41 protein-coding genes and 1 tRNA gene (2 of these 42 cut by a window edge) are annotated in these 57,671 nt (G+C 46.7%); 28 read left to right on the forward strand and 14 right to left on the reverse strand.

Annotation, left to right across the window (positions count from 1 at the left end; all coding sequences use genetic code 11):
- On the forward strand, window positions 1–110 hold the 3' end of the coding sequence (locus SAPGRDRAFT_RS11020; protein WP_002659339.1) for a response regulator transcription factor. 616 nt of this gene lie to the left of the window's left edge; only the last 110 of its 726 coding nucleotides appear in the window; its start codon lies off the left edge, out of view; it ends in the stop codon at window positions 108–110.
- Window positions 111–247: 137 nt separating this feature from the next.
- Here the strand turns inward: SAPGRDRAFT_RS11020 and SAPGRDRAFT_RS11025 are convergent, their stop codons facing one another.
- Complete coding sequence (locus tag SAPGRDRAFT_RS11025) at window positions 248–496, reverse strand: hypothetical protein (protein ID WP_002659340.1); 249 nt, start codon at window positions 494–496, stop codon at window positions 248–250.
- A gap of 35 nt (window positions 497–531) precedes the next feature.
- On the opposite strand from SAPGRDRAFT_RS11025, the gene SAPGRDRAFT_RS11030 reads away from it, so the two are divergent.
- The 4 genes from SAPGRDRAFT_RS11030 (at window position 532) to SAPGRDRAFT_RS11050 (ending at window position 5,280) form a co-directional block, all read left to right on the forward strand.
- Window positions 532–744 carry a hypothetical protein gene (locus tag SAPGRDRAFT_RS11030; protein WP_002659341.1) on the forward strand — a complete coding sequence of 71 codons (213 nt, stop codon included), beginning with the start codon at window positions 532–534 and terminating at the stop codon, window positions 742–744.
- 785 nt (window positions 745–1,529) lie between these two features.
- A complete protein-coding gene (locus SAPGRDRAFT_RS11040; protein WP_002659342.1) occupies window positions 1,530–3,599 on the forward strand; it encodes a thioredoxin domain-containing protein in 2,070 nt (689 codons plus the stop codon).
- Window positions 3,600–3,889: 290 nt separating this feature from the next.
- A complete protein-coding gene (locus SAPGRDRAFT_RS11045) occupies window positions 3,890–4,720 on the forward strand; it encodes a hypothetical protein (RefSeq protein WP_172635358.1) in 831 nt (276 codons plus the stop codon).
- 74 nt (window positions 4,721–4,794) lie between these two features.
- Entirely contained in the window at window positions 4,795–5,280 is a 486-nt protein-coding gene (locus SAPGRDRAFT_RS11050) for a hypothetical protein (RefSeq protein WP_002659344.1), read from the forward strand.
- A gap of 94 nt (window positions 5,281–5,374) precedes the next feature.
- Here SAPGRDRAFT_RS11050 and SAPGRDRAFT_RS11055 read toward each other — a convergent pair whose 3' ends face one another.
- The 3 genes from SAPGRDRAFT_RS11055 to SAPGRDRAFT_RS11065 form a co-directional block, all read right to left on the reverse strand.
- The gene (locus SAPGRDRAFT_RS11055) at window positions 5,375–5,680 is read right to left on the reverse strand and encodes a transposase (protein WP_002659345.1); all 306 of its coding nucleotides are present in this window, start codon (window positions 5,678–5,680) and stop codon (window positions 5,375–5,377) included.
- Window positions 5,681–5,930: 250 nt separating this feature from the next.
- Window positions 5,931–6,662 carry a YHYH protein gene (locus SAPGRDRAFT_RS11060; protein WP_253271311.1) on the reverse strand — a complete coding sequence of 244 codons (732 nt, stop codon included), beginning with the start codon at window positions 6,660–6,662 and terminating at the stop codon, window positions 5,931–5,933.
- Between the two features lie 329 nt (window positions 6,663–6,991).
- Complete coding sequence (locus tag SAPGRDRAFT_RS11065; protein WP_051018626.1) at window positions 6,992–7,174, reverse strand: transposase; 183 nt, start codon at window positions 7,172–7,174, stop codon at window positions 6,992–6,994.
- A 238-nt stretch (window positions 7,175–7,412) separates the two neighbouring features.
- Here SAPGRDRAFT_RS11065 and SAPGRDRAFT_RS11070 point away from each other — a divergent pair, with 238 nt between their 5' ends.
- A complete protein-coding gene (locus tag SAPGRDRAFT_RS11070) occupies window positions 7,413–7,901 on the forward strand; it encodes a hypothetical protein (RefSeq protein WP_002659347.1) in 489 nt (162 codons plus the stop codon).
- Window positions 7,902–8,006: 105 nt separating this feature from the next.
- Here SAPGRDRAFT_RS11070 and SAPGRDRAFT_RS11075 read toward each other — a convergent pair.
- Window positions 8,007–8,081: transfer RNA gene (locus SAPGRDRAFT_RS11075), tRNA-Val, on the reverse strand.
- A gap of 90 nt (window positions 8,082–8,171) precedes the next feature.
- The gene (locus SAPGRDRAFT_RS11080; protein WP_002659348.1) at window positions 8,172–10,022 is read right to left on the reverse strand and encodes a DNA topoisomerase IV subunit B; all 1,851 of its coding nucleotides are present in this window, start codon (window positions 10,020–10,022) and stop codon (window positions 8,172–8,174) included.
- Between the two features lie 792 nt (window positions 10,023–10,814).
- Here SAPGRDRAFT_RS11080 and SAPGRDRAFT_RS11090 point away from each other — a divergent pair.
- Both SAPGRDRAFT_RS11090 and SAPGRDRAFT_RS11095 read left to right on the forward strand, forming a co-directional pair.
- Window positions 10,815–11,606, forward strand: coding sequence for a class I SAM-dependent methyltransferase (locus tag SAPGRDRAFT_RS11090; RefSeq protein ID WP_002659349.1), 792 nt, complete (start codon window positions 10,815–10,817; stop codon window positions 11,604–11,606).
- Window positions 11,579–12,319: a dolichyl-phosphate beta-glucosyltransferase gene (locus tag SAPGRDRAFT_RS11095; protein ID WP_002659350.1), complete on the forward strand. Its 741-nt coding sequence runs from the start codon at window positions 11,579–11,581 to the stop codon at window positions 12,317–12,319. The genes SAPGRDRAFT_RS11090 and SAPGRDRAFT_RS11095 overlap by 28 nt, the downstream gene beginning before the upstream one ends.
- A 38-nt stretch (window positions 12,320–12,357) precedes the next feature.
- Here the strand turns inward: SAPGRDRAFT_RS11095 and tsaD are convergent, their stop codons facing one another.
- The gene (gene tsaD, locus SAPGRDRAFT_RS11100) at window positions 12,358–13,362 is read right to left on the reverse strand and encodes a tRNA (adenosine(37)-N6)-threonylcarbamoyltransferase complex transferase subunit TsaD (protein WP_002659351.1); all 1,005 of its coding nucleotides are present in this window, start codon (window positions 13,360–13,362) and stop codon (window positions 12,358–12,360) included.
- Between the two features lie 1,262 nt (window positions 13,363–14,624).
- Between tsaD and SAPGRDRAFT_RS11110 the strand changes: the two genes are divergently transcribed.
- A complete protein-coding gene (locus SAPGRDRAFT_RS11110) occupies window positions 14,625–19,685 on the forward strand; it encodes a translocation/assembly module TamB domain-containing protein (RefSeq protein WP_253271312.1) in 5,061 nt (1,686 codons plus the stop codon).
- Between the two features lie 305 nt (window positions 19,686–19,990).
- On the opposite strand, the gene SAPGRDRAFT_RS11115 is transcribed toward SAPGRDRAFT_RS11110, so the two are convergent.
- The gene (locus tag SAPGRDRAFT_RS11115; protein ID WP_002659354.1) at window positions 19,991–20,635 is read right to left on the reverse strand and encodes a class I SAM-dependent methyltransferase; all 645 of its coding nucleotides are present in this window, start codon (window positions 20,633–20,635) and stop codon (window positions 19,991–19,993) included.
- Entirely contained in the window at window positions 20,635–22,386 is a 1,752-nt protein-coding gene (locus tag SAPGRDRAFT_RS11120) for a DUF4836 family protein (protein ID WP_002659355.1), read from the reverse strand. Before SAPGRDRAFT_RS11120 ends, SAPGRDRAFT_RS11115 begins: the two co-directional genes overlap by 1 nt.
- 676 nt (window positions 22,387–23,062) lie before the next feature.
- On the opposite strand from SAPGRDRAFT_RS11120, the gene SAPGRDRAFT_RS11125 reads away from it, so the two are divergent.
- The 13 genes from SAPGRDRAFT_RS11125 to SAPGRDRAFT_RS11190 all read left to right on the forward strand — a co-directional run bounded on the left by SAPGRDRAFT_RS11125 (window position 23,063) and on the right by SAPGRDRAFT_RS11190 (window position 40,565).
- Window positions 23,063–24,493: a c-type cytochrome gene (locus tag SAPGRDRAFT_RS11125; protein WP_002659356.1), complete on the forward strand. Its 1,431-nt coding sequence runs from the start codon at window positions 23,063–23,065 to the stop codon at window positions 24,491–24,493.
- Between the two features lie 118 nt (window positions 24,494–24,611).
- Window positions 24,612–27,980: a TAT-variant-translocated molybdopterin oxidoreductase gene (locus tag SAPGRDRAFT_RS11130; RefSeq protein WP_002659357.1), complete on the forward strand. Its 3,369-nt coding sequence runs from the start codon at window positions 24,612–24,614 to the stop codon at window positions 27,978–27,980.
- Window positions 27,981–28,023: 43 nt separating this feature from the next.
- The gene (gene nrfD, locus SAPGRDRAFT_RS11135; protein ID WP_002659358.1) at window positions 28,024–29,439 is read left to right on the forward strand and encodes an NrfD/PsrC family molybdoenzyme membrane anchor subunit; all 1,416 of its coding nucleotides are present in this window, start codon (window positions 28,024–28,026) and stop codon (window positions 29,437–29,439) included.
- Window positions 29,440–29,496: 57 nt separating this feature from the next.
- Window positions 29,497–30,030 carry a DUF3341 domain-containing protein gene (locus SAPGRDRAFT_RS11140; RefSeq protein ID WP_002659359.1) on the forward strand — a complete coding sequence of 178 codons (534 nt, stop codon included), beginning with the start codon at window positions 29,497–29,499 and terminating at the stop codon, window positions 30,028–30,030.
- Window positions 30,031–30,063: 33 nt separating this feature from the next.
- The gene (locus SAPGRDRAFT_RS11145) at window positions 30,064–30,822 is read left to right on the forward strand and encodes a c-type cytochrome (RefSeq protein WP_002659360.1); all 759 of its coding nucleotides are present in this window, start codon (window positions 30,064–30,066) and stop codon (window positions 30,820–30,822) included.
- A 67-nt stretch (window positions 30,823–30,889) separates the two neighbouring features.
- On the forward strand, window positions 30,890–32,449 hold the full coding sequence (locus SAPGRDRAFT_RS11150) for a hypothetical protein (protein WP_002659361.1): 1,560 nt from the start codon (window positions 30,890–30,892) through the stop codon (window positions 32,447–32,449).
- Window positions 32,450–32,953: 504 nt separating this feature from the next.
- Window positions 32,954–34,342 (forward strand): cytochrome c oxidase subunit II, encoded by a 1,389-nt coding sequence (locus SAPGRDRAFT_RS11155; RefSeq protein ID WP_002659362.1) that lies wholly within the window; start codon window positions 32,954–32,956, stop codon window positions 34,340–34,342.
- A 41-nt stretch (window positions 34,343–34,383) separates the two neighbouring features.
- Window positions 34,384–36,243, forward strand: a complete 1,860-nt coding sequence (locus SAPGRDRAFT_RS11160) for a cytochrome c oxidase subunit I (RefSeq protein WP_002659363.1) — start codon at window positions 34,384–34,386, stop codon at window positions 36,241–36,243.
- 40 nt (window positions 36,244–36,283) lie between these two features.
- Window positions 36,284–37,180 carry a heme o synthase gene (gene cyoE / locus SAPGRDRAFT_RS11165; protein WP_037350128.1) on the forward strand — a complete coding sequence of 299 codons (897 nt, stop codon included), beginning with the start codon at window positions 36,284–36,286 and terminating at the stop codon, window positions 37,178–37,180.
- Window positions 37,181–37,192: 12 nt separating this feature from the next.
- Window positions 37,193–37,765: a cytochrome c oxidase subunit 3 gene (locus tag SAPGRDRAFT_RS11170; protein ID WP_002659365.1), complete on the forward strand. Its 573-nt coding sequence runs from the start codon at window positions 37,193–37,195 to the stop codon at window positions 37,763–37,765.
- 37 nt (window positions 37,766–37,802) lie between these two features.
- Complete coding sequence (locus tag SAPGRDRAFT_RS11175; protein ID WP_002659366.1) at window positions 37,803–38,795, forward strand: cytochrome c oxidase subunit 3; 993 nt, start codon at window positions 37,803–37,805, stop codon at window positions 38,793–38,795.
- Window positions 38,796–38,828: 33 nt separating this feature from the next.
- Entirely contained in the window at window positions 38,829–39,269 is a 441-nt protein-coding gene (locus SAPGRDRAFT_RS11180) for a cytochrome C oxidase subunit IV family protein (RefSeq protein WP_002659367.1), read from the forward strand.
- Between the two features lie 381 nt (window positions 39,270–39,650).
- A complete protein-coding gene (locus SAPGRDRAFT_RS11190; RefSeq protein ID WP_002659368.1) occupies window positions 39,651–40,565 on the forward strand; it encodes a prolyl oligopeptidase family serine peptidase in 915 nt (304 codons plus the stop codon).
- A gap of 204 nt (window positions 40,566–40,769) precedes the next feature.
- Here the strand turns inward: SAPGRDRAFT_RS11190 and SAPGRDRAFT_RS11195 are convergent, their stop codons facing one another.
- The gene (locus tag SAPGRDRAFT_RS11195; protein ID WP_002659369.1) at window positions 40,770–41,423 is read right to left on the reverse strand and encodes a metallophosphoesterase; all 654 of its coding nucleotides are present in this window, start codon (window positions 41,421–41,423) and stop codon (window positions 40,770–40,772) included.
- A 105-nt stretch (window positions 41,424–41,528) separates the two neighbouring features.
- On the opposite strand from SAPGRDRAFT_RS11195, the gene SAPGRDRAFT_RS11200 reads away from it, so the two are divergent.
- From SAPGRDRAFT_RS11200 to lysS, 5 genes are all read left to right on the forward strand, one after another.
- Window positions 41,529–42,539, forward strand: a complete 1,011-nt coding sequence (locus tag SAPGRDRAFT_RS11200) for a glucosaminidase domain-containing protein (protein ID WP_002659370.1) — start codon at window positions 41,529–41,531, stop codon at window positions 42,537–42,539.
- 123 nt (window positions 42,540–42,662) lie between these two features.
- On the forward strand, window positions 42,663–44,282 hold the full coding sequence (locus SAPGRDRAFT_RS11205) for a short-chain fatty acid transporter (protein WP_002659371.1): 1,620 nt from the start codon (window positions 42,663–42,665) through the stop codon (window positions 44,280–44,282).
- Window positions 44,283–45,038: 756 nt separating this feature from the next.
- Window positions 45,039–48,410, forward strand: coding sequence for an isoleucine--tRNA ligase (ileS, locus tag SAPGRDRAFT_RS11215; protein ID WP_002659372.1), 3,372 nt, complete (start codon window positions 45,039–45,041; stop codon window positions 48,408–48,410).
- Window positions 48,411–48,448: 38 nt separating this feature from the next.
- A complete protein-coding gene (gene metF / locus SAPGRDRAFT_RS11220; protein WP_002659373.1) occupies window positions 48,449–49,405 on the forward strand; it encodes a methylenetetrahydrofolate reductase [NAD(P)H] in 957 nt (318 codons plus the stop codon).
- 443 nt (window positions 49,406–49,848) lie between these two features.
- Window positions 49,849–51,486, forward strand: a complete 1,638-nt coding sequence (gene lysS / locus SAPGRDRAFT_RS11230; protein ID WP_002659376.1) for a lysine--tRNA ligase — start codon at window positions 49,849–49,851, stop codon at window positions 51,484–51,486.
- A gap of 78 nt (window positions 51,487–51,564) precedes the next feature.
- On the opposite strand, the gene SAPGRDRAFT_RS11235 is transcribed toward lysS, so the two are convergent.
- From SAPGRDRAFT_RS11235 to SAPGRDRAFT_RS11255, 4 genes are all read right to left on the reverse strand, one after another.
- Window positions 51,565–53,262 (reverse strand): tetratricopeptide repeat protein, encoded by a 1,698-nt coding sequence (locus tag SAPGRDRAFT_RS11235; protein ID WP_002659377.1) that lies wholly within the window; start codon window positions 53,260–53,262, stop codon window positions 51,565–51,567.
- 286 nt (window positions 53,263–53,548) lie between these two features.
- Window positions 53,549–54,922 (reverse strand): hypothetical protein, encoded by a 1,374-nt coding sequence (locus tag SAPGRDRAFT_RS11240; RefSeq protein WP_002659378.1) that lies wholly within the window; start codon window positions 54,920–54,922, stop codon window positions 53,549–53,551.
- Window positions 54,923–54,948: 26 nt separating this feature from the next.
- Window positions 54,949–56,025 (reverse strand): hypothetical protein, encoded by a 1,077-nt coding sequence (locus SAPGRDRAFT_RS11245; RefSeq protein ID WP_002659379.1) that lies wholly within the window; start codon window positions 56,023–56,025, stop codon window positions 54,949–54,951.
- 371 nt (window positions 56,026–56,396) lie between these two features.
- On the reverse strand, window positions 56,397–57,455 hold the full coding sequence (locus tag SAPGRDRAFT_RS11255) for an OmpA family protein (RefSeq protein WP_002659380.1): 1,059 nt from the start codon (window positions 57,453–57,455) through the stop codon (window positions 56,397–56,399).
- A 159-nt stretch (window positions 57,456–57,614) separates the two neighbouring features.
- Here SAPGRDRAFT_RS11255 and prfB point away from each other — a divergent pair.
- Window positions 57,615–57,671, forward strand: a protein-coding gene (prfB, locus tag SAPGRDRAFT_RS11260; RefSeq protein ID WP_002659381.1) for a peptide chain release factor 2; it runs 1,027 nt beyond the window's last position. Within the gene, window positions 57,615–57,671 belong to an annotated coding region that runs on past the window's edge; the region does not span the whole gene.

Below are 57,671 nucleotides of genomic sequence, written 5' to 3' on the forward strand. Positions count from 1 at the left end.
TATTTGTGACTAAGTTGCGCAAGTATCTCAAGCCCGATGAAAATATCGAGATTGTCAATATTCATGGCAATGGCTTTCAGTTGCGGGTACAGGCTGAAGAAAAGGCTTAGCCTCCAAATCGCTAATTTTAAGCTCTGTTTCTTAGAAGCAGGGCTTTTTTTATGAGGCTCAGGGGGGGGCTGGGTCCCCTTTCGCAGCGCTCATCCTTTTGGCTTGCAGCCAGTTGGGCCGAGCCCGGCAGGCAAAGCTAGTTTTCTTTTTGCTCGGCTTGCTGCAACAGTCTATAGCGCTCAATAACAGCGCCCCCAAAAAGCGATAGCCCGGCATTGAAGCAGAGCAGGGCAGCCGTGCCCCAACTCCCCCAGCTATAAAAGCTTTCGTTTTGGGCCTTGGCCATAATGGCTTCACCTAGGAGCGAAAGCCCAAAACCTGTGAGCAAAAGACCAGAAATAGCCAAGATAAGCCAGCGTTTGTGACTTGGATTTCGTTTATTCATATATTCCCATTTTTTAGAACTAACAACTATTTATTATGAAAACTAAATCGATTATTGCCCTAAGTTGTTTAGCTGTTTTTGTTTTGGCCTCTTGTGCAAGCCCCTATAAAAAACGCCGCCGATGCAAAGGAAACGGAAGCTGGTATGGCAACAGAAACGTATCGCAGGCTCCAGCCACCCAAGAGAGTAAAAGCTTAAAGTTAAGTGATTACCAAGCAGCGATAGAAGAAAAAGAAGAACTGCACTAAAAGGTCTTAAAGCTGCTCTATTTAGAGTAGCTTTTTTTTGGGGCCTGCCGCCTTCGGCGGCCGGGCCCTTTTGGGGCTCGCAGGTCTGCTCGGCCCTTCGCAGGCTTTGCCTGCTCGCTCTGGCCTGCGGCCACCCCTACAGGCCCCTAGGCCAGGCTGCCCCGCGGCTCAGCTACAAGCCGCTTTGCGGCTTCAAGCTTCGCCGGCTCGCGCCAAGCGCGCCCGGACGGCGGCTGGCGGCGGCCACCTTCTTCTTTAGGCATTACTTTATCAGGCCCTCAACATATTTCATTTCAGTTTTGGGTTTTCCCCGTGCCGCCCCCGCCTGGGGGCTGGGCTCCTTTGGCCTTGGGGGCCAAAGCGCCCAGCATGGCGTTCGTCGCTCCGCTCCTCACCCCAAAAAAATAGCCATTGGCCCAAACTCCCCAAGGGATTCCGGAAGGAATCCCGCAGAGGGGAGGGTGGGCGGGGACATTATCAGCAAATGAGGAGCGCAGCGACGAATACCGCCCTTACAGCAGAAATTAAAGCGCATTAGCGCAAGAAAATCCCAAATAGCCCTTATTTTTAGCCAAAAGCAGCTGGCCTAGCGATGTGCAGCAGTGCAGCGAAGCTGCAGACCAAGGCCGTGAGGCCGCAGGGCCGAGCGAACAGCGAGCTGCGAAACGTAGCGCCTGCCGCAGGCAGGAGGCCCCAAAACAGCAGCAAGCTGCAGAACGACAACAAGGCTACAAGCCGCAGTTCGACGACTGTAAGGAGTAACGCCCCAAAAAAACAACAACAAAATGAAATACAGCAACCGACTCCAAAAAGAAAGCAGCCCCTACCTACAACAACATGCCCACAACCCCGTCGACTGGTACCCCTGGGGCCAAGAAGCCCTAGACAAAGCCAAAGCCGAAAACAAAATGATCCTCCTCAGCATCGGCTACTCTACCTGCCATTGGTGCCACGTCATGGAAAAAGAATCCTTTGAAGACCCTAGGGTAGGGGAGTTCATGAACCAGCATTTTGTTAGCATCAAAGTGGACCGAGAAGAACGACCCGACCTAGACCATATCTATATGGAGGCCGTCCAATTGGTAACCGGCGGACAAGGCGGCTGGCCCCTCAACTGCTTTCTGCTCCCCAATGGCCGCCCCTTCTTTGGCGGTACCTACTTTCCGCCCCGCCGAATGCAAAACCGAAACTCCTGGATGGAAGTGCTCGGCAACCTCAGCAAGGTCTGGCAAGAACAACCCCAAACCATTATCGACCAAGCCGATAAACTCTACAACTTCTTGCAAAAAGGAGAAGACAAAATGACCGAGGGCATCGACTTTGGCCAAAATGGCGACTCGCCATTTAAGACCAGCGATTGGAACTACTGTCTGGACCAATTGGCCGACAATTTTGACGAACAAGCTGGCGGCTTTGGCCACTCCCCAAAGTTTCCCTCTGTCATGTCTTTGCGCTACCTGTTAAATAGCTACTACCACGAAAAGGACCAAAAATCCATGCAGCAGCTCCAATTTTCTCTAGATGCCATGATTTACGGCGGCATCTATGACCTATTGGGCGGTGGCTTTGCCCGCTATACCGTAGACCGCTACTGGAAAATTCCGCATTTTGAAAAAATGCTCTACGATAATGCCCTGCTCATCGGCCTATTGGCCGATACCTATAAACTAACCCAAAAACCAGTCTACGCCCAAACTATTGCCGAATGCTGGAACTGGCTGCAAAGCGAAATGCAAAGCCCAGAAGGCACCTACTACTCGGCCCTAGATGCCGACTCTGAAGGCGAAGAAGGAAAGTTTTATGTCTGGAACTGGGAGAAACTGCAAAACGCCCTCGCTAATTGGCCCCAACCCTGGAAACAAATCTTTTTAGACTTTTATGATGCTTCTCCCGCCGGAAACTGGGAGGGCAAAATCATCTTGCGCCGCCCCCAAAGTCTGGCCGGCTTTGCCCAAAGCCGTAAGCTAGACCCCAAAGAACTACAGCAAGAATTAGATAAAATTAAGGCGCATTTGCTAGACATCAGAGCCCAGCGCATCCGCCCTGGCCGAGATGAGAAAATTATCCTCTCTTGGAACGCCCTTTTGGCAACCGCCTTACTCAAAGCCTATCAGGCCATCCGCTTACCTGAATATAAAAAGGCGGCTTTTGGCATTTTGGAGCAAATAGAAAAGCGCCTGCAAAATGAAAAGGGCCAACTCCTACACAGCTATGCAGGCCAGAAAATTGCCCCACAACTCGCCTTCTCTGATGATTACGCCTTTTTGATAGAAGCCCAACTCTTGGCCTATGAAATCAGTTTTGAGGAAAAGCATCTGCAGCAGGCCGACCACTTGATGCAAGCCTGCATAACAGACTATTCGGCAGAAGCTGGCCTCTTTTATTATAGCTCTGCGCAACAAACTGATATTTTGTACCGCAAAAAAGACCTCTACGATAGCGCCACCCCCTCTGGAAACTCAAGCCTGATGCACAACTTAGAGCAGCTAGGCATCCTCCTAGATAAGGCCGAATATAGAGAACGAGCCGCCCAAATGGCCGCCGCTATGCGCAAAAGTATTCGCAAATATCCTCAGTCCTTTGGACGATGGGCCAACTTTTTATTTAAGATTTTATACCCCACTAAAGAAGTGGCCATTGTTGGCCCAGAGTTTGCTAATTGGGCGGCGGAAATGCAAAGTCAATTTGCGCCAAATCTGATCTATGCCGCTACCCCCAAGCAGTCTTCTCTCCCCCTACTTTTGGGCAGAGAACAAACAGACGGAAAAAGCAAAATATTTATCTGTGAAAATTATGCTTGCCAACTGCCTGTAGATAGCGTAGCGGAAGCTTGGACTAAGATTAAAAATAAATAAGCAAAAGACCTGTTTTTTTAGCCGAAAAATAGTGGTCTAACTTCTTCGTAATTAGCGTTTTTTGAACGATTGTTAAAAAAATGTAAAAAAAAGAAAAAAGACTTGCTTTTATGGGGTAAAGGCCCCTACATTTGCACTGTAATTCATGGCGCTCTTAAATTTTAAAGAGGAGGACGAGCCCTCTTAAGAGCAATCCAGATATTTACTAATGCAGTCAAACATTTCCCTAATGTTTAGCTGTTCATTTTTAAACCTTAATTTTCATTATGAAAAAACTGACGATTTTTTTGATGGCGGTTTTGTTCGCAGCTGGAGCTAACGCTCAGGTAGAACAAGTAACCAGCAAGAATGGTCTAGACGTAATGCCCGAAGCTGGCCAGTTCGCTATTGGCTTTGATGCTGCCCCCTTCTTGGGTTATGTCGGTGACTTCTTCAACAACACAAGCAACAACAACTTGTCTGCTACTTATGTAGACAATAACTCAGGCTTGCAGTTGTACGGTAAGTATTTCCTTTCGGAAAGCCAAGCTATCCGTGGTCGCCTCCGCCTAAACCAAAACACTGTTCAACAAGTAAACCGCGTGATGACAGACGGTCAAAACCAGACCAACATCGAGGTAGAAGATGAACTAGTGTCTAACACCTTCACTGTAGAATTGGGTGGTGGTCTAGAATGGCGCCGCAGCAAAGGCCGTATCGTAGGTGTTTATGGTGCTGAAGCCAATATCGGTATGAGCACTTCTGGCTCTACTTATACTTACGGTAACGAAATGTCTGTAGATAACCAACTTCCTACTACAACTACTAACTTTAACTCAGGTGCTAGCAGCCGTCAAGCTGACCGTATGGTTTCTGCAAGAGGTGCAAACAGCTTCTCTATCGGAGCTCGTGGTTTTGCTGGTGTTGAGTATTTCGTTGCTCCCCAAATCTCTTTGGGCGCTGAGTTCTACCTAGGTATTGCTTACAGAGGTACTAACCGCTCACAAGTAGTTACAGAAGAGTTTAACCCCGTTACTCAAGAGGCGGTTGAAATCACTGATGTAGATGCTGGTACTTTGACCGAATTCGGTATCAACACTGCCGATTATGGAGGAGCTATCAACTTGATGTTCCACTTCTAATCTGAACTTCTGTTCATTTTATATTTTCCCTTTTATATTCTTATTTTAATAATTACCACTTAATTATATAAGCTATGAAAAATCTAGCAGTTGTAACTTTCATCTTGGCTGTATTTGCCTTCTCTATCACTTCTTGTAAAAAAGTTGATGATCCTCAAGCAGTAACTGTAATGGAAAATCCAGGTATGGCTACTATCTCTGGTATTGTTTACGCTCCCGTAAATGACACTACTTCTGCCGATACTTACGCTCCTAGCGGAACTGAGCTTATCGTTCGCGTTGATCCCGACGATTTCCCTAACGTTTCTGTTTTGAACAACGGTTCTGAGTACATGTACTACCCCGTTACTGTAGGCGCTAATGGTACTTACTCAATCGATGTACCTGCTCCTAAAACTGCAGCTTCTGTACGCATCTATCCTCAAGATTTCCGCGCTAACTACATCGACGGTGCTGGTGATACTGAAAATGCTGAGTTCTACTACAGCGGTGCTTACCTAACTGTATCAGTTTTTGAAGGAGCTACTGTAATCCAAGACTTCAGCTACGCTCGCAACTAAGAGGCTTTCTTTTTTAAGAAGCTAATTAGCCAAAAATATAAAGCCCGATCAGTACGCTGATCGGGCTTTTTCTGTTTTAAATTGGCCAAAATGATTACTGCTCTTCTCCCTTGGGCAGCAAACGGGCCAATAACTCTCTGCGGGCCTCCAGTTGGGCCGTCGCAATAGCTACATTCTCTTTCAATTCCCGATATTGCTGACGAAGAACCTGGTGCTGCAGCCACAAAGCATCATATTCTGCCTTTGGCACCCGCTCCAAATTGGCCAGCCGCTCCTCTTCCTTCCATTTCAAAAAGGTCTTGCGGCTAATCCGATACTTCTGGCAAATCTCATTCAAACTAAGACCCGCTTCCCGCTCAGCCAAAGCCTGCTTTTTTTGTTCTCTAGAAAATTGTCTCATCTCATTGCTTTTTTGCTGTCTGCAACAAAACTAAGAACTTAGCAACAATTCTCTGTTTTTCTGCCTCTTTTTTGGGGCTGCCCCGCCCTGCGGGCGGGTCGGGCTGTGTCAGGGCTCGCAGGTCTGCTCGGCCCTGCAGGCTTTTTCGCTTCGCTTCAAAAGCCTTGGGTCTGCGGCTTCGCCGCCCCCTTATCCATCCCTCAGCCGCCTCGCTTCGCTCCTTTGATATATGGCTTTTGGCCCTAGAAAATTATTCCTTGGTTATTTGTTCGCCAACTAAACCATGTAAGCACTTTATAATTTGATTGCCACCAGCAGGACCAGCATGGTAATGATACCCTCTTAGTTCATCAAAGTGCCCACCACATTCATCTAAATCTTCTGAAGGCTTTCCCGCCTCATCTAATTGAGCATATATGCCAAAACCATCAAGAGCATAGCCAATCATAGGCGCATGACCATCTTCTTGTTTGATCTCTTTTATAGAACCCCTTACCGCATGATAATGATAACCACCATGCGGATTGACATGCCCGCCATGATCATCTAATGGAGCCAAGGTATGAGCAGATAAAATTGCATTCTCTGGGGCAGGTGGATCAAATTTTACCCCATTAAAGGCTAAACCAAGAGCTTTATGCCTAGAATTAGAGGGACGACTGGCGTAAATTGGGCTAATAGGGATGATAAAGGTCGTACTCTGATCCTCAAAGTATTCGGGTAGACACTCTACACAATGATTCTGATAGGCTTTTTCTACATTGGGCTTGGCCGCCCCTAGGCAACCCTCTAAGGTATTTGTTACATTGATGCTGCTGTCTTCTCGGTAAAGTTTCCAGTCGTCATCATCATAAAATTCATCCAAATGTGCAATGAATTCACCCGTAACATCATACACTTTCCCATCCTTAAACCAAATCCCGCCTTTATCCGCCCCATCAGATAAGTGGGTAGGACACCAAGGCCCCATTGGATGCTCCACCGCTCTCGATCTAGATTTAATCAGATAGCAGTTGGTCTCAATCCCATCAAGCTTAACTACTTTTTCTTCTATTTCAGCTAGAAGGTTGTCTGTTATAAAATGACTCGGATCTACTTTGACCACTTTACCTTTTTGCTTGTATTCTACTGGATTACAAGCAAAAAGCAAGTAGCTAACTGTAACTAAAAAAATAAGTTGTTTTTTACTATACATAAAGGAGGTTTCAGCTTAGGACCTCCTCAATCTTAATGCGTTTAATGACGCAGATTAAAAATATGTGCTTGTTAGCTATAGCTCTAGCCACAAAATTATCCCTTTCTCCAGCTCTACTACATAAAATCATCTCTATAGGAATAAAAAGGGTCATCTTTTCTCTTCCATTTCCCCAACACCCTCGGATGAATATCAATTTTTTTAGCAAGCTCAAGCTGCGTCATTCCTCCCCTTATGGCCTCATGAGCTACCTTCTGTTTAAATTCTTTTGTGAATTTCCGTCTCGTTTTTTCAATCAAGCTAATAACTTAGCAATAATTCGCTGTTTTTCTGCCTCTTTTTTGGGGCTGCCCCGCCCTGCAGGCGGGTCGGGCTGTGTCAGGGCTCGCAGGTCTGCTCGGCCCTGCAGGCTCTTTCGCTTCGCTTCAAAAGCCTTTGGTCTGCGGCTTCGCCGCCCCCTTATCCATCCCTCAGCCGCCTCGCTTCGCTCCTTTTAAACAGCTAGCTTTTAATAACTTTAACCCTAAGCTTACTTAAATGAGATTGCTATTTACCCTATTATTACTATTTATTAGCAGCTTAAGCCCTCTTTCTGCCCAAGACTGCTTCAGCCAAACCCAAGCAGAACAGCTCTTAGGCCTACTCGCAGAACATGAACAGATTCTCTGGCTAGAAGAAGCCGGATATCTAGAGGTTTCACTAGATGAAATTAACTATCAATTTGATGCTAGCTGTGGATTTACTTTTTACCTTATTGGCCAAAATAAAAAAGGCCAGCCCTTTAGCCGCCCCCTAATCGCCAAAAAGTTATACCTTAATCAAAATGGACAAAGCCATAACCTCAGTTACTGGCTTAGCCAAAAAGAAAGCAATAGCGGCAATTACCTCATCTGCAATAGCAAAAATGCCTATACCTACCATAAAGGATATTGCCGAGGCCTCAATCGCTGCACCCATGGCGTCAGCCGCATCTCAGAAGCTAAGGCCAGAGCCCTAGGGAGAAGAAGGTGTAAGTTCTGTTGGTAGGGGAGGAGTTGTCTGTAGGATAGACGTTTTATTTATAGATATAAACTGGCTACCCCCACCCACAAAAAAAAGCAGATGCTCTCGCATCTGCTTTTTTTTCCACCGTCGAGACGACTGGATTCGAACCAGTGACCCCTACCCTGTCAAGGTAGTGCTCTAAACCAACTGAGCTACGCCCCGATATATATCCGCTCTTTTCTCCGAGCGGATACAAATGTAAAGCAGGGCCCGCTTTTTTCCAAAACTCTAGCCCGCTTTTTTTCTTCTTTTTTAATTTTCGGCCAAGGCATCTAGCTCCAACCGAAGGTTGTCTATAATAAAACGCTGACGCTGAGGGGTGTTTTTCCCCATATAATAACTAAGCAGCTGCTCCAAATCCGTAGAAGCAGATAAACGCACCGGCTCTAAGCGAATGTCATCCCCAATGAATTGCTTGAATTCATCCGGCGAGATTTCTCCCAATCCCTTAAATCGTGTGACCTCCACATCTCGACCCAGTTTTTTCATGGCCGCCTGCTTCTCTTCTTCCGAATAACAATAGAAGGTCTTTTTCTTGTTGCGCACCCGAAATAAAGGCGTCTCCAGGATGTATAAATGACCATTAGAAACCAATTCCGGGAAAAATTGCAAGAAAAAGGTCAATAACAATAAACGAATGTGCATCCCATCCACATCGGCATCGGTGGCAATGATGACCTTGTTGTAACGCAGTTCATCCAATCCGTCCTCAATGTTTAAGGCATGCTGCAGTAAGTTGAATTCATCATTCTGATAGACCACTTTCTTGGTCAAACGATAACAGTTCAATGGCTTTCCGCGCAAAGAGAATACCGCCTGGGTCTGCACATCCCTAGATTTGGTAATAGACCCACTAGCCGAGTCCCCCTCGGTAATGAAGATCATGCTGTCTTGCGCCCGCTTGTGCTTGCTGTTGTAATGCGCCCGACAATCCCGCAGCTTTTTGTTGTGCAAACTGGCCTTTTTGGCCTTGCTGTTCGCTAACTTCCGAATGCCAGCAATCTCTTTGCGCTCCCGCTCCGATTGAATGATGCGCTTTTGTAAGGATTTAGCCACCTCCGGATTCTTATGTAGGTAGTTGTCCAGCTTATGCCGCAAAAAGTCCGCAACAAAGCTATTCATAGATGGCCCATCTGGCGCCACATGCGTAGACCCCAATTTGGTCTTGGTCTGCGACTCAAATACAGGCTCCATCACCCGAACCGATACCGCCGCCACAATGGCCGTCCGTATGTCCGTGGCATCATAGCTTTTGCCATAAAAGTCTCGAATGGTCTTGACCAAGGCAGTCCGAAAAGCATTCAAATGCGTTCCCCCCTGTGTGGTGTTCTGCCCATTCACAAAGCTTACGTATTGCTCCCCATAGTTGTTCCCATGAGAAAAAGCAATCTCTATGTCTTCTCCCATCAAATGCACTATCGGATAACGCAGTTTCTCCACATCTACCCGATTACTCAAAAGATCAAATAAACCGTTTTTAGAGTAGTAACGCTGGCCGTTCAAATAAATATTCAAGCCCCGATTGAGATATACATAATCCCAAATTCGGTCCTCAATGTACTCCAAATTGAATTTATATTGCTTGAAGATGTTCTCATCAGGTACAAATTCTACATAAGTGCCATTAGGCTCCTCTCTGGCCTCTTCCCACTCTTTAGTCAGCTCTCCAGTGGCAAATTCCGCAATTTTGGTCCTGCCTTCCCGAAATGCCTGCACCTTAAAGTAAGAAGATAAGGCATTTACCGCCTTGGTCCCCACACCATTCAAGCCCACAGATTTCTGAAATACCCGAGAGTCATATTTCCCCCCCGTATTGATCTTCGATACACAATCTACCACTTTGCCCAAGGGAATCCCCCGACCATAATCCCGAATAGAAACCCGACCATCACCCATGACTTTGACCTCAATCTTCTTTCCAGCCCCCATCATGAACTCATCCAAAGAGTTGTCTAAAACCTCCTTGACCAATACATATATTCCATCGTCAGGGCTGTTTCCATTCCCCAATTTTCCAATGTACATCCCAGGCCGCATCCGTATGTGCTCTTTCCAATCTAAAGAGCGGATCGCCTGCTCATCATATTTTACTTGTTTTGCCATTTTCGCTTAATTTCCACAAAATTAAAATTCTTCCCCGAGTTTTGCAGGCTTTTTTGCCTTTCCTCCTCCAAGATGTTTTGGGGCCTCCCGCAGCAAGCTGCGGGCGCTACGCTTTAGGGCTCGCAGGTCTGCTCGGCCCTTCGCCAGCTTCGCTGGCTCGGTCTGGCGCTGCGCGCCACCCTGTCGCATCGCTAGGCCAGGCGCTTCGCGCCTCTGCTGCACATCGCTAGGCCTTTGGCCTTCGGCCATTTGGCGGCTTAAAAGCCGCTGAACTAGCCGCTCCCTCTCCCCAGCAACTCCCCCAAAAGATAAAGAATCCGGATCGCTAGCAGATCGCGAAGCGAAGCCCTTATTTTCAGTGGGGGAATCCCCACTTTTATCGGCTGAGGGATGGATAGCAGTGGCCCAAAGGGCCAGACCAAAGGCAGGCAAAGCCTGCCTGCAGGGCCGAGCAGACCTGCGAGCTGCGACACAGCCCGACCCGACCGTAGGGACAACCAGCCCCAAAGGGGCGCCAGTTCGACAACCGAAGGGCGTAGCGGCAGCCCCTAAAAATAAAACAAATAATTGTAATTTTCAACTCTAAATTAAAACAAAAAGGTATAGCTTTGCTTAAAGCCGCAAAAAGAACCAAGAGTTATATAAAGTTTCTTATCTTAGGTTTAGAATTAGCAAATAGCGCTCTGCCCCCCATTTTATGCAAGTCTTAAGGTTTTTTTAAATCCCTATTAGTTAAGTCTTTAAGGATAGCTTATTTGCTTTGTCATTATTTATCTATCAAACTGTTATTTCGTGGATTTAATCGAATCGAAATCAAAGAAGAGCGAACAACGCCACCCCTGGGAACTGGCCCGTTATGAAGTGATGCGCTCTTTGCTCAAGAAGACCTTTAAGGGCCAAATGCCTAAACAAATTTGGGATGTCGGCTGCGGCGATACCTATTTTGTAGAACGCCTAGCCGCAGAGCTGCCCCAATCGCAACTAAAAGCAATTGATATTGCCTTTACGCCCGAATTGCTGGCCCATTATCGGGCAGAAATGTCGCAACCCAATGTAGAAATTTTTAAGGCCGTAGACGATATTCAGGGCGTACAACAGGTGGACCTCATTTACCTGATGGATGTGATCGAACATATTGAGGATGACCTAGGCTTTCTGCAGTGGCTCCAAAGCTTTCCCGCTATCAATGAGAAAACCTATTTCTTTATTACGGTCCCCGCTTTCCAATCACTCTTTTGCTCGCACGACCGCTATTTACTGCATTACCGCAGATACGATAACCAAAGTTTGCGCGAAACAGTAGAAAAAGTAGGCCTAGAGGTACATGATATTGGCTACTTTTTTAGCTCTCTGCTCTTGCCCCGCCAATTGCAGGTCTGGAAGGAGAATAAACAAGCCCAAAAAGGCGAATTGGAAGATACTACCGGCTTGGTCGAATGGTCTGCAGGCAATTTTAAAACCCAACTGATTAAGAATGTCTTGCTAGCCGATTACCGCTTTGGCCAGTTTTTTAAAAGTATGGGCCTTAAACTACCCGGCCTCTCAAATTATGTAATATGCTCCCCCAAAGCTGCCTCATTGTAGTTCCCTGTTACAACGAGGCCGAACGCCTGGCCTTGGATGAGTTTCGTGCTGTTCTGGCCCGCTGGCCTAATCTGCAGTTCCTTTTTGTCAATGATGGAAGCCAAGATGATACTTGGAGTATGCTTTCGGCTTTTGCCCAGGAAGAAGAAGGAGCCCTAGCCCTTGAGCTGCCCAAAAATAGCGGAAAAGCCGAGGCGGTCCGACAAGGAATGCTGGAGGCACTGCTGCTCTCCGATGCCCAATATATTGGCTTTTTTGATGCCGACCTAGCCACGCCTTTATCCGAAATTGAATGCCTGGCCCAAGGCCTAGAAAAAAACGCCAACTGCTGGATCGCCGCCGGATCTAGGGTGCGCCGATTGGGCAGCCAAATTGAACGAAAACCTATCCGACACTATCTCGGACGCATTTTCGCTACGGTGGTGTCAATTCTACTCGGGATCTCGATCTATGATAGCCAATGTGGCGCTAAGTTGTTCCGCCGCCAAGCCGTAGAAACCCTCTTTGAGGACCTGTTCATCTCTGCTTGGTTCTTTGATGTAGAACTCTTTGCCCGCCTGATTACTAAAGGCCCCAAGCTCCCCATCAATGAGCTGGCCTACGAACAACCCCTGAGAAAATGGAAAGAGGTGGGCGGCTCTAAAATTAAAGCGACGACCTTTCTGAAAGCCCCCTGGGAGCTTTTCCGAATCTATAGACACTATTTTAAATAGGAAAAGGCTGTTGGATACACTCCAACAGCCTTTTGTTTTTAGTAGCTCCAACGAGCCAAAGGAACGGTATCCTGCTGTACAAACTCGCCCGCCAAATACTGGTAATAGGCGGTGATCCCAATCATGCCGGCATTGTCGGTGCAGTACTGAAAGTCGGGAATATAGGTAGCCCAACCCCTTTTTTGCCCTGCCTCGGCTAAAGCCTGCCGCAAAGCAGAATTGGCAGAGACGCCCCCGGCTATCGCCACTTCTTTGATGCCGGTCTGCTTGATCGCTTTCTTCAATTTATTCATCAAGATGCTCACAATCCGCTCTTGAACCGAAGCGACTAGGTTGAGTTGCTCTTCTTCCAAAAATTGAGGGTTTTCTCTGAGCTTTTTCTGAATGAACTGCAAAACATTGGTCTTTAGTCCACTAAAGCTAAAGTTTAGGCCCTCTACCCGAGGCTCCGTAAACTGATAAATGGCCCGCCCTTCCTTGGCCAATTGGTCAATTTTGGGCCCAGCAGGATAACCCAAACCCAGTATTTTCCCAATCTTATCAAAGGCTTCTCCTGCCGCATCATCTATGCTTTCGCCCAAAATGTTCATGCTTAAAGGCGCCCGAACTTCTACAATCTGAGTATGCCCACCCGATACGGTCAAGCATAAAAAGGGAAATTTAGGCTGGGGAGCATCAATCAAATGGGCCATCACATGGGCCTGCACATGGTTCACGGCAATCAAGGGAATGTCTAGGGCCAATGCCAATCCCTTGGCAAAAGATACCCCCACCAAAAGGGCACCCATCAGGCCCGGCCCCCGAGTAAAAGCCACCGCCGATAGCTGCTCCTGAACAATACCGGCCTCTTTCAATGCCGCCTGTACAACCGGCACAATATGCGCCTGATGCGCCCTAGAGGCCAATTCAGGCACCACCCCTCCATAAGCCTCATGCACAGTTTGGCTGGCTCTACAATTGGAGAGTACTTTGGGGCCCTGCATGACCGCCGCGGCCGTATCATCGCAAGAAGATTCTATAGCTAATATATAAGGTAGTGACATGCTCGCTTTGTTTTGTGATCTGTCCGCAAAATTAAGAACTTTCAAGGAATCTGTAGCGCTTTTTTGATTTTTTGGGGCCTCCGCCTCCCTTTGGTCGTCGGCGCTACGTTTCGCAGCTCGCTATTCGCTCGGCCCTGCGGCGGCTTTGCCGCCTTGGTCTGGCGCTTTGCGCCACTGCTGCACATCGCTAGGCCGTTTGGCCTTCGGCCAAGGCGGCAAAGCCGCCTGCTATCTCTCGGCCCAGCAGGCCTTTAGGCCCGCAGGATATTTGGGCCAAAAATACAATCATCTCTCATATTTCGATGCTAAGCGCCTATCCCTAAACTGTAGTAGGCTAAGGCCAGAAAAAAAAGATAGGAGATTATAGATATGCCCAGAGGCGTTTGTAAACTGCAGATTAGCTCCGGGCATCGTTCAGAGCTGTTTTGCAACTGCAAATTAGCTCTGGGCATCGTTTAGAGCTGTTTTGCAACTGCAAATTAGCTCCGGGCATCGTTCAGAGCTGTTTTGCAACTGCAGATTAGCTCTGGGCATCGTTTAGAGCTGTTTTGCAACTGCAAATTAGCTCCGGGCATCGTTCAGAGCTGTTTTGCAACTGCAAATTAGCTCCGGGCATCGTTCAGAGCTGTTTTGCAACTGCAGATTAGCTCTGGGCATCGTTCAGAGCTGTTTTGCAACTGCAGATTAGCTCTGGCGCCACGCCAGAGACGTTTTGCAACTGCAGATTAAGGCTAAACAACTGTTTCTCCCCATTCAGCAACTGCAAATAAACAAGATGCGGCTGTTTGGGCTGTATTTGTATTATCCGCAGGGGGCTAAACTAGCGTTTAGCTGCCGGCTTGGACCAATAAGCGCCTAGAGCATCTCTCTAGGCGCATAAAGCAGAAATTCGTCTAGAAAGGGCCGAAGGCCCGCGGCTGAGGGATGGATAGGGGGGCGGCGAAGCCGCAGACCCAGCTTTTGAGCGCAGCGAAAAAGCGCAGGGCCGAGCGAACAGCGAGCCCCGACACAGCCCGACCCGCCCGCAGGGCGGGGCAGCCCCTAAAAAAAAATAAAAAAAACTTAAGAAGCGAGAACAAACTATGCCCTAGGGAATTCGTCTACGTATAAAAGGTAGTCAAGCAGAGATTAAGGCCCTGTCTTTTAAAAGGAGATCCTTATATTTGCATAAAATTTAGTTAGCCATCGCAAAATCCCAGAGGAATCCGGATACCCCGCAGGTACAGCCCTCTCCAGTAGCCGTAGCGCCAGCATGGCGTTCCTTGCTAAGAAAGCTGTGGACATTAGGCAGTCGTCTAGTGAATGGGACCGTCATCTTAGTATTTTTGTTTTGGATGTTATTTAAGATTCCGGCGGTACAAAATGCTTTGGCCGATTGGATGGCGGATTATCTATCGGAGGAATTGGATTGTCGGGTAGAGATTGGGACCGTAGACATACAGCTATTTAATGAGGCTCACTTTGAGGATTTTTATGTAGAGGACCAGCATGGGGACACTCTTTTGTTTGCGCGTCGATTGGATGCTTATTTGGATCTTTCGGCCTTGGTGCGTCGGCGATTGATTGTGGAGGAAGTGCATTTGGCCAAGGGGCAATTTTACTATCATCGGCCCAAAGGCGAGCGGCAATATAATTTGCAGTTTATCCTTTATTATTTGGCGGGAGACAAAAAGAAGAAAAAGAAAAAGCGCAAGCGGCCAATTGCCCTAGATATTCGGAAAGTGCAGTTAGACAGCATAGACTTTCATATGTTGGATGAGATAGCGGGTAGTTCGGTTAAGGTATTTGCGCCTAATGGGCGCTTGTATGCGCAGAACAGTGATTTGATTACTCAGCTAGTAGATTGTGATTCTCTTTTTTTGGATTCGGCTAGGGTGGCTATACGGATTTTTGAGGGCAGTCCTATGCCAGCAGATCCCAACCCCAATGACAGCTCTAGTTATGTGCAGCCTAAATGGACCGTATATGCGGACAAGCTGCGTTTCAATCATTTTGAGTTTAGTTTATTGAATGAGCGGACGGGCATTCGGCCAGAGTTGCCCTTAGACTTTTCTGATTTGCAGATTGATCCGGCCAACTTTTTTTTAGATGATTTGAGTTTGCGCAATGACAGTTTGCAGGCGCAGGTCTTGCAATTATCGGCCAAAGAAGCCCGAGGGTTTCAGCTAGATAGTTTGCGGGGCGAGCTAATGGTTTGTCCGACCGGCTCGCATTTAAAAAACTTTAAACTACAGACCCCGAATTCGGTATTGGGGCATGAGTTAATCTTCCATTATCCAGAATTTTCTGCCTTTTATGACTTTGTGCATCAGGTAGACATGCGGGCCAAGGGGCGGAATGCCGTGGTATTGTTTCGGGATGTCATGACCTTTGCGCCTAGCTTATATAAGATTCCATTATTTGAGCAAAATAAGGGGCGTTGGATTAGGGGAGATTTTGATTTTGAGGGGCCGGTAGAGCACTTCTTTGTGCGCAATGCCAACTTAGATATAGAGCAAACGCATTTTGAGGGGCAGCTAGAATTTAGGCCCTTTGAGCAATACATGCGGATGGAGCCGGCTGATTTGCGGACGCATACCGATGACATCTTCTCTATGTTTAGTTTTTTGTCCTTACCGAAGCAAATGCAGGCCTTGGCGGCCATGAGTTTTCAGGGAAGTTATGAAGGGAACTTTAATGGGGCCTTTGTGGCCAATGGGCAGCTAATGAGTACCTTAGGTCAGCTTAATGCGGCCTTAAAAATGGACCTGTCTAGAGGTTTGGAGCGAGCGAGCTATGATGGTGAACTACAGTTTAAGAACTTCAATTTGGGGAGTTTGATTGGGATTTCCAAGCTCACGGCCTTGGATGCAGATTTTGACTTAAAGGGGAGTGGGACCAGCTTGAACAGCATGGACGCTAAAATTAACAAGGCCAATATCAATCGGATGGTCTATAATGACTACTCCTATGACACCATTCGTTTAGAGGGGATGCTAGAGCCCTATGCTTTTGCGGGACTTTTGGCCTCTCAGGACCCCAACTTTGATTTGGACCTTTATTGCTCGGCTAATTTGAAAGACAGTCTGCCCAAAATTGAGCTTTTTGGGCAGATTCAGCTCATTGATTTTTACAAAACCAAATTGCTCAGCGATACTTTTCGTTTGGGCATAGAGCGCATTAAGATACAGACCGAGGGGAACAAACTAGAGAACTTCTCGGGGGACATTAGTTTGGAAGACATTGGTATAGATAGAAGCTGGGGGCAATACTATTTGCCAGAAATAAAGCTGCAAGCAGGCGATAGCCTGCTGCTGGGCCGAGATAGTTTGGGCCAAGAAAGAATAGACAGCAGTAGATACCTACGGTTTAGAAGCAACTTTGGGCAAGTGGACCTATTGGGCAACTACGATGAGGTCAATCTGCCTAAATCTCTTTATGCCTTTGTACAAAACAACTACCCCAACTATCTGCGCAACTTTAATTTGGCAAAGGCCAAAGACTCTTTAGCTTTGCAGCAAATGCAAGACAGTCTGCAGCAAGACAGCAGTCTGTTTAGCCTACCAAATCAGGAGGTGCATCTAAGCGTTTGGGTTAATGACAGCAACCACCTCTTACAGCTATTGCATCCTAATCTAGAGGCTTTAGAAGGCTTAAGTTTGCAGTTGGACTATGACAGTCCGGCCGATTCTTTTTATCTAAATGGCGAATTGGGGCGTTTTCGTTGGGCTGGTTTTGAGATGCGGGAAAACAGCTTATTTGCTCGGGGGCGAGACACCACATTTGAGATTCAGACCGGCTTACAATATATGCAGCTCAACGATACGGCTAAGTTGCCCACGCCCAAGGTTCGTTTGCGAGGGAAGGGGGATACGATAGACTACAACATACAGCTAAGCGAAGTGGCCAAATTGGCATCTGATGTAGAGCTAAACGGTCGGTTGACCTTTGAGGAAAAAGCCTTACAATCGAGCTTGAATAACTCGGGTTTGACCTTATTGGATAAAAGCTGGCAGGTAGATGGCAGCAACTACATTCGCTTTGACTTTGGGGAGCAGACCTTAGATGTATCTAACTTAGTTTTGCAAGATAGTGCTGCTTATCAACGCTTGGCGGTAGAAAGCTATGGCAACAAGGGCCTAAAGGCCAACTTGGCCCATATAGATGTGGCCTGGCTATATGATTTGGTCCGCATCAACCTCTTTGATTTGGCGGGGGAGTTGGATGCAGAAATTAGAATTAAAGATGTTTTTAAGCAAGAGGGCTTATTGGCTGACTTTGACTTTCGGAAATTTCATGTAAATGGAGATAATTGGGAAAATCTGCATCTGCGGATAGGAGCTGATAGCTTGAAAAGTCCATTGACAGGTTATTTAGAGCATGCTGGGCCTTTGGTAGACAGTATCAATGCTGACTTTAGTTTTTTGCCAGCCTTTGCGACAGAAGATGAGGATAAGAAAAATGACTTAGAAGTAAACTTTGCCCTTAAAAACGCCAAGGGGCGGATCTTAGAGTATTTCATGGCGGGTATTGTAGAAAATACAACGGGCTTGGCCTCTGCGCGGGGGACAATTAAGCAAGAGAAAGGTAATTTGACTCTATCTGGAGCAGCCGATATAGAAGATTTGGCCACCTCTGTCATCTTCTTGAACAGCCGTTATCGGATGCCCAAGGGGCGGCTCTTGTTGGAGGATAATGGCCTATACTTTGCGCCTAAATTAAAGATATTGGGCCGAGATGCCGACTGTTCGAGTTGTTTGCCCATACGAATCAGCGAGGCGGCGGTCTATTATATCTCGGGTGGAGTCCCTATTATAGACCAAGAAGGGAACACCGGTTATTTGGGCGGAGGCATTACGCATCAACAGCTCAATAAGTGGGGGATAGACATGGACATCGTCTTTGACAACAACCTGAGTTTGAATACGGGGCCGGGCAGTGATATGCCTTTTTATGGAAAGGTCTATGGGACGGGGATTGCTAGCTTTTCGGGTTTATTTACCAATATGAGTCTAAAAGTAGAAGCGGCCACCAACAAGGGCCGAAACAACGAGAAGAGCAAACTCTTTTTGCCCTTGATGGACCCGGTAGAAATTACGCAGGCGGTAGACTTTTTGACCTTTGTGGACAAGATAGCGCAGGCGAATCCCGATTCATTGGAAGCGCAGGATAAAAAGGTGGTGAGGAGTAGTGGTGGAATTGACATAGAGATGGACATACATGCCACTCCAGATGGCATTGCTCGTATTATCATTGATGAAAAGGCGGGAGATATTATTGAGGGTAGGGGAGAGGGCGACCTACAGATCCGTTATAGTCGAACGGGGGAATTGGACCTGCGAGGTTTGTATACGATTACTGCTGGAGACTATTTGTTTACCTACAGGAACCTCATTAACAAAAAATTTGAGGTAGAAAAAGGCGGGACCATACGCTGGTCGGGAGATCCTTATAATGCTGACATCAACATGAAGGCCAAGTATAAGCAATCTTCTAGGTTGTACAACCTTCTATTGTCTTATCAGGAAGAATTGCAGAATGCGACCATTCGCTCGGCGGCCAACAAGCCTGTAGATGTGCAGGTGAACATGTACATGACGGGCTCTTTGATGAAGCCGGATATTAAATTTGGTTTGGAGCTCAATGAAACGGTAGAGGGGAGAGTGGGCACCTTGGCCAAGCTAGCTTTGCGGGCCATTCAGCAAGATGAAAACAAATTGAATCGTCAGGTCTTTGGTTTGATTGCCCTCAATCAGTTTTTGCCAGAGGAAAACTCTGGGGCCAATGTAAACTTGGCGGCCTCTAGCTTTAATACCTTGAGTGAATTGGTCACGCAGCAGTTTTCGCGGCAGATCAACAGCTTGTTATCGGAGGTGGTGGAGGATGTAGATGTCATTTCTAGTGTAGACTTTGACTTTGATTATCGTTTGCAGGAAAACCAATTGGACAATAACAGCACGGCGGGTTCTCAGCTCAATGTGCAATTGGACCAATACTACTTTAAGGATAAATTGCGGGTAAGTATTGGGACCAATTTGGACTTTAACAATGAAGAAAATTTAAATGGTTCGAGTAGTAACTACATTGGTGGCGACTTTATGGTGGAGTACTCGGTGAGTAAGTCGGGTAACCTCAAAGTGCGGGTATATAATAAGAGTGAAACCAGTCTTTTTGGGCCAGTGGTGCGTACGGGGGTGGGGCTATCTTATAATCGGGAATTTGATTCCTTTGAGCAACTGTTTCAAGAAATCAAGAGCAATATCCAGAAAAAAACGGCGGCCCGAAAAGCCAAGAAAGCCAAGAAAAAGAAAGCGCAAGAAGATAGAATGTTGGGCCCATCATAGGGCCGAAGCCGAATGCCAAAAGCAGGGCCGCAGGATGAGCGGTCACAACAAGCCCTTTAGGGCGTCTTCGACGACCAAAGGGAGTAACTGATGTGCAAGGGTGGGCCGAAGCCGAATGCCAAAAGCAGGGCCGCAGGATGAGCGGCCTAGCGATGTGCAAGGGTGGCCGTCAGGCCAGACCGAGCTGGCGAAGCCAGCGAAGGGCCGAGCAGACCTGCGAGCCCTGGAACGTAGCGCCCGCCGCAGGCGGGAGGCCCCAAAAAAGAAGCCCCAGCTAAAAATTAGCTGAGGCTTTTATCATTTAGTTATTTTTGAAAAAAGAACACCACATAATCAAAAATGGCTTCTCGTTTTAGGCGTTTATGTTCTAAACGGCTGGGTGAAAAGGCCTGAAGGGCCTGCAAATAATGCTGCAGTTGATGTTGTTGTGGGTGAAGAATATCGCCGGGCAGGGCCTTAAAAATGGGGTAAAGCCAGGGGTGGCGATGAACATCCGTAGACAAAATCAATTGGCCGCCGGGGGCCAGAGAATCGATTAGATTTTGCAGGCAGCGCTCCCAATTTTGCACATGATTAATGGCATTGAGGCAAAAGATGCTAGAAAACTGCTTGGGCCGTACAAACTCCTCCAAAGTTTGGTTAATGAATTCCGTATTGGGGTAATCATTCCTTTGGAAATGGGGGAGTTTGGCTTCATATTGATTAAAAAGCGGATCGACAGCCGTGATGGCAGCATCCTCTTGCAGCAGGCAAAAAATGCCTGCGGGCCCCGCCCCAGCGTCTAGGATAGGGCCATGGAGCTGCAGGGGAAAATCGGTTTGGAGATCTTGGAGAAAATTGCTCCAGTAGTTCTGTTTCCAATTTAGATAATCAGCGGCTTGTTTTTTGGCCAAATACCCTTGCCACCAGCGGATTTCGGCGGCCTGTGCAATTTTCCAGCGAATGCTCATTACATGCCTTTTTGAGTAGAAAGATAGAGCTCATTGACAAAGCGGAAGAAGGTATTTAGGGCATTTTCCTCTTTGTTTTCTAGATCCCAGATCATTTCTTGGCGAATATAAGGGGCGTTGGCCTTGGGCTTATAGGTATGTACGCTCATATCTTGGAGGCCTTTGGCAAAGCGTTTCATTTCCTTGAGTTCGCGCTCAGAAAAAGTATTGGGTTTGAGGGTATTGACGCGCTCTACTAGGGCGATGGCATTTTCGGGAGAGAAGAAAATGGTTTGGTTATCATTTTTCAGGTAAGCCTTATGCTTGCTATCCATTTTCTTATACTTCTTGCCATTAACCAGGCGATCTTTATCGCTACCAAAGAGGAGTAGATTGCCATCTAGGACCAAATAGAACTTAGGGCTTTGGGGCAGGCTAATTTCGTACTTATTGCTTTTGATTTTTGTGGCAAAGCCTAGAATCTCTACAATCTCGATCAGGTTGAGGATATCTTTTTTGTTGCCATAAGAAGCACCCACTACAAAATTGGGGAGGGGCTTTTCTACTTCCCGCTCTACCATTTCATAATTGTCACTTTCTTCGTTATAGACATAATCCTTATCTATATACTTTTGCATAGACAGGCCATTAAAGGCAATGAAAAGGTCGCCTTTTAGGAAATTGAAGCTGGCTTTTTCATCAATAAAGATTTCCATAAACTTGAAGAGGCGGTCAACGATATCACTTTGGGGACCGGCTTTTTTCTGGGCCAGTTTCTTGAGGCCTTCATAAGTGCCTTCAGGGCTAAAATGCGTGTAGGTATAAAAGATAGTATTTTGGCCATCGAGGTAATTGAGCACCTTGGTATTGGCCTTACTATTGGCAATATCGCTATAGAGGTCAATGTAATCCTGATTGCCATAAAACTTAGACTCGGCCACAATTTTCCCTTTTTCTAGAGAGAGGTCCATCCCCGCATAGAGATCGCCATACATACTGAGCATAAGAGGCATAATTTCTCGCATAAACATAGCGGCTTCTCGGCCAAGTTCGCGGTTGAGGCCTTCAGCGCTTTGGGCATACAGCTGCATAAAACGCTCATAATTGAGCCAAGCACCCATATCGCGGACCGTTGCCTCCCAGTCATTATATACCTTGAGGTTGTTTAGGCTCTCTTGGCTATCCATATTGATGCACTGCTGAAACATATCAAACTGCTTCATGTAGTTCATCTCTTGGCTTTCGGGAGCAAAGAAATTTTCGGGAGTAGAGGCAAAAATAAACAAGACCTTAGCGTTCCAGGCCAAGCTAAAACCCTGCACTTGCAGCCAGTTGTAGCCATCTTTTTGGCTTTTGTTTTTGAACTCTTCCTCCTTAAATAGGGCCTGACAAGCCGCCTCAAACTTTTGGGCATCGGCTAGGGGGGCAATCAGCTGCGCTTCGACTTCTGTCCCATAATCCGTACTAATCTCACTATTAAACAAGAGGTAGCTATTCTGCTCAAGGTTGATCCCGAGCTTTTGGGGATTTTGGAAAAGGTCTTTAAAAAAATCGGGCTCATTGGCGCCCAAAGCAGGCCCAAAGCCTCTAGAAAACTCTTTAATGGCGGGGTATTCCTGCACTTCGCTCCAGTTGGCCTTGTCGTTTAGGTTTTGGGGGCGCAAAACAAAGGTATACATAGCGTCCTGACTAATATATTGCAGGAGCTCACTGCTCTGGGCCCAGCTAATTTGAGCTAGGCAGATGAAGAGAAAAAGGATAGTTTTTTTCATGGGTTGCGATTAAAATAATAATGAAGAATAATTTTTTTTGATTTTGGGGCCTCCTGCCTGCGGCAGGCGCTACGTTTCGGGGCTCGCTGTTCGCTCGGCCCTTCGCTTTTTCGCTGCGCTCAAAAGCTCGGTCTGGCCTTCGGCCACCCCTGCACATCGCTAGGCCAAGCCAGCGCCTGGGGCCAAAATAAGAAGAGAATAAGTTAGACTAGTTCTAATTGTTCATAAAGCTCGGATATTTTTTTGCAACCTTAAGCTTTTTTTAAGAAATTGCAGCTTAGAAGCAAATTGAAAATTGCTATTAACTTAAGGCATTCCGTTTAGCTTTGCAGCTATTATATATAGGTATAAGAAAATCAAAACGCTTTGGCGTTATTTGGGCCCTAGCCAGCGCCTAAAAATAGAAAAAGAGCAAGAACTTAGGCTTTGTAGATGGTTTTTGGCCTTTATTTTAAAAAAATAAAGGCCAAGGCCGTTTAACGAAAATAGGGGGAACTCAGTGGAAAGCCCCATAAAAAGTAGCTGCTAAGGCAGTTAGCGAAACCTTAATGCCCTTAGTTATTTAGACCATATCTAAATAACTTGGACTCTTTATAAACATTTTGGAAATGTTAAGCAACATTGTAAATTTGCGCACAAAGCGACAATGCGGTTTTTTGACAAAAAATTGACAGAAATGATATATCAAAACTTAGTACGCTACTTTTCCCTTGCGTTCCTGTTTTTGGCCCTTTCGTTAGGGGCGCAGGCGCAAGATGCCAAGCATGGTAAGGAATTATTCTTGGCGAACTGTGCCTCTTGTCACAACGCCAACATGAAGGACAATGCGACTGGTCCTGCCCTAGGCGATGTGGAAGCCCGTTGGGCCGAATTTCCGCAAGAAGAGCTTTATGCTTGGATTCGGAACTCTCAGGGTTTAATTGCAGACAATTCAGCAGCGTCTCAAGCGTATGCCGCTGATTTGTACAAAAAGTGGGGGTCAGTGATGACGCCTTTCCCTGCTTTAACAGATGCCGACATTCTAGATATGTTGGTTTACATCCAAAACAAATACGAGTTTGGTTGTGATTCTCCTCCCTGTGTAACGGCTGTTGCAGAAGGAGGCAATGAAGGACCTGCCAAAGAGGATAACTCTAATACGGGGATCATCTTGATCATCTTGGCCGTTGTTTTGGCTTTGAGTACGGTCTTCTTGGCTCGTTACATCAACAACCTAAACCGTCTGGCTGCCCAGAAAACAGGTGGAGAGCCTGTGGCTAACAAATCATTTTTGCAAATTGTGCTCAATCCTACGATTGTTCGTTTGTTGATTTTTGCTCTAGTGATTTTTGGTGGCTATACTACGGTAAACAATGCGATCAATTTGGGCCGTCAGCAAAACTACGCACCCGAGCAGCCTATTAAGTTTTCTCATGCTTTGCATGCGGGCAAAAATGGCATCGATTGCCAGTATTGCCATGATGGCGCTCGCCGCTCTAAGCATGCGGTAATTCCTGCTATGAACACTTGTATGAACTGCCACACTGCAGTGAAAAAAGGACCAGAGCATGGAACAGCAGAAATCTTGAAGATTTATGCTTCTACTGGATTTAACCCCATTTCTATGGAAACAGCTGAATATGGCGCTTACTTTAGCGATACAGTAAGCTTGGAAAGCCGTTTGGCCGTATATGAAAAATGGCTCAAAGCTTCTAATGAGGGCATGGCAGAAGGCGATATCAAAACGCAATTGGCTGCTGTACCTCAGTTTATCCAGACTTCAGAAGAGAGCAAATTGGTAAATACTAAGCCGGTAAGCTGGATTCGTATTCACAACCTTCCCGATCATGTTTACTTTAATCACTCTCAGCACGTAACTGCGGGTAAAGTAGAGTGTCAGGATTGCCATGGTGCTGTAGAGGAAATGGCTGTAGTAAAACAGCATGCTCCTCTTTCTATGGGATGGTGTGTAAACTGTCACCGTCAGACCAAGGTGAAGTTTGACGAAAACGCCTACTATCAGGCCGATTACTACAAGCAGTACGAAGAGTACCACAAAGAGATTCAAGAAGGTGGCGTAACCGTAGAGGAAATCGGTGGTCTTGAGTGTCAGAAGTGTCACTACTAGCATAAGATACAACAGGAGGTTGGGCCAGAGGGCTCAACTTTCTGCTGTTGTTTGAGTAAATACTAATTAGCAAAATTCTGGGAGCAATCCCGTACAACATATTTTATCTTCAAGCGATATGAGCAAACAGGAGAATACTAACAAGGTTTGGGTTAGTGTAGAAGATTTGACCCAAGATGCTGAGTTTATCAAAGCACAGCAAAATGAGTTTCCTGCATCGGAAGAGCAGACGGAGGGCGAGGGCCCTAGCCGTCGTGATTTTTTGAAATACGTAGGTTTTGGATTGGGTGCAGCTACTTTGGCTAGCTGTGAAATTCCCGTAAAACGGGCCATCCCTTATTTGGTGAAGCCCGAGGAAATTGTTCCTGGTGTGGCTACCTATTATGCCTCTACCTTTCTTAATGGTGGAGATTGTGTACCCGTTCTAGTAAAAACTAGAGAGGGACGTCCAATTAAAATTGAAGGGCATCCTAATGCCTTTACTCAAGGCGGAACTTCTGCTCGCACACAAGCTTCTGTTCTAGATCTATATGATACAAATCGCATCAAGTCTGCCGGAAAGGTAGCTGGCGATAAGTACGAAGAAATGAGCTGGACTGCCCTAGATAAAGAGGCCAAGAAAGCATTGTCTGCTGCTTCTAAAGTAGCTATCGTTTCTCATACCGTACTCAGCCCTTCTTTGGAGCGCGCTATTGCGGACTTCAAAGCAACTTATGCTGGAGCTGAGCATATTCAATACGATCCTTTTTCTTCTTCTGCTTTGCTAGAAGCCAATAAGGAGATGTATGGCAAGTCGGCTATTCCTAACTACCGTTTCGAGCAAGCCAAATGTATTGTTGGTATTGATTGTGACTTCTTAGGAACATGGATCTCTCCAGTAGAGTTTAGCGTAGATTATGCCAAGAGCCGTAAACAAAACTTTCCAATGAAAACCTTTGTAGATAGCAAAGGGGAAGTGGCCGATAAGGTAGAAAAGGAAATGAGCGTACACATTCAGTTTGAGGCAAATATGTCTATGACTGGATCTAATGCAGATCACCGTGTATTGATTAAGCCTTCTGAACAAGCCATGGCCGTTAAAGCACTTTATAATGAAGTAGCAGCACTAACGGGCAATTCTGGCGGAGCAGCTTCTGCTAAGTTTAGCTGGACCAAAGCCAATAAAGCCATTAAGAGCACGGCCAAGAAATTGGTTGCTGCCGCTAAAACTGGTGCTTTGGTGGTTTGCGGTATCAACGATGTAAATATCCAAAAAGTAGTTAATGGAATCAATGAGATGCTAGGTGCCTATGGCAAAACTATCATCTGGAGCGGTTACTCTAAGCAACGCAAAGGAAATGATACTAGCATCAAAAACTTGGTAAATAACTTAGGTAACTATGATGCAGTGATCGTAATGGGCGCTAACCCCGCTTATGATTTGCCTGCTTTGGCTGCTCAGTTTGCTACTGCTTTGAAAAAAATGACCGCAGCTAAGAAATTTACAGTGGCCTTTAATGCTGCTTTAGATGAAACTGCTGCCCTTTGTCAATATGTTGCTCCTGATCATCATTATCTAGAGGCTTGGGGTGATGTTAACCCCAAACAAGGAGAGTACTATATCGTACAACCCACCATTAACCCCTTGTTCAAAACACGTGCTGCAGGTCAGACACTATTGACTTGGGCCAATAAAGCCATGCAAGGCGAACAGCCTTATTTTGAATATATCAAAGCATTCTGGACCAGCGAGTTGTTTGCTGCTCAGAACCGCTTTATGACCAAAGCTTCTTTCTGGACCAACGTACTGCATGACGGTATGTTGAAGCTCTCTAACCCCGATGCCGCTCCTGGTATTAAGGCAACGGTAGCTGCTGCTCCTGTAGAAGAAGCCAAAGATGGAGAAGAAACTACAGTAACTGCTGTTCCTACTCCTAGCGAAAAAGAAGAAACTGTAGAAGAGGAAGTGGCTCCTGTTGCAAGTAGTGGCGCTTTGAGCATTGCTCAAGCAGCCTTGTCTAGCTTGTCTGAGAAGAGCAGCGATGCCCTAGAGGCCGTTTTCTACGAAACAGTAGCACTTGGTTCTGGTCAGTATGCCAACAACCCTTGGTTGCAGGAAATGCCTGATCCCGTAATGCGTACCACTTGGGATAACTTTATTGCAATTCCTGTAAAATGGAATGGCGATAATGATTATACAACACCTTACGATAACATGAAAGATGGGGATATCGCTGAGATTAAAATTGGCGAAAACACTTATCAGTTGCCTGTTATCCGTCAGTTCGGTTTGCACCCCCAAACTATTGCTATTGCATTGGGTTATGGTCGCACAAAAGCCGGAAAAGCGGGTAACCTAGTCGGTAAGAACCTCTTCCCTGAGTGTAAAAACTTTACTTATAGCTCTGCTAGCGTAAGCGCTCCTACTAAGGTGGGCCGCGACGCTCAGTTTGCTTGTGTGCAAATGCACCATACGTACGGCTTGACCTCTAAAGATGAATCTGGAAAAACTATCGTTGATGAGTCTACTGGCAAGCCATTTAATGTGGATGAGCAGGTATTGGGCCACCGTGGTTTCCAAGGCTCACTAACCAACCGCTCGGTATTCTTTCAATCTTCAGCTAAAGATCTTAAGTCTGGTCTCAAAGAACTACACGCTAAGCGTAAGAACTATCAGTACCTGAATGACAAAGGCCTTTATCCTGATAGAAATGAGGTATATGGTACTGGTCACTGGTGGGCCATGTCTATCGACTTGAACGCCTGTACAGGTTGTGGTGCTTGTACCGTAGCTTGTATGGCGGAAAACAACGTTCCCGTTGTTGGTAAGTTTGAGGTATCTAAGGCACACGAAATGACTTGGTTGCGTATTGACCGCTACTACTACGGTGATGAAGAGACACCCAATACGGCTTATATGCCCATGATGTGTCAGCACTGTGATAACGCTCCTTGTGAGAACGTTTGTCCTGTAGCCGCAACCAACCACAGTTCTGAAGGTTTGAACCAGATGACTTATAACCGCTGTATTGGTACTCGTTACTGTGCCAACAACTGCCCTTATAAAGTACGTCGTTTCAACTGGTTGGACTACACTTCTGCCGATACATTTGCTTTGAATGAAGTAGATATGAACCGCGGAATGGAGAACGATGAGTACTATACTTATATGACAGATAACCTTACTCGTATGGTCCTCAACCCTGATGTGACTGTTCGCTCAAGAGGTGTTATTGAGAAGTGTAGCTTCTGTGTACAACGTTTGCAAGAGGCTAAATTGACTGCAAAAGTAGAGGGCCGCCGCCTTATGGATGGCGATGTAAAAGTAGCTTGTCAAGCTGCTTGTCCTACTGGCGCTATCGCTTTTGGAGACCGCAACGACAAAGAAAGCCAAGTTCTAGCTTGGATGGAGTCTGCTCGTGGTTACCTCGCCTTGGAAGAAGTAAATGTTCGTTCTGCTGTAACCTACTTGATGAAGGTGCAGAATACAGATGTGAACTTCGCTTAATTTTAGAATAAAGAATCGTCTATTATCATAAAATCAAACTCTTATGAGCTCAGTTGTATCAGATATTCGCCCACCATTAGTAATGGGCAATAAGACATATCATCAGATTACTGAGGATATCTGTTCCCCAACGGAGGAGTTGCCCAATGGTAAATGGGTAATGCTCTTGTTGGGCGCTTTGGGGCTACTCGCCTTTGGTGCTTTGGCCTTGTTTGTTACCATCTGGTTTGGAATTGGTAGCTGGTACCTCAACCGTACTGTAGGTTGGGGTTGGGATATTACCAACTTTGTATGGTGGGTAGGTATCGGTCATGCCGGTACACTTATCTCGGCCATCTTGCTGCTTTTTCGCCAAAAATGGCGTACGGGGGTAAACCGTGCCGCAGAGGCGATGACCATTTTTGCCGTAATCTGTGCGGCGCTCTTCCCAGGTATTCACATGGGACGTATTTGGTTGGCCTTCTTCGTTTTCCCTTATCCTAACACACGTGGTCCTTTGTGGGTAAACTTCAACTCACCACTACTTTGGGATGTATTCGCTATCTCTACTTACTTTACTGTATCGCTTTTGTTCTGGTACATGGGACTGATTCCTGACTTCGCAACTATTCGCGACCGTGCCAAGGGCTTCCGTAAGCGTATTTATAACTTTGCCTCTTTTGGTTGGACTGGTTCTGCCAAGCACTGGCAACGTTGGGAGGCCATGGCTTTGGTTCTTTCTGGATTAGCTACTCCTCTTGTACTTTCTGTACACACCATTGTATCTTTTGACTTTGCTACCTCTGTTGTACCCGGATGGCATACCACGATCTTCCCTCCCTACTTTGTAGCAGGTGCGATCTTCTCTGGTTTTGCTATGGTGCAAACACTAATGATCCTAACCTCAATTGCTTTGCCGCAGCTGAAAGATTATATCACGCAGCAGCATATTGAGTCAATGAACAAGGTAATTGTTTTGACCGGTTCAATTGTAGGTGTAGCTTACTTGACTGAGCTTTTCATCGCTTGGTACTCTGGTTATGTCTATGAGCAGTTTGCTTTCTATAACCGTGCATTAGGTCCTTACTGGTGGTCTTACTTCGCTATGATGACTTGTAACGTAATCACACCCCAGTTTTTCTGGGTGAAGCGCCTGCGCAGAAGTGTTTTGGTTACTTTTATCCTTTCTATTGTAGTAAACATCGGAATGTGGTTTGAGCGCTTCGTTATTATCGCAACAACCCTACACCGCGATTTCTTGCCTTCTAGCTGGAGCTATTACTCTCCTTCTTGGGTAGAGGTTGGGGTATACCTCTTCACTTTTGGCCTCTTTGGCGTTCTTTACCTCATTTTTATGCGTGTGGCTCCAGTTGTAGCTATCGCCGAGGTGAAATCTATCTTGAAGAGCTCTGGTGATCAGTATTGTGGTGAAAATATGCACCAACATACAACTGCTGAAGAACTAAGCAGCGAAGCCTAATCCTTTAACCTTTGAATGACCTACTGCCCCAAATAGGGGCAGACCAAAATAAAGCTGATGAAACAGTTGAATAAAACTATCCTCTACGGTCTATACACAGATGAAGAAGTGTTGATGGACGCTGTTAGAGATATCCGTGAAGAGGGGAACGAAATCTGGGACGTCTTTACGCCCTTTCCCGTACACGGTCTAGACCCCGTTTTGGGCCTTAAAGAATCGCGCTTGCATATTGCAGGTTTTGTTTATGGCCTCTTTGGTGCATTGACCGCCTTTGGATTTATGACTTGGACGCTCACCAGAGATTGGCCCATCATTTTTGGTGGTAAGCCTTATTTCTCTGCGCCCTCTTTTATTCCGATCACTTTTGAGTTTACTGTACTCATGGCTGCTGTCGGAATGGTGGTCACTTTTTACCTGGTTTGTGGCTTAGGCCCCGGCGTAACTAACCCTTACCTCGATCCTCGTATTACCGATGACCATTTCTGTGTCGCCTTTGATGTAACCAATATGTCTGAGGAACAACGCCAAGCCCTAGAAGCTAAACTCCTTAGCACCGGCGCCTGCGAGCAACCCAAGATCAAAAATATCTAATAACTTCATCTCACCCTTCTATACGTGATTGATATGAAATTACCTAATCTATACTTCTTCGCAGCTATTGCCCTTTCAGCTTTCTTCCTCGGAAGCTGTGGCAAGTCTGGAGGTGAGTTTGCTGGTTATGAGTATATGCCCGATATGGGCCACTCTATTGCCTATGAAGCAAACGTAAATACGTACTACCGCTTTAATACAAACTCTTCTGAAGAAGAGTATCAGGAATTTGCCAAACCTCGCAAACCCGTTGCCGGTACTGTACCATTTAATAAAACAGCTACCACCCCCGGTGGCGCTTCTGAGTTTACTTTTCCCGTCTATGCTTTTGATAATACAGAAGCAGGACGCAATGAAGCCATGAAGGCCATTACAGAAAATCCACTCAAAGCCAAAAATGAGGATGACCTCAAAAAAATCTTGGCCCAAGGAGAAGAGCTTTATGTAGTATACTGCGCTTCTTGCCATGGTGAAGAAGGCGACGGAAATGGCCAACTATGGAATAGCGGCGACGGACCCTACCCCAACGCCCCAGCCAACTACATGACTGATGACCTCAAAAATGCTACCGATGGCCGCTATTACCACGCCATTGTACACGGTAAAGGGGTTATGCTCTCTCATGCCGATAAACTAAGCCATGATGAGCGCTGGATGGTGATCCACTATATCCGTAGCTTGCAAGCCGAAACATATGACTTGCCTACCGCTAATGGCCAAAACAAAGTAGCTACTCCCGCAGCCGAAGAAACTGAGGCCGAAGAAACAGCTACTGAAGAAGATAAGAAATAAGGGTTAGTGATGACTAACTTCAGATTGAATCAAAACTATTGACTAAACCTATAGAAACTGATAACTAATGGGTGCGCATCACAACCACGCAATTCAGGATAACCCTCAGTTTGTCTTTGATGGGAAACTTAAAATGATCACCGCGATCATGACTCTCATCGGAGCAATTAGCCTTGGGGTTACTTACTTTACGGATGGCGACTATGGACATGTCCGCTTCTGGACCAATTTACTCCATAATACCGCCTTCTTTACCGGTATCGCTTTCGCTTCCCTCTTCTTTTTGTCTACTCATATTGTAGCTTGGGGCGGATGGCAAACTATTTTTAAACGAGTGCCCGAGGCCATGATGATGTTCATGCCTGTTGGCCTCATCTTTTTTGCACTTATTGCTGCAGGCGTTTATCTAGACGCTGAAGGAACTGACTATCTCTACCTCTGGAGCGATGAAACCGCTCTAGCTGAAGATCACCTGGTTATCCATAAGTCGGCTTTCCTTAACCCCTTCAATTATGTACTCACTTTGGTGGTGCTTGGGGTATGGACGCTTTTCGCTATGATGATCCGCAGATTGTCGCTAGAACAAGATGGCGATCGCTCTTTGCGTAAGGTGAACTATGAAAAAATTCACATGTGGTCAGCTATTTTCTTGCCCATCGCTGGTTTCTCTAGCGCTTATGCTATCTGGCAATGGGTAATGTCTGTAGATGTTCACTGGTATAGTACGCTCTTTGCTTGGTATGCTACCGCAAGTGTTTGGGTAAGCGCAATTTGTATCATCTTTTTGCTCATCCTTTTCTTGCAAAGCCGCGGCCATATGCAGTACTTCACTAAGGAGCACACACATGACCTCGGTAAGTATATCTTCGGATTTAGCGTATTCTGGACCTACCTCTGGTTCTCGCAGTTTCTCCTCATTTGGTATGCAAATAACGGAGAAGAAACACAATACTTCGACCTTCGTTTCGATCAGTTTCCCGCCGTCTTCTACCTCAATGTCTTACTCAACTTTATTCTGCCTTTCTTCATCCTCATGATGAACAATTCTAAGCGCGCTAAAGGTACTTTGGCCCTTGTTGCAGTGATCGTTTTGCTAGGCCACTGGGTAGATTATTTCCAAATGATTAAACCTGGTGTTTGGCACAACTGGGAGCATGCTCAACATGCTAGCCACGCTCATGGCGATGATCATAAACATGGAGAAGAAGGACATGATGCTCATGGTGATCTTTTGCAGCTCAACCAAGCTCCAAAAGCTGTACTTACTGCTCAGCCTCAACATGGAGAAGAAGGACATGCAGAAGAAGGACATGCAGAAGAGGCTCCAACTACAGAAACAACTGATTCTGCTACTGCCCATACTCCTGCTGCCGAAGAAATTCATGCTCATGCAGATGCTCATGGCGAAGAAGCGCATGCAGAAGAAACTCATGCAGAAGAAGCTCATCCCACTCAATTTGTAATGGGGATTCACTTTCCAGGCCTTCTAGAGCTAGGAACGATGATTGGCTTTTTGGGCTTGTTCCTATTTGTTACTTTCCAAGTATTGTCTGGCGCATCTTTGATGCCTAAGAATGATCCTTATGTAGACGAGAGTAAGCATCACCACGTTTGGTACGATCTCTAGAATACTGATGATTTGGGGCCTGCGGGCTAACGCCCGCCGCTATGTTTCAGGGCTCGCAAGTCTGCTCGGCCCTGCGGGCGGCCAAGGCCGCCCTGGGTCGGCGGCTATGCCGCCCCCTTTCACAGCGCTAGGCCAGTAAGCCGCTTCGCGGCTGATGGCCGGGCCGCTTTGGTCCAATTAAACGGTTTTGCAGGCGCAGCGCGCCGCAGGCCTAGCGACTGAAGCAGGGCGGCGAAGCCGCAGACCGAGGCGCTGCAAGCGCCAAAGGGCCGAGCAGACCTGCGAGCTGTGAAAGGCAGCGCCGCAGCTTGCTGCGGAGGCCCCAAAATAGTTTTAGATTGGCAAGAAAAAAGTTCCCAATTTTTAGACTTTTTAACAATTTAAAAAGATTCTAAAGATTAGTTCTTTGCGAGGGGCGTTAATCAATCTTTTGGCCTCTTTTGTTATATTTGCGAAGTAAATAATATTATTGGCAGCTGTTAGCTGCAGAAAAACCTATAGAACATGACTTGGCTTCTACTCATTATCATCGTTCTCGCTACTGTCTTTATTGTACAGATCGCTAGAGCGCGCGAACTTGCCTCTTTAGTAAGAGGTGAAAAGGCGGAGGAGTTTGAACGAAACAACTTTCATGCGGGCCTAGGAATGGTCTTCGTGATTGGCTTTCTCCTTACTTGTATTGTATCGTTTATTTATTACATTCCTTATTTATTGGGATGGGGCCCAAATACGGCGGCATCGCTGCATGGTCCTATGGTAGATAGCGTATTTAATACGACTTTGTTCTTTACGTCTATTGTATTTTTTGGTTGTCAGTTTGCGCTATTCTTCTTTGCATGGAAGTTTAGAGGGCAGAAGGGCCGTCGGGCCAAGTATTGGGCACATGATGATCGTTTGGAGATGATCTGGATGCTTGTACCTGCAATTATCATGACTTTTTTGGTGGTGAGTGGTTTGCAGGCTTGGAATGAAATCATGGCGGATGTTACTCCTGAGGAAGTAGCTGGAGAGGATTATATGGAGATTGAGGCAACTGGGATGCAGTTTGCTTGGTTGCTCCGTTATCCTGGCCGCGACCAAAAGCTAGGAACAAAGCACTTTACAAAAATTGATGGGACCAACCCATTGGGTCAAGACTGGACCGATAAGAAAAACATTGATGATTTTCATCCTAGTGAAATCGTTTTGCCTGTAGGTAAAAAGGTGCGTGTGCGGATCAATTCTAGAGACGTATTGCACAACTTTTACCTTCCTCAGTTCCGTGTAAAAATGGATGCTGTACCTGGTATGCCTACATATTTTGTCTTTACGCCTGTTGTTACTTCTGACTCTATGCGTAATCGTTATAAGAACTATGACAACTGGAATATTCCTGACAAGCAGAACCCCGATAAGAAACGTTGGGAAGCTTTTGAGTACGAATTGGCTTGTGCAGAGCTTTGTGGCCGTGGTCACTACTCTATGCGCCGTGTACTTAAGGTAGTTACTCTAGAGGAATATGCCGAATGGTTTGACGGTATCGAGGCCACTTCTCATTACTTGAACAATGTTCGTGGTACGGACAAGGATCCGTTTAAGGATGTAGAAAAAGGACAGCTTGATTTTGAACAACTATTGGCGCAAAAAGAAATTGTTAAGGCAGAATTGGCTAGCTTGCAAGAAGCAATGGCTGCCGCTGCTGGCGCTAGCTTGAGCAAAATGGAAGAAGCAGAGGCTAAAGTATTGGCCGCTTTGAAAATTGCTCGGACTACTTTGGATGTAGATGCTGCTAAAAAAGCAGCTGCTGATGCTAAAGCCGCAACAATGAGCGTTTTGGCTCAACCTGAGCCTATTGAGGCCCCTGTTATGGACTCTGTGACTACGAACACAGTATCTGAAGAGCAGCCTTCTTAGTTTTAAAAACACTTGTTCACTATTTTATAAATTACCTTCTTATGGCTGATATTAATATCACAGAAAAGGAACTGCACGCTCCACAGGGTGGAGACGGGCACGGACACGGCCATGATGATCACCATCACGGTGATAAGTACCAATCGTCTTTTATTGATCGTTATTTGTTTAGCATGGACCACAAAACCATTGCAAAACAGTTTTTGATTACGGGGATGTTTTGGGCCGTCATTGGGGCTGCAATGTCTGTTATTTTCCGTTTGCAATTGGGCTTTCCTGATGCAGACTTGTCTTGGCTACAACCCTTGCTCGGGGGCTGGATCGATGTAGATCCCGCTTCTGGTAAAGGTACTTTGAGCCCTGACTTTTACTATGCTTTGGTGACCATGCACGGTACCATCATTGTATTTTTTGTACTTACTGCTGGATTATCGGGTACTTTCTCGAACTTACTTATTCCATTGCAGATTGGAGCCCGAGATATGGCTTCGCCACTGATGAACATGCTTTCTTACTGGTTCTTCTTTTTGGCTGGTGTAATTATGTTTATCTCTTTGTTCTTGAATACGGGCCCCTTTTCTGGGGGATGGGTAGCCTACCCTCCGCTTAGTGCACTACCACAGGCATCTGATGGATCTAAAGCGGGTATGACGCTTTGGTTGTTGGCGCTTGTTTTCTTTGTAGTCTCTACGCTTTTGGGAGGTATCAACTATATCTCTACGATCTTGAACATGCGTACTAAGGGGATGACGATGTTCCGCATGCCTTTGACAATTTGGGCTTTCTTGCTCACTGCTGTTTTGGGTCTGCTTTCTTTCCCCGTTGTTACTTCTGGTTTCTTCATGTTGATGATGGACCGTATGCTTGGTACTAGTTTCTTCCTAGATGAAATCTATGTAGCTGGTGAAGCATTGACAGATAGAGTAGGGGGTAACGCCATTTTGTACCAGCATTTGTTCTGGTTCTTGGGGCACCCTGAGGTATATATCATTGTTTTGCCTGCAATGGGATTGGTTTCTGAGGTACTTTCTGTACATGCTCGTAAGCCGATCTTTGGTTATAAGGCCATGGTATTCTCTATCCTAGGTATTGGTGTACTTTCATTCCTAGTATGGGCTCACCACATGTATGTTAGTGGATTGAATCCCTTCATCTCTAATATCTTTGTACTCTTTACTTTGATTATTGCTGTACCTTCAGCGGTAAAAGTATTTAACTGGATTGCAACGGTATGGGGGGGTAATATGCGCTATAACTCGGCTTCTTTGTTCTCTATCGGTTTTGTATCGCTCTTTATCTCTGGTGGTTTGACGGGTATCTTCTTGGGTAACGCCACTATTGATATGCAACAGCACGATACTTACTTCGTAGTTGCTCACTTCCATACTGTAATGGGGGTAGCTGCTTTCTTTGGTATGTTCTCTGGAATTTACCATTGGTTCCCTACGATGTTTGGTCGTTATATGAATGAAACCTTGGGACAAATTCACTACTGGGGTACTTTGATTACTGCTTATGCCGTATTTGGTCCTATGCACTATCAAGGGATGGCTGGTATTCCTCGTCGTTACTACTCTTTCGACACTTTCCAAGCCTTTAACCAGTTTGATACGATGAACCAGGTGATTACTATTGCCGCGATCATTGCCTTCTTCCTACAAATTCTGTTTATCATTAACTTCTTCTACTCTATCTACAGAGGAAGAAAGCAAACAGAACAAAACCCTTGGGGTGGAACTACACTAGAGTGGACTGTTCCTATCAATCCTGGTCATGGAAACTGGGATGGACCTATCCCTGAGGTTCACCGCTGGCCTTACGATATCAGCCGTTACGAAGATCGTGAATTCGTAATGCAGAATGAACCTCTAGCAGAGGGTGAAGTAGACGGAGGACATTAGTCTTCCTGATAATGATCTATTCTAAATCAAGATTGATATTTTGAATACGAATAATAGTACTACCGTTAGTAGCAGTCTTTTGGGCCAGAAGTGGAAAAACTATATGGCTCTAGCTAAGGCTAGATTGGCACTGTCGGTAGTATTTTCAGCATGTACAGCCTACTACCTAGGAACAGAGAGTTTTAATGCTTATCACTTTCTGCTCCTAGGCTTAGGAGGCTTTCTGGTAACTGCATCGGCCAATACCTTAAATCAGGTGTTGGAAAAAGATACAGACCGAAAGATGAAGCGGACGCAAGACCGTCCTCTTCCTGCTGGTCGAATGGAAAGCTGGGAGGCTGTTCTTTTTGCTGGCATTGCGGCTGCTGTGGGTTTGTTGGCTCTAGCCTTCTTTAATCCGATGACCGCTTTTTTAGGCTCTGTTTCTTTGGTGAGTTACGCCTTTATCTACACGCCATTAAAACGAATTTCTCCTGTAGCCGTTTGGGTAGGAGCCGTGCCCGGAGCACTTCCTATGGCTATTGGTTGGGTTGCTGCAACTGGCGAGCTGGGATTGGCGGCCTTCTTTCTGTTTAGCCTACAGTTTCTCTGGCAATTTCCCCACTTTTGGGCTATTGCTTGGGTGGCCTACAAGGACTATGCAGAAGGCGGTTTCTATCTCTTGCCCTCTAGCCAAAAAGATGGCCGGACAAAAGAGACAGCACTTCAAGCAGCATTTTATGTGCTTTGCCTTATTGCAATGAGTTGGGCACCCGTTAGTCTGGGCATTTCTGGCTATATTGCCGCTGGCATTATGTTCTTTATGGGGTTGTTCTTCCTCTATTTTGCTATCCGTTTGTTTAAGCAAACAACTGCAAAAGCAGCAAGACAGCTAATGCTAGCTTCTCTAGTTTATCAATTGGTGGTTTTTTTGGCCCTCATGATTGATAAGATCTAAAATCAAAGCGCCATGAGCACTTTAAATAAAACAGTAAAACGTATTCACCCCAAAAAATTTGCCCTCTGGATGGGCATTGTGGGGATGATTATGTTCTTTTCGGCATTTACTAGTGCCTACATTGTGCGAAAAGCTTCTGCCAACTGGTATAACTTTCCGCTTCCCAATGAGTTCTTTTATAGCACAATTGCTATCCTTGGAAGTAGCCTCGCTTTCTACTTGTCCAAAAAAGCATACCTTAGAGCAGATGCAAAAACCTTTAAAGGACTCTACTTTTTAGGCTTTCTGCTAGGTTTCGCTTTCATTGGCCTACAGTACGCTGGCTGGGAGTCACTACAAGCAGTCGGTATCGACTTGGTCGCTAATCAATCTAGTAGCTTTCTCTACTTGATTACTGCCGCTCACGTCTTGCACGTGATGGGCGGAGTTGTTGCCCTAGTCGTTCTCGCTGTCGGCCTTATCCGCGGCCGATTTGATGTGCCCACGCCCAAACGTACACTCAAAATTGACTTGACTTTTACTTACTGGCACTTTGTAGATATCCTCTGGCTCTATCTCTTGGTGTTCTTTCTGATACAACAATAAATATCTATCTGTAATTTTTACAAATTGATCCGATACAATGGCAAACGAAACAGTCATCGAAACACAGGAGCAGCACGATAACGCCCCCCAGAAGGAAAATCTCTGGAATGGTGGCCAGTCTCCTTTCAAAGCGAGCTACGGAAAGCTCATGATCTGGTACTTCCTCCTCTCAGATGCTTTTACATTTGGTGGATTCCTTTTAGCCTATGGCGCCCTGCGCTTTAGCGTGAAAGGTTGGCCCGTACCCGATTTTGTGTTCCAAACGGCTCCCTTCGGCATCTCTGGTGCCCCCCTTATTTTTGTAACTTTCATGACTTTCGTCCTGATCGTTAGTTCGGTTACTGTACTTCGTGCCGTACAAGAAGGTAAAAGAGAAAATCAATCTGCTGTAGTAAAATGGATGCTCGCTACCGTACTAGGTGGCGCCTTGTTCCTCGGCTGCCAAGCTTGGGAATGGACCAACCTGATCTCTACAGAAGGTATGACGCTCTATACCAACCCCTTCGCTACTCATATTGATGAAGGAAAATATCTTACTCTAGACGAACTTAACGGTATCGCTAAAGAAAAAGGATGGGATAAAGAGGTCGTTAGCCTAGAAAGCCATGGCAAAACTACCGAAATCACTTACTTTACCGACGCTAAAGGCAATAAGTACTTTGAAAAAAGAGACCACCATGGCGATCTTCCCGAAAAAATGGAGATCCAAGCCGGTGACTCTTACCTTGTTACTTACCAACATGATATGAACGATTATGCATTAGGTGCCTATAAAACTACTGATGGAGAAATCAAAACAGAGGCTTTTGGCCCTCAAGCTTTTGGTGCACTCTTCTTTTTTATTACTGGTTTCCACGGTTTTCACGTATTTACTGGGCTAGCCTTCTTACTCATTATCGCTATCCAAGCCGCTAATGGCACTTATGTTGCCCGTAAAAATGGCTACGAAATGGTAGAGAAAGTTGGTCTTTATTGGCACTTTGTAGATTTGGTTTGGGTTTTCGTTTTCCTAGCCTTCTACCTACTCTAAACTCTATTCGATTAATCTTTTAATGCATATATCATGGCTCACGCAACAACTCGTGAAGAAGATATCAAAGTAGGCCGCAATGGTTTTATCCTTTTGCTTATCATTACTCTAGCAGAAGTAGGTATCGCTCTTATTGGTAATGGCCACCTTATTGAAGGCCTTACGCTTCCCAAAATGATCATGATTCCTGTGATGATCGGACTTAGCCTTTATAAGGCTTACTATATTACAGCTATCTTTATGCACCTCGGTAGTGAGGTGAAACCAATGATCGCTACGATCATTCTTCCTATGGTCCTCTTTGTTTGGATGATCATTGCCTTCTTGTGGGAAGGTAACTCATGGCTCAATAGTAATGAGTATATCCAACAGAAAAATAATGAACAAGTAGACCCCAAAGGAGAAGCTACTGAAGGCGCTACAGGCATGCTTATGGATGCCCAAGATGCTCCTAAGTCTGTTCGCTTCGAATAAATAAGGTCTCTGATTGTTATATATCAGCCAAGTGTTTTAACCCTCTAGCTCTCCGCTAGAGGGTTTTCTGTTTGAGGGCGCAAAGCGCCCAATAGGAGCGAAGCGACTGGCTGAGGGATGGATAGTGGTGGCCCAAAGGGCCAGACCCAAGTTTTTTGAAGCGAAGCGAAAAAAACTGCAGGGCCGAGCAGACCTGCGAGCCACGACACAGCCCGACCCGCCCGAAAACTCATGAGGGTTTTAACCCTCATTTTGTCTAGCTTCGCAAAGCGATACCGCTTTGCGCTGGGTTTCAAGCCGGCGGAAGGGGCAGCCCCAAAATAATCTTCCCCAAAAAGTCGTTCTAATGCCCTAAATTTACTCCCCAAATCAATTGCTATTATGTATAAATATATCTTCCTTTTTCTCCTACTGAGCAGCTGCACGCTCTGGGGCCAAAAAGATCAAGCAGGCCTGCATGCCGTCCGAAATAAAAATTTACCCTATGAATATTGGACCTATTTCCCCAAAGGATATAGCGGCGAAGAAGGCCAAAAATTTCCCCTGCTGATTTATCTGCATGGCCGAAGTATCCAAGGCACAGACCTCAATAAGGTGAAGAAATATGGGGTGATTTACGAACTAGAACGAAAACTCGAACTCGGTTTTATCGTGATCGCACCCCAATGCCAAAAGGGCTGGGAAAATGATAAATTGATCCAAATTCTAGACTATGCCGAGGCCCATTATGCCGTGGATCGAAAGAAGGTGTATCTCTGCGGTATGAGCATGGGCGGCTATGGCGCCTGGTATCTGGCAGGCTATGCCCCCGATCGCTTTGCCGCTGTGGCCCCTATTGCCGGCGGTGGCCGCCTGAAGGATGTAGAAGGTATGAAAAATTTACCCCATTTTGTGGTGCATGGAAAAAAGGACAAACCCGTGCCCGTAGAGGAGTCTCGAAAGATGGTGAAAGCCCTAAAAGCCGCCGGAAATACCGAGGTGAATTATATCGAAGAGAAAAATTGGGGACATTCGGAGGCCGTTCGCGTCTTTTCTTGGCCCAAACTCTACAAATGGTTCCTAAAATACGAACGCCCCATTAAGGATGAACCCATTTTGGCCCAGGAAGACCCGCCCAAAGAAGACCCCCAAACGCCCGAAATAAAGGAGCCCCTAGCAGAAGAGGAAGAATATATTGTCTTTGAAGAGGAGGACCCCAAAGAGACCGTGAAACCAAAACCCAAAGCGCCCAAAAAGAAGAAAAATAAGTGGTGGAAGTTCTGGAAATGGAAGTTCTGGTCCAATATTTTTGGATAAACTATTTATTTGGGGCTGCCCCGGCCTTTGGCCGGGTCGGGCCATTGCGCAGCTCGCAGGTCTGCTCGGCCCTTCGGCGCTAGCGCGCCTCGGTCTGCCGCCTTCGGCGGCCCTGCTACAGCCCCTCAGCCTGCGGCCCTTTGGGCCTGCAAAACCGTAAAATAGGACCAAAAAGGCCCGCTAGTTCCTACTAGCGGGCCTTTGCTATGCCAAATCTCTAGGATCGCTGGCCACCGAAATAAACTCCAATATATTTCCCGCTTCATCTACCCGCGCCGCCGATAAGAGATTGCCCAAAGAAGCGCCCGTATCCAAATTGCAATAGCCCTTTTTGGGCCGATAAAGCACGGCTTTCTGGGGCGTATGTCCCAAAAATTGCAGCTTCCCCAAGGGTTTCAATGGACCACGATGCCACAAAATGCCCTGAGGATGCATGGGGTCCCAAGCATGGGGACCATAGCCCAAGCCCGCATGAGATAGAAAAGAAGACTCCTCTTCATAATAAGTAGGGCGTTGGGCCAACCAAGCTACATCGGCCATAAAGTCGAGCCCCTCTGCCGCATATTGGGCCTCAATGGCATCAAAAAAAGCCTCAGCCCAATGCTGGCTAGCCCGCCCCGCTAAGTACTGCTGCCCCAATTGCTGCTCATGATTGCCCCTTAAAACCAAGGCGCCCGCCTGCTCCATTTTTTTGGCCCATTGGACCAGCTCCAAGCTGTGCTTTCCCTTGCTAATCAAGTCGCCTAGCAAACAAAGCTGCTCCTTAGTTGCATCCCATTGTTTTAAAAGTTCCAACAAACTGTAGTAACATCCGTGAAGGTCTCCAATGATAAACTTTGATTTTGGCCTATTTTGCATTTTTGTTTTAATTTTTGGCGAAATTTAGTTGAAATTACAAACAAAAAGTTTTACTTTTGAAGAGTTGAAACAATCTGATTTGCAGCATCCATAAAATCGCCCAGTATGAAAGACCGCTTTACCATCATCTACCCCCTCTCTTATAAGAAGAAAATGCAAGCCGAAAATATTGAACCGACGGTAGATAAAGATAAGAGCTTGCAGCTCCAACAAAATAAAAAAACTTCTTGGTCTTTCTGGATGAAGGAGCGCTATCGCGCTTTTCGTTTGTGGATGGCGCCAGCCGCTTGGGCGGCTCGCCTTCGCCGACCCTATTTTTTGTTTCACCCTAAAGGCCGTTGGGGAACGGCTGCTGTTATGGCTATTGCTTCTGGCATTTATTTTTGGCCCCAAATTTCTGCCTTGCCGCAGCAGTTATCCCAAAGCCAAGCCGTAGCAAATACCGCAAAATTGAGCGGAGAACCTTTGGTTAAGGCCCAAAAAGCAAGCTTTGTTAGTAGCGAATTGCCCAAAACAACTCAAGCCGCAGCTCCTTTGGCTATGGCCCAAGAGGAAAAAGAAGAGCAGCCTGCCACCGCAGAAGAAAATAAGGAATTGAGCTCGGAAAATCTTCCGCAAATTCCAGAAATTCAACCTACAGTTAAAAAGCCCGTTTCTGTCGAAATCTCAGATGAGAAGCTGCAAAAACAGCTCGATTTTATGAACCGCCTGCGCCCTTTGGCCGAAAATGAAGCCGCTAAAACCAAAATTCCCGCCGCTCTGCTTTTGGGCCTTGCTATTATGCAATCTGATTTTGGCCAAACAGCCGTAGCCAAAGCTGGAAATAATCCCTTTCATCTTCTTCTCGAAAATAATAGTTTGCTTGCTCATGAGGGCTGCAGCGGAGAAGGCATTTTTCATGGCCAACGCTATGCTCGCTATCGTAGCCTTTGGGCCGGCTTTAAGGCCCATAGCCTTTATTTGCAAAGTCTAGAAGCGCCCAAGGAAAATAATAGTTGTAGCGCTTGGGCCAAAGCATTGGAAGAACAGGGGTATTTCCAAAAAGACCAAGATGCCCAAAAGTTGATCGATTTGATTAAAGGCCTAGAGCTAGAAAAACCACTGATGAATAGCTAAAATTTTGTGTTCCATTTCCGTATTTGAAAAACTTCCGTGTATTTTCAAGGGTGTTGACCAATCTTGGTCGGCGCCCTTTTTTTTATTTTTTCATTGGAGTTTTTGCTCTAAGACAATTTGCTTATGTCGCTTTCTGCTCGCTTTATTGCTTTGGTCCAAAAAGTATTGCCCAACCCTTTGGCCCTCGCTATTTTGCTGACCTTATTTACTTATGTTTTGGCGCTTTTTCTGACCGCTTCTCCCAAGCCACTCTTAGAAGTTTTGGATCAAAATGGCCAATCTTTGGTCCAAGTCAATCTTGAGCAGCAAACAACAGCTTCTTTTCAACAGGCTGGCCAAGAGCTAGACCTACAATGGACCAATAATAGCTTGGCGATTAAAAATAAAGTAGGGGAGTTGGTCTGGCGAGGCAAACTCCAAATCAAGACAAATAACCCACTGAGCACTTCTATTAAGTTGCCCAAAAAACAAGGGCTACAGCTGCGCCAAAAGGCCAAAAAAACGCCTTATTTTCTGGCCCTTTGGACCTATTGGCAGGGTGGTTTTTTTAAGTTTTTGGCCTTTTCGATGCAAATGATGCTTATTTTGGTTTTGGGCCATGTGGCGGCCCTTAGCCGCCCCGCAAATTGGTTGTTGGAACGTTTTACAGGCTTGGCGGGACATTCGGGCTGGGCCGTTTTTGCCGTGGCCTTAAGTAGTATGCTTCTAGGGCTGTTTAATTGGGGCTTTGCGCTTATCTTTTCCGCTGTATTGGTCCGAAAACTAGGGGAGGTAGCGGCCAAAAAGGACCAGAAAATCCATTATCCGCTATTGGGGGCTGCGGCCTATTCTTGCATGATGATTTTTCATGCGGGGCTCTCGGGCTCGGCCCCACTCAAAATTGCAGAAGAAGGCCATGAAATGGCCGAACAAATGGGCGTTATTCCTATTGGCCAAACGCTTTTGTCTTCGCTCAATTTATGGGTGTTGGGCCTGAGCTTGGCCATTATTCCTGCAGTTTTGGGCCTTTTGGGCCATTTTATGCGCCCGCCAATCGTTCAATTGCCGCAAAAGCCTTTAGCGAATAGGGGAGAGGAGACTAAGCTAGAAGGTGCGGCCCGTCTAGACCAATGGCGACCTTTAGCCTGGGGCTTGGGCGCTTTGATGCTATTTTTGGCCCTTTATCAGGCGCTTATTTTGCCCATTTGGGTCCAAAAAACAGGCTTTGATTGGCAGTTTCGTTTTTTCAATCCTAACTTCCTCATTTTTGTCCTTTTTGGTCTGGCCTTTTTGCTACATGGCCGCCTGAGCCAATTTCAGCAGGCGGTGGGCCAGGCAATAGGAGGCAGCAGTGGCATCCTCATTCAGTTTCCCTTTTATGCGGGCATTATGGGCATTATGTTCAGTTCGGGCTTGGTCAATTATTTTTCGGCGGCTTTTGTGCAATACGCCAGCCCCGAAAGTTTTCCCTTTTTTACGCTTTGCTCGGCGGCGGTGGTCAATTTTTTTGTACCTAGCGGGGGCGGGCAGTGGTTGGTCCAAGGCCCGATTCTCATAGAAAGCGCTCAGCAACTGGATGTGCCTTTATACAAGGCGGTTTTGGCCCTTTGTTATGGAGATCAATGGAGTAATATGTTGCAGCCTTTTTGGGCTTTGCCGCTTTTGGGCATCACGGGTTTAAAAGCGCAAAATTTGTTGCCCTACACCTTTTTGCTCTTCATTTTGGGGGGGCTAATCTTTGCTGGTTGTTTATTTTGGGGGTAGATATTTGGGGCCCGCGGCCAGCTTTGCTGGCCGCCGCTATGCTGCGGGGCTCGCTGTTACTTGCTTCGCTGCGTCGGCTCCCGTTGGTCGGGTCGCTCGGCCACTTCGTTTCGCCTTTGGTCTGGCCTTCGGCCACCCGCTCCGCAGCGCTGGGCCGCTCCCCATTATTTTTTGCGTTCCAGCTCTTTTCTTCGGCCTCTTGGTCCTCCCTTTAAAGCGGTATTCGTCGCTTCGCTCCTCATTCGTCAATATGTCCCCGCCCACCCTCCCCTCTACGGGATTCCCTAGGGAATCCCTTCGGGGAGCTTGGGCCAAATTTTTTAAAAAACTCGGCTTAAAGTGAACTAAATAATGGGCTCCTTGTTTCAAAGCCAGTAAATCAAATTTTACCAATGAAATATCCAGGGCAAAATATTATTAAGCAAAAGAAAATTCCTAAGCAGCGATCTGTTTGAGGAGGACTTTGCTATGCCCTCGGAAAAGCTCTGACAGATATTAGATTTGTCAGAGCTTTTCTTATTTTTGCAAGAATTTAAAGCCTTGCCAATCATTTTTTTCTGCCTTTTGCCAAGGGCTACTTAGGCGGCGCAGCCGCCTTGGCCTAGCGATGTGTAGGGGTGGCCGTAGGCCAGACCGAGCAGGCAAAGCCTGCGAAGGGCCGAGCGAAAAGCGAGCCCCGGAACGTAGCGCCGCAAGCGTAGCGCAGCGGAGGCCCCAAAAAAAGAAGCAAGCAATAAAAAATTAAAATAAAAAACCGTGGCATCTTACAAGCTATATGAGCAGTTGAATCTGGCTGCCATTGACCAAGATATCCTAAACTATTGGGCCGAAAAGCAGATCTTCCAGCGCTCTGTATCAGAGCGAGAAGGCGCCGAAAACTTCGTTTTCTATGAAGGCCCCCCCTCTGCCAATGGCCGTCCGGGTATTCACCACGTATTGGCCCGCTCGGTAAAAGATAGCTTTTGCCGCTATCAGAGCATGAAGGGCAAAATGGTCCGCCGAAAAGCGGGCTGGGATACGCATGGACTCCCTATTGAATTGGCCGTAGAGAAGAAACTGGGCATTACCAAAGAAGATATTGGCCAAAAAATCTCTATTGAAGAGTATAATCAGGCTTGTAAGGAAACCGTGATGGAGTTTAAGGACCTTTGGGACAAACTGACGGTGAAAATGGGCTATTGGGTAGACCTCGATAAGCCTTATGTAACCTATGAGCCCAAATATATGGAGACCGTTTGGTGGCTCCTTGCTCGCTTATACAACAAAGGACTTTTGTACAAAGGCCTAACGGTTCAGCCTTATTCGCCAGCAGCGGGTACGGGCTTGAGCTCGCATGAGCTCAATCAGCCAGGCTGCTACAAAGATGTTTCGGACAATACCGTAGTGGCCATGTTTAAGGTCCAAAAATCAGAACAATCGGCCTTCCTTTTTGACGAGGAAGATGAAGATGTTCGCTTTTTGGCTTGGACAACCACCCCCTGGACCCTGCCTTCTAATACGGCATTGACTGTTGGTCCAAAAATTGAATATGTCAAAATCAAAACAACTTCGCCTTATACCAAACTGCCCATTAGTGTGGTTTTGGCCAAAGGGCTAGTGAAAAAATGGATGGGCGGCAAAAAACAACCGCAAATCATCCAAAGCTCTGAGCCCTTTAGCGGCAAAGACTTAGCAGGTATCCGCTATGAACAGTTGCTCAATTATGGCAACCCCATTGAGCCCTTGCAAGGCCAAACCGATGCTTTCCGCATCATCTTGGGCCAATTTGTTACTACCGAAGATGGTACGGGTATCGTGCATACCGCCCCCTCTTTTGGTGCAGATGACCGCATGGCCGCTAAAAAAGCGGGAATCGGCGCACTCACCTTGGTGGATAAGCAAGGTCGCTTTAAGGAAAATGTAGGTCCTTTTTCTGGACGCTATGTGAAGGATTATGAGGACCAAGGAGATGAGTTCCGCTCTGTAGATGTGGATATTGTCATCCACCTCAAAACGGAAAACCTAGCCTTCAATGCACAAAAATACTCGCATAATTACCCCCACTGTTGGAGAACCGATAAGCCCATCCTTTATTATCCGCTAGATTCTTGGTTTATCCAGGCCTCTGCGGTAAAAGAACGGATGTATGAGCTCAATAAAACCATCAACTGGAAACCCGCCTCTACTGGAGAAGGCCGCTTTGGCGGTTGGCTAGAGAATCTACAAGATTGGAACCTCTCTCGCTCTCGCTTCTGGGGGATCCCCCTACCCATCTGGAGAACCAAAGATGGCAGCGAAGAGCGCTGCATTGGTAGCCTAGAGGAATTGATGGCTGCTATAGAGCAATCTATGGCCGCTGGCCTTATGCAAACTAACCCTTATGAGGGCTTTGTGCCCAATGATTTTTCTGAGGAAAATTACGCTAAGGTAGATCTTCATAAACATATCGTAGATGAAATTGTCCTTTGCGCAAGCAATGGCGAACCCATGTACCGAGAAGCCGACCTTATCGATGTTTGGTTTGATAGCGGCTCTATGCCCTACGCCCAACAACACTATCCTTTTGAGAATAAAGAACTAATCGATAACGCCATTCAGGGCAAAGAAGGCGCTCGCGCTTTCCCTGCCGACTTTATCGCAGAAGGAGTGGACCAAACCAGAGGCTGGTTCTATACCTTGCATGCTATTGCCACTATGGCTTTTGATCAGGTAGCTTATAAAAATGTAGTCTCTAACGGCTTGGTGCTAGACAAAAAAGGCAAAAAAATGTCTAAGCGTCTCGGCAATGCCGTAGAGCCTTTTGAAACGATTAACAAATACGGAGCAGATGCTACTCGCTGGTATATGCTCACCAATGCCCAACCCTGGGATAACCTCAAGTTTGATGTAGAAGGCCTAGATGAGGTGCGCCGAAAACTATTTGGCACCCTCTACAATACCTATATCTTCTTTGCTACTTATGCCAATATCGATGAATTTGATGGCCAAAGCATCAAGGAGTTTGCCTTCAAAGGAGAGCTAGAACTGGCCAAGCGCCCAGAAATTGACCGCTGGATCATCTCTAAACTCAATAGCTTGGTCAAAGAAGTAGATGAGGATATGAGCGATTATGAGCCCACCAATGCGGGCCGTAAAATCGCCAACTTTGTCGATGCGCAACTCTCTAACTGGTATGTCCGCCTTTGCCGCCGCCGTTTCTGGAAAGGCGAGCAAAATGAGGACAAACTAGCCGCTTACCAAACGCTTTATACGGTTTTGGAAACCCTAAGCCGCTTGATGGCGCCTATCGCTCCATTCTTTAGCGACTTTTTATACCTCAACCTACAAGCAGGCCAAGAGGGCGCAGGCAAAGATTCTGTACATCTAGCCAATTTCCCTGCCGCTAACTTATCAGCTATCGTTCCCGAATTGGAGCAACGCATGGATTATGCACAGCGCATTTCTTCTATGGTGCATGCTCTTCGCCGCCTACACAAAATCCGTGTACGCCAACCCCTACAACGCATCCTCTTGCCTATCCTAGATGAAGGTTTTGAGGCCCAAGTAGAGGCCGTTAAGGATTTGATCCTCTCGGAGGTGAATGTGAAGGCCATCGAATATGTTCGAGATAGCTCTGGTATCTTGAAGAAGGGCGTAAAACCCAACTTTAAGGTCCTCGGTAAACGCCTAGGCAAGCAAATGAAGGCCGCCAAAATGGCCATCGAAGCCATGACACAGGCCGATATCCAAAGCCTAGAAAAAGAAGGGCAGTTTATGATTGATTTAGAGGGAACCGCTACCCCCATCCACTTAGAAGAAGTGCAAATCACTTCAGAGGATATCGAGGGCTGGTTGGTCACTTCTGATAACGAAATCGTAGTCGCTCTAGACGAAAGCATTAGCGAGGAGCTAAAGGCCGAAGGGATGGCCCGAGAACTCGTTAATCGTATCCAAAACCTTCGCAAAGACCAACAACTAGAGGTCACCGATCGCATTCAACTGAAACTGGAAAAACAGCCAGCTATCCAAGCCGCTATCGACCAGTTTGCAGATTATATTAGCCGTGAAGTTTTGGCCCAATCGCTAGAAGTAGTAGAGGGCCTAACAGAAGGGACCAAAATCGAATTATACGAAAACCTGGCCTTGCACATTTGGCTAGATAAAGCCTAAACCGCAGGCCGCAATGCTCATTAGAGCCCACGAACAGTATGAAAGTAAGCGAACACTTCCGCCAAGCGGAAGGCCAAAGCCTGATTTCTTTCGAAATCCTTCCCCCTCTGAAAGGAAGGGGCATCCAAGGAATTTTTGACACCTTGGACCCACTCATGGAGTTTAAACCTCCTTTTATTGATGTAACTTATCACCGTGAGGAGTTCATCTACAAAAGACGCCCCAGCGGCTATTATGAGAAAACCGCTATCCGCAAACGCCCCGGTACCGTGGGCATTTGTGCAGCGATCATGAACCGCTATGGCGTAGATGCTGTCCCTCACCTGATTTGTGGTGGATTTACCGCCGATGAGACCGAAAATGCCCTGATTGACCTCATGTTTTTAGGGGTCGATAATGTGCTGGTCCTCCGTGGCGACCCCCGCAAGTTTGAAACTAAGTTTATGCCCGAAGAAGGCGGCCATGCCTATGCCCTAGACCTAGTCAAACAGGTCCAAAATATGAATGAAGGCCACTATCTCGACAGTACCCTCATGGATGCGCAGGCCTCTTCTTTCTGTATTGGCGTAGCCGGTTATCCCGAAAAACATTTTGAGGCGCCAAATCTCGATATGGACCTGCATTTCCTGAAACAAAAGGTAGAAGCCGGAGCCGATTATATCGTTACCCAAATGTTTTTTGATAACCAAAAGTACTTTGATTTTGTCGATAAATGCCGTGCAGCTGGAATTAACGTTCCTATTGTGCCCGGCCTAAAACCCATTACCAAAAAGTACCAACTAAACGCTATCCCTCGGCATTTCTTTATTGATTTGCCCGATGATTTAGCCAAAACAATGATGGAAGCCAAAGATGCCGAAGCTCGCCGCCAAGTAGGCATAGAGTGGTGCGTCATGCAGTCTAAAGAACTCAAAGCGGCAGGCGTTCCCTGCCTACACTATTATACAATGGGCGATGTTGATACCATTAAATCAATTGCCGAACAAGTTGTATAATGATTTGGGGCTTGCCCGCCCTTTGGGCGGGCCGCTCCCTGCCGGGCTCGCAAGTCTGCTCGGCCCTGCGCCGCCTTTGGCGGCTGGGTCTAGCCCTGCGGGCTCCCCTCTAGGCAGCTAAGCCAAGGCGCTTCGCGCCTTTCTGGACCAAAAAAGGCCGCCCCAGGCGGCCGCTCGGCCTAGCGATGTGCAAGGGTGGCCGAAGGCCAGACCGAGCCAGCTTGCTGGCGAAGGGCCGAGCGAATAGCGAGCCCTGAAACGTAGCGCAGCAAGGCGAAGCCGCAGCTGAGGCCCCAAAACAGCAGCGAGCTGTGGAACGACAACAAGGTCTTTAGACCGCAGTTCGACGACCAAAGGGAGTAACCGCCGCAGCAAAGCTGCGGCGGCCCCAAAACAAGAAGAATTGTACATTGATTGAATTTTTATAAAACGTAAGCAGTAAAATGGCTTTAACGGAACAAGCTAGCCAAGCCTGGCTAGAAGAGCTCGACCAATTGCTGGAGGCTGGCCAATTAGGCGGCCGCAAGCTCAATGAAATGGAGCGACAGCGCATCACCAATTTGAGAAAAATGGTGGAACTCAAGATTAACCCTTATCCCGCCGAGGCCTTTGAGGTCAGCCACCTGGCCAAAGAGGTAAGCGAAAACTTTAGCGAGGAAAAGGCCGAGGACTTTAAAAAGGTCAGCTTAAGCGGCCGCCTAATGTCTAAACGCGTAATGGGAAAGGCTAGCTTTGCCGAACTCCAAGACAGCAGCGGACGTATTCAGTTTTATATTAGCCGCGACGAAGTTTGCCCTGAAGACAATAAGGACCTCTACAATAAGGTCTTTAAAAAATTGCTAGATATTGGCGATTATGTGGGCATTGAGGGCTATGCTTTTTATACCAAAACGGGTACCCTTTCTATTCATGTAGAAGAGTTTACTTTTTTGGGCAAGGCCATTCGCAATCTGCCTATCGTAAAAACGGATAATGAAGGCAATGTACATGATGCTTTTACCGATGCCGAACAGCGCTATCGGATGCGTTATGTGGACCTTACCGTTAATCCACAATACAAAGAGATTTTCTTGACCCGGGCTAAGGTGGTTCGTGAAATGCGCCACTTCTTTGATGCTCAAGGCTGGTTGGAAGTAGAAACGCCCATTTTGCAAGCGGTGCATGGTGGTGCCGCCGCTCGTCCTTTTGAGACGCATCATAATACCTTGGATGAGGACCTCTATTTGCGTATTGCCAATGAGCTTTACCTCAAGCGCCTCATTGTGGCCGGCTTTGATGGAGTTTATGAAATCGGCAAGATGTTCCGCAATGAAGGAATGGACCGGACCCACAACCCCGAGTTTACCTCTATGGAGATTTATGTGGCCTATAAGGACTATATCTGGATGATGCAGATGGTGGAGCAACTCTTTGAGAAAATCTGCCTAGCTGTTCATGGCAGCAGCAGCATTAAGATCCGCAAGCAGCATGGCAAAGAATTTACTACGCATGAAGTAAATTTTGCTGGACCCTTTGAGAAGCTCAGCATCTATGATGCAATTGAGAAGCATAGTGGCCACAACCTACGCAACATGAGCGAAGCGGAGATTTTTGCCCTTTGTAAAGAGCTACATATTGATGTAGATGCCAGCATGGGCCGCGCTAAACTCATTGATGAGGTTTTTGGTGAAACCACCGAGCCGCACCTCATTCAGCCTACCTTCATCACCGATTATCCGATCGAGATGACGCCTTTGGCCAAAAAACACCGCAGTGAAGAAGGGCTGGTCGAGCGCTTTGAGCTCTTTGTTATGGGTAAAGAAATTGCCAACGCCTACACGGAGTTGAATGATCCTATCGATCAGCGCCGCCGCTTTGAGGACCAACTTCGCCTAGCCGAAAGAGGAGACGAAGAAGCCATGGCCATGGATGAGGACTTCCTCCGTGCCCTAGAGTACGGTATGCCTCCTTCTTCTGGTTTGGGTATTGGTATTGATCGCCTAGTGATGTTGATGACCGACCAAACGTCTATTCAAGAAGTGCTCTTCTTCCCACAAATGCGTGCGATCAAGAAGAAAATAGAGGAACAAGAAGAAGCTTAAATAACTTAAGCCCCTTCAATAAGAAAGGCCCCGCTCCAAATTTGGAGTGGGGCCTTATTTGGTCCTTATACAATCAGGCTATAAATACTTTTTCCAGCCGGCATATTTTGCCCCCAGATAATCGAAGTCGCTAGCTTTACAAAAGCGCTTAAAGACCTTCATATCGCTACTTTTTGGTTTAGCTGAAAGCTGAAAATGTACCTCTTCGGCTCCAGCTTTTTGCCATTCTACAGAAAGGCGGCCAGGGCCTCTTTCTCTAAGCAAGAAGATCAGATTAGGCGAGCCATCCAAGGGGAAAAGCTCGATCAACAAGCGGCCTTTTTCTTCTTCCAAAATGCGGTAATTGGCCCGAATTGCCCGCTCTTCCATGGGGTTGAGCAAGAGCAAACCCTCTGCAGAAAGCAAGAGGCTAATATCGGCCAAGCGCTCTTTGAGCATCTTTTGCACATCAGCGGGCAGTTTGGGGTCCAAGCGGTTTTGCTTGGGGTCAAAACGGCCCAATTGGCCAAAATGAGCCGCCAAAAAGGCTGATTTTGCATTTTCAGTTGCCCAAGCTGCTCGCTGGGCCAAAAGTTTGGCTTCCAAAGCTTTGAGTTCGGTCTCAAAATGCGTTTGCAAATAATCTTTGGCCTTGCGGCTTTTGGCCTTTTGGGCCGCTTGCAATTGGGCAAAAGCCGCTTTTGCATCTCCCGTCAAGTGCAGGCATTTGCCTAGGGCAAAAGCGGCTTCTCGAGCATAGAGTGGCTCTTGCAAAAGGGCTTCAAAGATGGCTTTGGCTGGGGCATAATCTTCAGCTTCTAGCAAATAAAGTCCCCGCTTAAAATTCCATTCTAAGGCAGCCATGCCCCTACTCAAGGCAATCACTTTCTCCAAAGCAGCTGCGGCTTGCCCAAACTCATCTTGAGCAGCAAACAAAAGCGACTTCTGGATATAAATTTCCTCATCTTCAGGTTGTTCTTGCTCCATTTCCTGATAAATGTTCAGGGCCTTGGCATATTGGCCTTGGGCCTGCAAGCAGATGGCCAACAAGCCTTTGAGCGCATACTGTTCTTGAGCGGGCGCCATGGACAAAGCCTTTCTAAAGGCCTTTTCGGCCTGACTATATTGCTCTTCGGCCAAGAGATAATTGGCCAAACCCACCCAATAGGGTAGGGGCTGAGCCGCCGCCTGAATCAAGGCTTTATAAGTGAGACTAATCTCCTTAAAAGAAGGTGCTGCCTGCATCATCAAGGCATTGAGCTTAAGCGTAAGAGCGGCCTCATTGGCTTCTTTCTCCAACAAGCGCTCAATCAGCTCCAAAGCTTCTTCCAATTGGGCCATATTGAGCAAGGTCTTGGCCTTGAGGCGCAAGAAACTGGGCTCTTCCAAAGCCGAAGGATCCGCCTGATTCAAATACTCAAGGGCTTGCGCTACATTTTGGGCCTCAAACAATTGATAATGGGCCAAGCCTACAAGCGCCTGCCAATTTTGGGGCTCCAAAGCAAGGGCTTTATCGTATAAAATCCTTGCGGCTGCTGCCTGTCCCTGAACATCCTTATAGCTGGCCATGCGCAGCAAATAGCTGGCTTTTTTTGGGGCCAACTCAATGGCTTTGGCCAAGGCAATTTCTGCATTTTGATACTGCTCCGCCAAAAAGAGGGCTTCGGCCAAACAATAATAACCCAAATCTACGGCAGGTTCTGCAATAATGGCCGCTCTGGCCAATTCATTCAATTCAGTTGGTTTTCCACTTTGCCGCGCTTCGGCTAAAGCTTGCAGCAGTTCTGGCATTGACATATCTCCGTTTTCTTCTGTTGATAATTTATTTTTTGGGGCGTTACTCCTTTCAGTCGTCGAACTGCGGACTAAAGTCCTTGTTGTCGCGGCGGCCTGCGGCCTTGCGGCGCTACGTTTACTCCCTTTGGTCGTCGAACTGGCGCCCCTATAGGGGCTGGTTGTCACAGCTCGCTGTTCGCTCGGCCCTGCAGCGCTAAAGCGCTTTGGTCTGGCCCTGCGGGCCACTGCTGCACATCGCTAGGCCGATAGGCTGGGGAAAGCCCCAGCCTAAAGGCGAAGCAATAGGCTAGTTATTCCATGGCAGGTATTGCTCAAACTTCTGGATCATGGGCGCGACATCCTTGCCAGGCTCGATCTTAAAGTCGCCTTTGGGGCCATGCGTAAAGCTGAGGCTTTGCATAGAGAAGCTCGTTTCATAGCCAGGCACCTGCAATTGGAGCAGCTCGTATTTGCCCAACTTATGCGTAAAGAAAGCATCAATGGGGTCGAGATAACCAAAAGACCAAGAGGCGGCGCCATTCCATAGACTGACGATATAGCCTGGAATCTCTACTTTGAGTAGCATATCGTGCTGGCTCGTTACGGTGGTGGGATAAAGTTTTCCTACAAGGCTCTTATTCTTTAGGCCCAAAGTTACTTTAGCATCTGCTTGGCAGTCGAGCTGTCCACTTACATTTGCTTTGGCCTGGCCCTCTACTTTTTTCTTAATTACCGGAATGGTAAAGCCACAATCTAGTTCTAGATCGCCTTGGGCCCAGGCAGAGCTGCTCAGCTGGCTATTGATTTCTACCTCAGAGCCAGTAAAACGGCCCGAAAGGGTACCCGATAGGCGAATATCCATAGACATGCCCATAGACAGACGGCCCCATTTTTGGCGGGCTGGTGTATGCTGCAGATGCAAAAACTCCTTGCTAATTCCCTGATTGAGGAAGCTATTGATAAATTGGTCTAAAAGGGCTTTGGCGGCTAATTCGGCTAGGCGTTTCAGCTCGGCCTTTCCTCTTTCCAAAAACTCATCGAGGCTGCTTACGCCATCAAAAATATCGGAGGCTTCTTTGACCAAATCGCTTAGGCCAGCCTTTTCAATTTCTTCTTTAAATACATCGGCTCCAACGCCTAAGATTTCTCCTAGGTCAGTTTTTCCATCTTCCAAAACAGCTTTGGCCGCCTCGGCGATGCTCTTAATCTTATCATTGCCCGAATGTTCGCCAATTGCGTCTAGGCCTTCAGCGATAAGCTCATCTTTATCAATTTTGCCATCTTCTAAGATGTTGCCGGCTCGTTCAGAGAGCTCGTCGAGCAGTTCGTTATCGGTATTATTGGCTACTGTTTCTAGGCCTTCGCGGACCAACTCTTCGGTATCAATTTTACCATCGGCAGTAACTTGGCTAACGGATTCGGCGACTTGACGGACCTTTTCGTTGCCACTATTCTTAGCGATTTCGCTACCAATTTGGAGCAGGTCGGTGATATCGACGCCTTCTCGCTCAATTTTATCGGCCTTTTCTAGGATAAGATCTAGGCGGCCCAATAGGTCGGCAGCTTTCTTTTTTGATTGTGGTTGTTCTGTTTGCGCTTTGCGCTGGCCCAATTCATTCTGGACCGATTCTAGGACCTTGCGGCCTTCTTGGACTTTAGACAAAAAATCTCCGAAACCCATAATTTTTTAGTTTTAAAAGGAGTGAATTAAAAGAGGAAGCTAAGAAAATCGGCACCAGAGGGCAGGGGTTCTGGTTCAGGTTTTTCCTCTAGGGCTTTTTCTACTGCTTTTAGCTCGGCTTCCTTAGCGGCGATAACTGCCTCTAGTTCTTCTAGGCGGGCAGAGAAGTCGGCTTCGGCAGCTTGGGCTTCGGCTTGGCTAGGCGCCTGAGCTTTCACTTTTTCCTTTAGGGTTTGGGCTTGGGCCAATAATTTGCTCCGAATATTTTCGGCTTTTTGGGCTAGGCTGGCTTTTTCTTCTGCTGTTGCTTGTTCATAAGCTTTAAGAAAAGCCTGAATATTATCTTCTAGGCGCTGGATGGTGTCTAGGTCCTTATCAGTGGCTTTATTGGCTTTGAGATGGCCCAATACCGTTTTCTTGGTTTCTTCGGTAAGGCGTTCAATTTTTTGGGCCAAGATAGCGAGTTCATTATCGCTTTGGTTCGCATTAACTTTATTGGCGGCGGCTAAAATTTCCTGCAACTTGGGCAACAGACTTTTTGCATTGGGGTTGCTGTCTTGAGCCAATTCTTTTTGGGCCGCTTGCATGGCGGCAATTTGTTCTGCGTTTATTGTTCCGGCTTTGACTGCGGGCAACCACTCTCCTTTGATACTGGCTAAATGCTCTTGCCAGGGGGCGAGCTGGCTGCTTTCTTCTGCACTGGCGCTTTCTGCTTCTTCGGGGGCACTAAACTCTAGGGTAATGCCTAGTTTGGCAAAGGCCTCGGCCATTTTGCTTTGAATTAGCTCGCTACTCATGCCCCCTTTTTTGATATCTACTTTGGCCAAAAAGCCATCGGCAGAGGGTGCTAGGCTAAAGCTAGCGGCGGCAGTTTTTTTGATGGGGTGGAAGCCTTCTTTTTTGAGGTTCTTGAAGGCGGCAACCATTTCGGGCAGCTTCTTATAAGGGACCGCTAGGGTCGTTTTTTTGCCGGCTAGGCGGTAGTCTTGTAGAAAAATAACCGCGCTGGCTTTTTTCCAAAGGGGCATTTTCTTAAAGAGCTTTTCGTAGTCTGCTTTCTTTAAAGAAGGCAGTAGCTCTAGGCTTAAGGTATTTTCGGCCATAATATAATATCTTGATTAGGTAGTAAATGTATGTTGAGGAGCTTATCCCCAACTGCTTGGCAGCCTTTAATTTAGTCTTTTTTGCTGGGAAGAGGAAGCCTTTTTTTAGAATGCTTTTAAAAAGCAGCTGGCCTTGGTCCATTTTTGCGGTTTTGCAGGCCCGCAGGCCTAGCGATGTGCAGCAGTGGCCGTTAGGCCAGACCTAGGCAGCTTTGCTGCCGCAGGGCCGAGCGAAGAGCGAGCTGTGACAACCAGCCCCTATAGGGGCGCCAGTTCGACGACCAAAGGGAGTAAACGTAGCGCCGCAAGGCGAAGCCGCAGCGGAGGCCCCAAAAAAAAAGCAGTCTCTTCAGAAAGAAACTGCTTAAATATTATTGGATAATTTTGAGTTCTACCCTTCTGTTGAGTTGTTGTTCTAGGGCAGTTTGGGCGCGGGGGTGGATCATTTCCCAGTTGCCATAGCCTCTATATTTTAGTCGTTCGGCGGCGATGCCTTTTTGGATAAGGTAGTCATAAACGGCCTTGGCGCGGGCTTGAGAGAGCTGATAGGAGCGAGATTGGGGCGGAACGGGGGCTCGATTGGGTTTATTGATATGGCCGCCGAGCTCAAATTTGAGTTTTGCATTATAGCGGATAAAATCGGCAATTTCGTTTAGGGTTTTTTCTGAGTTGGACAAAAGCTCGGCTGTGCCGGCCTGAAAATAGAGGTCAGAAAGCTGTATCTTACCGCCCAAAAGGGCTGGTTCTAGCTGAATATCGAGATAAATAGAGTCTGTTTCGGGCGTTTTGATCAGGCGATTGGCAAAGAAATAATTTTTGGCATAAGCCCGAAGCTCTAGTTGTCTGAAGCCGCCTAGTAGTTGTTCAAAATGGCCTTCAGCATCTGTAAAAAGGGTATCTTGGCGGCCCATACGGACGATCAGGATCTGGGCATTGGCCAAGGGGGCATTGGTTTTAGAGTCGGTTAATCGGCCCTTAATTTTGCATTTGTCATGAAATCGGCTAGGGTCGTAGGGGCCCAAGGCATAAACAGACACACGGCGGTTTTTGGCCCGGCCCTCCTCGGTGTCATTATTGGCAATTGGGCTAAACTCGCCATAGGTCCGAACATCAATAAAACTGCTGTCAAGGCCCTGCAAAAGCAGTTCTTGGGCCACCGAATTTGCCCGATTTTTGGCCAGCTCATTATTGTGCAAACTACTGCCAATAGAGTCCGTATGCGCCTGAATGATGATTTTTTCTAGCTCTTCCTCGGCCAGTTTCTCTACCAAAGCCTTTAACTCGGCCTTATCTTGGGCATCTAGCTCAAAAGAGCCCGACTCAAAAAATAGCTCATTGGTAGAAAGAAAGCGGTAGCGCTTTCGGTCAATTTGGCCAAACAGCAACTGGGGCAAAAGCAGTAGGGATAGAGTATAGAGAAAAAAACGCATCTATAAATTCAAGTTTAGAGCTTAACTTTCTAGGGGATCAGAAAACTGTCACAAATATAACCTTTTTGCCCCCTTCCTTCTTCCTATTTGGCCAAAGAAAAAGCAGCATTCTTCAAAAGTTTTTATCTTGGGCCTTTCCTTTCATTAAAAACAAATTCTATGACTAGCGACCAATTGGATCAGCTGCAAACTCGTTTGAGTCTTCTTAGGGGGTAT

Source organism: Saprospira grandis DSM 2844, from assembly GCF_000275825.1.
Taxonomy (GTDB): domain Bacteria; phylum Bacteroidota; class Bacteroidia; order Chitinophagales; family Saprospiraceae; genus Saprospira; species Saprospira grandis_A.

Bases quoted from the DNA above. Each gene is read 5' to 3' on its own strand.
- SAPGRDRAFT_RS11025 (WP_002659340.1), bottom strand. From the start codon at position 496: ATGAATAAACGAAATCCAAGTCACAAACGCTGGCTTATCTTGGCTATT.
- SAPGRDRAFT_RS11030 (WP_002659341.1), top strand. From the start codon at position 532: ATGAAAACTAAATCGATTATTGCCCTAAGTTGTTTAGCTGTTTTTGTT.
- SAPGRDRAFT_RS11040 (WP_002659342.1), top strand. From the start codon at position 1,530: ATGAAATACAGCAACCGACTCCAAAAAGAAAGCAGCCCCTACCTACAA.
- SAPGRDRAFT_RS11045 (WP_172635358.1), top strand. From the start codon at position 3,890: ATGGCGGTTTTGTTCGCAGCTGGAGCTAACGCTCAGGTAGAACAAGTA.
- SAPGRDRAFT_RS11050 (WP_002659344.1), top strand. From the start codon at position 4,795: ATGAAAAATCTAGCAGTTGTAACTTTCATCTTGGCTGTATTTGCCTTC.
- SAPGRDRAFT_RS11055 (WP_002659345.1), bottom strand. From the start codon at position 5,680: ATGAGACAATTTTCTAGAGAACAAAAAAAGCAGGCTTTGGCTGAGCGG.
- SAPGRDRAFT_RS11070 (WP_002659347.1), top strand. From the start codon at position 7,413: ATGAGATTGCTATTTACCCTATTATTACTATTTATTAGCAGCTTAAGC.
- SAPGRDRAFT_RS11080 (WP_002659348.1), bottom strand. From the start codon at position 10,022: ATGGCAAAACAAGTAAAATATGATGAGCAGGCGATCCGCTCTTTAGAT.
- SAPGRDRAFT_RS11095 (WP_002659350.1), top strand. From the start codon at position 11,579: ATGCTCCCCCAAAGCTGCCTCATTGTAGTTCCCTGTTACAACGAGGCC.
- tsaD (WP_002659351.1), bottom strand. From the start codon at position 13,362: ATGTCACTACCTTATATATTAGCTATAGAATCTTCTTGCGATGATACG.
- SAPGRDRAFT_RS11115 (WP_002659354.1), bottom strand. From the start codon at position 20,635: ATGAGCATTCGCTGGAAAATTGCACAGGCCGCCGAAATCCGCTGGTGG.
- SAPGRDRAFT_RS11120 (WP_002659355.1), bottom strand. From the start codon at position 22,386: ATGAAAAAAACTATCCTTTTTCTCTTCATCTGCCTAGCTCAAATTAGC.
- SAPGRDRAFT_RS11125 (WP_002659356.1), top strand. From the start codon at position 23,063: ATGATATATCAAAACTTAGTACGCTACTTTTCCCTTGCGTTCCTGTTT.
- SAPGRDRAFT_RS11130 (WP_002659357.1), top strand. From the start codon at position 24,612: ATGAGCAAACAGGAGAATACTAACAAGGTTTGGGTTAGTGTAGAAGAT.
- nrfD (WP_002659358.1), top strand. From the start codon at position 28,024: ATGAGCTCAGTTGTATCAGATATTCGCCCACCATTAGTAATGGGCAAT.
- SAPGRDRAFT_RS11140 (WP_002659359.1), top strand. From the start codon at position 29,497: ATGAAACAGTTGAATAAAACTATCCTCTACGGTCTATACACAGATGAA.
- SAPGRDRAFT_RS11145 (WP_002659360.1), top strand. From the start codon at position 30,064: ATGAAATTACCTAATCTATACTTCTTCGCAGCTATTGCCCTTTCAGCT.
- SAPGRDRAFT_RS11150 (WP_002659361.1), top strand. From the start codon at position 30,890: ATGGGTGCGCATCACAACCACGCAATTCAGGATAACCCTCAGTTTGTC.
- SAPGRDRAFT_RS11155 (WP_002659362.1), top strand. From the start codon at position 32,954: ATGACTTGGCTTCTACTCATTATCATCGTTCTCGCTACTGTCTTTATT.
- SAPGRDRAFT_RS11160 (WP_002659363.1), top strand. From the start codon at position 34,384: ATGGCTGATATTAATATCACAGAAAAGGAACTGCACGCTCCACAGGGT.
- SAPGRDRAFT_RS11170 (WP_002659365.1), top strand. From the start codon at position 37,193: ATGAGCACTTTAAATAAAACAGTAAAACGTATTCACCCCAAAAAATTT.
- SAPGRDRAFT_RS11175 (WP_002659366.1), top strand. From the start codon at position 37,803: ATGGCAAACGAAACAGTCATCGAAACACAGGAGCAGCACGATAACGCC.
- SAPGRDRAFT_RS11180 (WP_002659367.1), top strand. From the start codon at position 38,829: ATGGCTCACGCAACAACTCGTGAAGAAGATATCAAAGTAGGCCGCAAT.
- SAPGRDRAFT_RS11190 (WP_002659368.1), top strand. From the start codon at position 39,651: ATGTATAAATATATCTTCCTTTTTCTCCTACTGAGCAGCTGCACGCTC.
- SAPGRDRAFT_RS11195 (WP_002659369.1), bottom strand. From the start codon at position 41,423: ATGCAAAATAGGCCAAAATCAAAGTTTATCATTGGAGACCTTCACGGA.
- SAPGRDRAFT_RS11200 (WP_002659370.1), top strand. From the start codon at position 41,529: ATGAAAGACCGCTTTACCATCATCTACCCCCTCTCTTATAAGAAGAAA.
- SAPGRDRAFT_RS11205 (WP_002659371.1), top strand. From the start codon at position 42,663: ATGTCGCTTTCTGCTCGCTTTATTGCTTTGGTCCAAAAAGTATTGCCC.
- metF (WP_002659373.1), top strand. From the start codon at position 48,449: ATGAAAGTAAGCGAACACTTCCGCCAAGCGGAAGGCCAAAGCCTGATT.
- lysS (WP_002659376.1), top strand. From the start codon at position 49,849: ATGGCTTTAACGGAACAAGCTAGCCAAGCCTGGCTAGAAGAGCTCGAC.
- SAPGRDRAFT_RS11235 (WP_002659377.1), bottom strand. From the start codon at position 53,262: ATGTCAATGCCAGAACTGCTGCAAGCTTTAGCCGAAGCGCGGCAAAGT.
- SAPGRDRAFT_RS11240 (WP_002659378.1), bottom strand. From the start codon at position 54,922: ATGGGTTTCGGAGATTTTTTGTCTAAAGTCCAAGAAGGCCGCAAGGTC.
- SAPGRDRAFT_RS11245 (WP_002659379.1), bottom strand. From the start codon at position 56,025: ATGGCCGAAAATACCTTAAGCCTAGAGCTACTGCCTTCTTTAAAGAAA.
- SAPGRDRAFT_RS11255 (WP_002659380.1), bottom strand. From the start codon at position 57,455: ATGCGTTTTTTTCTCTATACTCTATCCCTACTGCTTTTGCCCCAGTTG.